This window comes from Herbiconiux sp., assembly GCF_023264895.1.
In the GTDB taxonomy this organism is placed as follows: Bacteria; Actinomycetota; Actinomycetes; order Actinomycetales; family Microbacteriaceae; genus Herbiconiux.
Genome location: NZ_JAHFUY010000032.1, coordinates 1 through 43,701, shown reverse-complemented (window position 1 = coordinate 43,701; position 43,701 = coordinate 1). Strand labels below are relative to the sequence as shown.

Here is a 43,701-nt window from a genome sequence, read left to right as displayed (position 1 = left end):
CAGGATGAGGGAGAGATCGTCGAGCGTTTGCGTCACAGAGAGAGCCTAAGCCTTGGATTCGGGAAGAGACGAGGGTTCGCCGGAACCCGCAGCATCTGCGGGCGCCGCCGCGGGGAACCCGGCGGCGTGCCGGGTGGCGAGGGCGTCGACGGCCTCGTCGAGGCGGGGGTCGTCGCCGCGGGCGAGCCCCGCGTACTCGACGTGCAGGGTGCCGTCGGCCCGTTCGGCCGCCTTCACCCACACCCGTCGCCGCGGGATGAACAGCGACGTCAGCAGCCCGGCCGTGACCAGGATGGCGAACAGCAGCACCCAGCCTTGGGTCGCGTCATGGTTGACGTCGAACGACGCGAAGCGCTTCACATCGTCGAGGCTCACGGTGCCGAGACCGTTCGGCAGCTCGGCCTCCTGACCGGGCACGAGCTCGATCGAGTCGACACCGGTCGATCCGCCCGTGAGCTGGTTCATGCTGTCGGTGTCGAGCGAGTAGACGGATGCCGGCACGCCGCCGTCGAGACCGAGGTCGCCGTCGTAGACGTTGAGGGTGAGCACCGGGTACTCCAGCGACGGGAACGAAGAGAAGTAGGCGCCCGTGGCTGACTCCGCCTGCGTGGGGTAGAAGAAGCCGATGAGGCCCACCTGCTCGGCGAGGCCATCCGGGATCTTCACGACACCGAGTGAGGTGAGGTTCGAGTCCTGCGGCAGGAACGGCACCGAGTCGGTGAAGACGACCTCGCCCTCCGTGTCGCGCACCGTGATGGTGGGCGCGTAGCCGTTGCCGAGGAGGAACACGTCGGTGCCGCCGATCTTGAGCGGCTCATTGACCTTGATGGCCGCGTCGGACTCCTGGCCGCCCTCGCTCGTCGTGACCGAGGCGGTGTAGTCCAGCGGCTGGCCGAAGGCGTTGTTCGGCTGGGTCTCGTAGGTGGCCTCGAACTCGTCGAGGGTGATGGAGTAGGGCGCGAGCTGGCTGTCGTTGAAGAACCGGCCCGGGTTGAACGAGTCGTAGGCGAGCAGCGTGTTCACGAAGGTCTGGCCCTCCACCACCACGCGCTGGCCGGTGTAGCCGAACCCTCCGCCGATGCCCACCGCGAGCAGGACCCCGACGAGCGCCGAGTGGAAGACGAGGTTGCCGGTCTCACGCAGGTAGCCGCGCTCGGCCGACACCGAGACGACCTCCTGCCCGGTGCGCTTGTCGACGTTCGTGAACACGACCGTGCGGTAGCGCTGCCGCTTGAGCAGGGCGCGCGCGGACTCGATGACCGAGGCGGCCGAGCGATCCGGAGCGCCCTCGAGCTCGCGCGTGGTGAAGCCCGCGAGCCGCGACAGCCGCGCCGGGGTGCGCGGCGGCTTCGCGCGCAGGGCCTCGAAGTGGTGCTTCGTGCGCGGGATGACGCAGCCGATGAGCGAGACGAACAGCAGCAGGTAGATCGACGAGAACCAGACCGAGGTGTAGACGTCGAAGGCCTGCACCGAGTCGAGCACGGGCGCGAGGTCGGGGTTGTCGACGAAGTACTGCGTGACGCCGTTGGGGTCGGCCGCACGCTGCGGCACGAGGGATCCGGGCACGGCGGCGAGGGCGAGCAGCAGCAGGAGGAACAGCGCGGTGCGCATGCTCGTGAGCTGCCGCCAGAACCAGCGCAGCCAGCCGACCGGGCCCAGCCGGGGCTGGGTGATCTCGGTGGAGTCGTAGTGATCAGACGGGCGTGACATAGCCGGTGATCACCGCCTGCAGCTCGTAGACCCAGATCGTCCAGAGGCCCGAGACCATCAGGATGCCGATGAGCACGAGCAGGGCGCCGCCGATGATGTTGATGGTGCGGATGTGGCGCTTGAGGAACGCGACCGAACCCGCCACCCACTCGAACCCGAGGGCCACGAGCAGGAAGGGCACGCCGAGGCCGATGCAGTAGAAGAGGCCGAGCAGCACGCCGCTCCACGCGGAGCCGCTCGTGAGGCTGAGCGCCTGGATGGCGCTGAGGGTCGGGCCGATGCACGGGGTCCAGCCGAGACCGAAGACGATGCCGAGCACCGGGGCGCCGATGAGCCCGGTGGCCGGTCGCCAATTCGGCTTGAAGGTGCGCTGAAGGAAGCTGAACTGCCCGATGAACACGAGGCCGAGCACGATCACCACGGCGCCCATGATGCGCGTGATGGTGTCCTGCCACTGGATCAGCCAGAAGCCGAGGGCCCCGAAGACGGCGGAGTAGGCCAGGAAGATGAGCGAGAAGCCGAGGATGAACAGGGCGATGCCGAGCAGCATGCGGCGGCGCCCGGCTCGGCGTGCGGCCTTCTCGTCGCCACCGGACGCGGTGCCCGCGGCCCTCCCCGCCTCGGAGATGCCCCCGATGTAGCCGAGGTAGCCCGGCACGAGCGGCAGCACGCACGGGGAGGCGAACGAGACGAGGCCTGCGAGGAGGGCGACCGGGATGGCGAGCAGCAGCTGACCGCTCAGCACGATCTCGGCGAAGGGGTTGTCCACGTCAGCCGGCCTCGGATGCCTCGGGCTCGGCGGTCGCGCCGGCTCCGGAGGCGCCTGGCAGGTTCGACTTCACGAGCGTCTCGAGGATCGACGCCTCCGTGACGCGCCCGAGGATGCGTGCGGCGACCCGCCCCTCGGTGTCGACCACGAGGGTGGTGGGCACGGCGTTGGCCGCGATCCTGCCGGAGAACGCGAGCTGCAGCGCTCCGTCGGTGTCGACGACGGAGGGGTAGGTCACACCGAAGGTCTTCGCGAACGACTGGGCGGTCGACGCCTGGTCGCGCACGTTCACGCCGAGGAAGGAGGCTCCCTGGCCGGTGTACTCGGTGTTGAGCTCTTCGAGCAGGGGCGCCTCGGCGCGGCAGGGGGCGCAGCCGGCGTACCAGAAGTTGACCACGAGCACCTCGCCCGCGTAGTCGGCGGAGGAGATCGTCTCGCCGTTCTCGTCGACGCCCTCGAACTCGATCGGCTCGCCGCGGTCGGCCTCGGCGATCTCGGTCACGGCGCCGTCACCCGCGATGTAGCCCTTGTTGGTGCCCTCGCGGTACTGCTCGGCGAGCGGGTCATTCGAGCAGCCGGTCAGCACGAGGGCCGCGGCGGCGAGCGCGGCCACAGCAGCGAATCGCAGTCTCATACGGCTCCCACGTCGACGGCGGCAGCGGCGAGGGGGGCGCCCGGATCGGAGTACCCCACCTCCACGAAGCGGCCGTCGCGGCGCTCGAACGTCGTGATGCTGGAGAGTGCGCAGCGGCGCTTCCGCGGATCGTGCGGCAGTCGCTCGCCCACGATCGCGCGGTGCGCCATCCAGATCGGGAGCTGGTGGCTGACCATGACGACGTCTCCGTCGCCCGCCTTCTCGGCGGTGTCGAACGCGTCGTCCATGGCCGCGAGCATGCGACCGGAGATGCTGCGGAAGGCCTCGCCCCAGGCCGGCCGCCACGGGTTGTAGAGGTGTCGCCACATCCGCGGGTCCCTGAGCGCTCCGCCCTTGCCCTTCATGCGCCGGCCCTCGAACGCGTTCGTGGGCTCGATGATGCGCTCCTCGATGCGCGGCGGCAACCCGAAGGCGGCCACGATGGGCTCGCCCGATTCGCGGGCGCGCTGCAGAGGAGAGGTGTAGATCGCGCTCACCGGGCGAGCGCGCAGGGACAGGTCGTTCGCGGCGGCCGCCGCCATCCGCTTGCCGAGGTCGGAGAGCCCGAAGTTCGGCAGTCGCCCGTAGAGCACTTCGTCGGGGTTGAAGACTTCACCGTGACGGACGAGATGGAGTTGGGCGGCGGGCACGGCATCCAGTCTACGATCGCGGTCGCCGTGTATCCGCCGAGAACCGGATCGTGTAGCTCAGCTACACCAGAGCTGTAGAACTATGAGATTGTGCTGAACAGTTGTAGCGACTGGAATAGAGAGGAAGAAAGGCACCGACCATGACCATCATCACCCTCTCCGCTTTCGCTCTCGTCTCCGTCGCCGGCATCGCCGCGACCGTCCGCGCCATCGGGATCGACGGCTACCGCCGCATCCCCACGCGTCGCGCCTGAGCCCCCCCTCGCGAGGCGTCCCCCGGCCCGGCCTGGTGCGCGGGCCCGGTGCGCACCTGGCCCGCCCGGTAGACTCCTCTACCGTGACCGAACCGACTCGCACCCTCGTCAAGAACCTCTCCGCCCTCGAAGCCGGCCCCGTGGTCGTCTCGGGCTGGGTGGACACCGTTCGCGACCAGAAGAAGGTGCAGTTCGTCGTGCTGCGCGACGAGTCGGGGGCCGTGCAGCTCGTGAACCCGCGCACCGACGAGACCGAGGCGATCTCCGAGACCATCTCCGGCCTCGCCCAGGGCTCCTTCATCACCGTGACCGGTGAGCTCAAGCACGACGAGCGCGTGAAGCTCGGCGGCATCGAGGTCAAGCTCACCTCGCTCGAGGTCGTGGCCGCCGCCATCCCCGAGACACCCATCGCACCCGACTCGGGCGTCGACAAGCGCATGGACTGGCGCTTCCTCGACCTCCGCCGCCCCGAGCAGAACCTCGTCTTCCGGGTGCAGACCACCCTCGAGCACGCCTGGCGCACCTACTGGGTCGAGCACGACTTCATCGAGATCCACACCCCCAAGCTCATGGCGTCGGCGAGCGAGTCGCGCGCCGAACTGTTCGAGGTCGACTACTTCGAGGGCAAGGCCTACCTCGCCCAGAGCCCGCAGTTCTTCAAGCAGATGGCGCAGCCGGCCGGCTTCGGCAAGGTCTTCGAGGTCGGGCCCGCGTTCCGCGCCGACCCCTCCTTCACCTCGCGGCACGCGACCGAGTTCACGAGCGTCGACGCCGAGATCTCCTGGATCGACTCGCACGAAGACGTCATGCAGCTGCACGAGGAGCTCATGGTCGCGGGGCTCCGCGCCGTCAAGGAGAAGCACGGCGACGAGATCAAGGCGCTCTTCGACGTCGACATCGAGGTGCCCTCCCAGCCGTTCCCGCGCATCCCGCTCGCCGAGGCGAAGCGGATCGTGGCTGAGAACGGCTACGTCGTGCCGCGCGAGGACGCCGACATGGACCCGGAGGGCGAGCGCCGCATCGCGGCCTACGTCAAGGAGACCTACGGGCACGACTTCGTGTTCCTCACCGACTACGACTCGAGCATCCGGCCGTTCTACCACATGCGCCACGAGGGCGACGGGTCGCTCACCAACAGCTACGACCTCATCTACAACGGCGTCGAGATCTCGACGGGAGCCCAGCGCGAGCACCGCGTGGAGGTTCTCGTGGAGCAGGCGAAGGAGAAGGGGCTCGACCCCGAGGAGCTCGAGTTCTACCTCGACTTCTTCCGCTACGGCGTGCCGCCGCACGGCGGGTTCGGCATGGGGCTCTCGCGCGTGCTGATGCTCATGCTGCACCAGACGAACCTGCGCGAGGTCGTCTACCTGTTCCGCGGGCCGACGCGCCTGACGCCCTAGCCGAGTTTCGGTAGAAATGACGAGGACCGATGCCGTATAGGGCGTTGGTCCTCGTCATTTCTACTGTTACTCGGTCATCGGCCTCAGATCTCGATGTCGACGGAGGCCCGATCCGCCACGAGCGCGGCCACGACGGGCGCGGCGGCCACGTGCGTCGGATGCGCCTGGTACGCATCGAGATCGGCGAGCGTCTCGTAGTCGGCCACGAGCACGACGTCCCAGTTCTTCTCGAAGTACGCCATGTTCGCGCCGACGTTGAGTTCCTTCACCGACGGCACGGTCTCGCGGAGCGCCGACAGCACCCGCACGATCTCGGCGGCATCGGCCTCCTTCTGGGCGGGATCGGTGGCGCGGAGCTTCCAGGCGACGACGTGGCGGATCATGGGGCGGCCTCCAGCAGGGCGGTTCGGAGACGGGCCGGCTCGACCCGCCAGATGGTGTGCACACGGCCGCCGATCGTCACGACCGGGATCTCCTCGGCGAACTCATGGAGGAGCGCCGGATCGTCGAGGATCGACAGCTCGGTCATCGAGACGTCGACCTCCCCGTCGAGCGACGCGATCACCGAGCGCACGACCTCGCGGGCGTCGTCGCAGAGGTGGCAGCCGGGCTTGCCGATGAGGGCGAGGTCGACGGCGGGCACGGTTTCAGCCTACCGAGCGCCGACGAGCGTTCGGCCTCAGAGGGTGAAGTCGGGCTTCACCGTCCACGCCGTGGCCTCCTCGAGCCGCGCGAGCAGGGCGAGCGCGCTCATGGCGGCGTGCTCGAAGCCGAGCCTCGAGTAGACGTCGAGCGCGAGCGGCGGCGGCTCACCGAACTTCGGGATCTCGATCTCGACCCGGGCGCCGCTCTCGAGCTCGATGAACGGATGCACGGTGCCGGCTCCCGACACCGGCCGGTCGACGGCGAGCGCCACGATCGCGAGCGCGTCGAGCTTCGTCACCGCATCGCGGACGACCAGGGTGGCGCAGAACTCGGGGTCAGCCATAGAAGGATCGTGCGCCGGGAAAGCAAAAAGCGCCAGGCCGAAACCTGACGCTCTGCTCGCGTAGCGCGCGAGACGTGAGTCTGGCGCTACTTCTTGTTGCGACGCTGGTGGCGAGTCTTGCGAAGCAGCTTGCGGTGCTTCTTCTTCGCCATGCGCTTGCGACGCTTCTTGATTACAGAACCCACACAAACCTCACACGTATCAGGGAAGACCGCGCAGAACCGGCGGTCAGAGGCTGAAGAGCCTCGGAGAAGTGTAGCAGGAAGCGCTACGCCGAATCGGCGATGTGGTTCTTGACCGCCGACGCCACGGCCGATTCGGGCACGCGGAAGGAGCGGCCGAAGCGGATGGCGGGAAGCTCGCCGGCGTGCACGAGACGGTAGACCGTCATCTTCGAGACGCGCATCATGTCGGCGACCTCGGCGACGGTCAGGAAGCGCACGTCGTCCAGGTCTTCTGCCATGGCGAAACTATAGAGCCCCGGCACCCTCACGGGCAACAGGAGTCACACAGGTCACACAAATGAATCGCACACGCACGACGGCGGGTGGGCGGCGAATCAGCGGCGGAGCTTCGACACCAGATCGTCGGCGACGCTCTTCACGGCGTGCGAGGTGGCGGCCGCCCGACGGCCGACGTTCTGGCCGAACGACGCCGCGGCCGACTTGACCGCATCCGAGGCGTTCTCCCACAGCTCGTCCTCCTCCGCTGTGTCGAAGTCGGCGGAGAGGAAGGGGATCAGCCAGTCCTCCACGTCCTCCAGCGGTGAGACGTCGATCTTGTAGAAGCGGTGCTGGCCCTCTTCGCGCACGGCGACGAGTCCGGTGTCGCGCAGCACCTTGAGGTGCTTCGAGACGGTCGGCTGGCTCAGCTCGAGCTGGGCCACGAGCTCGGAGACGCTGTACTCGCCGTCTCCCGCTCCGGAGGCGCTCACCTGGTCGGTGGCGACGTAGCGTTCGAGCAGCAGCGACAGGAGCTGGCGCCGCGTGGGGTCGGCGATCACGGAGAAGATGTCGGCCATTCCCCAAGGCTAGTGGGGTGGCTCCCGATCCGCGCCACCGCGAGTAGCATTGCACCGTTCACCGAGGGGCGGCCGACATCCGGCGCCGATGCCCGGCCGAAGCGAGGAACTGGGATGAGCATCCGCAGCAGCGTGGCGAGCCGCAACCCGTTCAATCGCAGCCGCACCTGGGCCGGCCGTGTGCGCCAGGGCATGCGCGAGTTCTCGGAGAAGTCGCCGTCGCGGTTCGCGATCCTCATCTTCGCGAGCCTCATCCTCATCTTCACGGTGCTGTTCTCGCTGCCCATCTCGGCCGCCTCGGGCAAGGTCACGGGCCTCGCCGACGCCCTCTTCACCGCGGTCTCGGTCATCTGCGTCACGGGGCTCGCCACGGTCGACATGGCCACTCACTGGTCGGTGTTCGGGCACGTGGTCATCTACATCGGCGTGCAGATCGGGGCGCTCGGCGTGCTCACGCTCGCGAGCATCCTGGGGCTCGTCATCTCGCGCCGGCTCGGCCTCCGCGCACGGCTCATCGCGGCGAGCGACACGAACCCGCTCCGGATGCATCATGGCCCGGTCGCCGAGGGACAGGCCGTTCGCCTCGGCGAGATCGGCTCCCTGCTCGCCACGGTGGCCATCAGCGCCCTCGTGATCGAGCTCGTGATCGCGGCGCTCCTGCTCCCCCGCATGCTCATCGACGGCATCCCGGTGGGCGAGGCCATCTGGCACAGCCTCTACTACTCGGCGATGGCGTTCACGAACACCGGGTTCGCGCCCAACGCCGAGGGGCTCACGCCGTTCGCCAACGACTACTTCTTCCTCACCATCCTCATGGTGGGCGTCTTCCTCGGCGCCATCGGCTTCCCCGTCATCTACGCGCTCGCCCGCACCCTCGGCGCCTGGCGGAAGCGCAAGAAGGGGCACGGTCCGGATCTGCGCGTGCGCTGGTCGGTGCACGTCAAGCTCACGCTCGTCACGAGCGCGCTCCTGATCGTGGCGGGTGCCGTGCTCTACATCGTGCTCGAGTTCGACAACCCCAAGACCTTCGGCACCCTCAACGCGGGCGACACCGTGTTCCAGAGCTTCTTCCTGTCGGTGATGACGCGATCGGGCGGCTTCTCGACCATCAACATCCCCGACCTCAACGGCTCGAGCCTGCTCGTGACCGACATGCTCATGTTCATCGGCGGCGGCTCCGCCTCGACGGCAGGCGGCATCAAGGTCACGACCCTGGCCGTGCTCTTCCTTGCCGCGTTCGCCGAGGCGCGCGGTGTGCAGGACATGGAGTCGTTCGGCCGCCGGATCCCCGGCGACGTCCTGCGCCTCGGTGTCTCGGTCGTGCTGTGGGGGGCGACGACCGTGGCTGTGTCCTCCATCCTCATCCTGCAGATCTCGAAGGCGCCCCTCGACTTCGTGCTCTTCGACGTCATCTCGGCCTTCGCGACCTCGGGACTCACGACGGGTCTCACCGCCTCGCTCCCCGACGCCGGGGTCTACATCATGGCGGCCACCATGTTCATGGGCCGCGTTGGTACTGTGACACTTGCCGCAGCCCTGGCCGCCAGCCAGCGACAGCAGCTCTACAAACGCCCGGAAGAGAGGCCCATCGTTGGTTGACCGCATCAAGCACGACGCCCCCGTGCTCGTCATCGGCCTCGGCCGGTTCGGGGCCGCGACGGCGGGCGAGCTCGACCGCCTGGGTCGCGAGGTGCTCGCCATCGACGAAGACGAGCGGCTCGTGCAGAAGTGGTCCGAGCGCGTGACGCACACGGTGCAGGCGGATGCGAAGAACGTCGAGGCCCTGCGCCAGATCGGCGCCGCCGACTTCCAGGTGGCGGTCGTGGCCGTCGGCTCCTCGATCGAGGCCTCGGTGCTCATCACCGCCAACCTCGTCGACCTCCGCATCCCGCAGATCTGGGCGAAGGCGATCTCGCGCTCGCACGGCAAGATCCTCGAGCGCATCGGCGCGAACCACGTCATCTACCCCGAGGCCGAGGCCGGCGAGCGCGTGGCGCACCTCGTCTCGGGCCGCATGCTCGACTTCATCGAGTTCGACGACGACTTCGCGCTCGTGAAGATGTACCCGCCGAAGCCCATCCGCGGGCTCAACCTCACCGAGTCGGGGGTGCGGTCGAAGTACCACGTGACCGTGGTGGGCGTGAAGAGCCCGGGCAAGCCATTCACGTACGCCACGGAGTCGACCGTCGTGTCGAACCACGACCTCATCATCGTCTCGGGCAAGAGCTCGGACATCGAGGTGTTCGCGGCGCTCGGGAACTGAGTTGGTGCCGCGCCGCCGCTGCTGCGGCGCGGGCGGCATGCGGTGCCGGTCGGCGGGAGTGTGTCAGCCGGCGGCGAGCTCGCGGGCCCGGGCGAGGGCGGCGTCGGTGGCGCGGGCGAAGAGGCGCGAGAGGTCCGCCTCCTGGAGCACCGCCAGAGCGCGCTCGGTGGTGCCCTTGGGGCTCGTGACCTGGATGCGGAGGTCGGTGGGCGTCTCGCCGCTCTGCACGAGGAGCTCGGCGGCCCCCGCGAAGGTGCCGTTGACGAGCTCGGCGGCCTGCTCGGGCGTGAACCCCTTCTGCACAGCCGCCTCCGTCAGAACCTCTATCAACAGATACACGTAGGCGGGGCCCGAACCGGAGATGGTGCTGAGAGCATCGAGCTGTGATTCCGGCACCTCCACCACAGTCCCCACCGTCTCGAAGAGCGAGCGCACCAGGGCGAGTTCCTCCGCGCTCGAGCGCGTCCCCGCCGAGAGCCCGGTCACGGCCTTGCCCACGACGGCCGGCGTGTTCGGCATCGAGCGGATGACGGAGACCGAGGCGGGCAGGTGCTTCTCGAACGTGCTCACCGTCACCCCGGCCGCCACGCTCACCACGATCGCGCCGTCGTCGAGGGCATCGGCGATCTCGTCGAGGAGGTCGGGCACCATGGCGGGCTTGACCGCCACGAGCACGATCGCCGCACCCGAGACGGCCTTGCGGTTGGCCTCGGGATCGTCGTCGGTCGCGAAGGCGGTCACCCCGGCCGTGCCGTCGAAGTCGGCGGCCTTGGCGGCCGAGCGGTTGGTCACGCGGAGGCCGCCCTGCACCTCCACGCCCGGAGCGAGCAGACCGCTCAGGATGGCGCGGCCCATCGACCCGGCACCGAGGAGCGCAATCGAGGGGAGCGCTGTCGAGGGCAGCGCTGTCGAGGGCAGCACTGTCGAGGGCACGTGGTCGGACTCGTCGGTTGATGCGGCGGGGCTCATGCCCCCATCCTAGAATTGGCCGATCATCCGGCGACGAGGAAGAGGATTTCGTGAGCGCATCAGGTGGCACCAGGGCGATCATCGCGGCACTGCTGGCCAACATCGGCATCGCCCTCGCCAAGTTCGTCGCGTTCCTCATCTCGGGCTCGTCGTCGATACTCGCCGAGAGCGTGCACTCGCTGGCCGACTCCGGCAACCAGCTGCTGCTCCTCCTGGGCGGTCGCAAGGCGAAGAAGAAGGCCGACAAGGAGCACCCGTTCGGCTACGGCCGGGAGCGCTACGTCTACGCCTTCGTGGTGTCGATCATCCTGTTCTCGGTCGGTGGCGTGTTCTCCATCTACGAGGGCATCGAGAAGATCGAGAATCCGCACCCCATCGAGGCGCCGTGGATCCCGATCGGCGTGCTCCTGGTCGCGATGGTGCTCGAGGGGCTGTCGCTGCGCACAGGTGTGAAGGAGTCGAACCACCACCGCGGCAAGCAGACCTGGGTGCAGTTCGTGCGCCGGGCCAAGGCCCCAGAGCTGCCCGTGGTGCTGCTGGAGGACACGGCGGCGCTGTGCGGCCTCGCGTTCGCCCTCGTGGGTGTGAGCCTCTCGGTGCTCACGGGCGACGGGCTGTGGGACGGCATCGGCACGCTCTTCATCGGGGCGCTGCTCGTGGCGGTCGCGATCATCCTCGGCATCGAGACCAAGAGCCTGCTCGTGGGCGAGGGCGCGAGCGATGCGGATGCGGCGGCGATCGAAGCGGCCATCGCCGGCACACCGAAGGTCGATCGCGTCATCCACATGAAGACCCTCTACCTGGGGCCCGACGAGCTGATGGTCGGAGCGAAGATCGCACTCGCGCCCGAGTCGGAGCTGCGCGACGTGGCGGAGACGATCAACGAGGTCGAGCGTCGCATCCGGTCTGCTGTGCCGGTGGCGCGGGTGATCTACCTCGAGCCCGACGTGTTCGTGGAGCCGCTCGAGGTCGAGGCCAACACCTCCGCGATCATCATCAAGAGCGCGGATTGAGCGTCGAGGCGAGCGCGCCGCCGCCCCGCCGCGCCGCGGTCGTCCGGCACGCCGAGGTGGTCGGGCTCGGCAACTTCGGCCCCGTGCTCGAGGCCCGCGGCCACGAGATCGAGGTCGTCGACGTGCTCGTGGGCCACTCGGCCGCCGAGGTCGGTGCGGCGCTCGAGCGCGTCGCCGATGCCGACGTGCTCCTCGTGCTCGGGTCGACGGCGGGCGTGTACGAGGCGGATCGGCACCCGTTCATCGCGCCCGAGATCGCGTTCGTGCGCTCGCGGCTCGAGGCCCGACGGCCGATCCTCGGGGTGTGCTTCGGTGCGCAGGTGATCGCTGCGGCGCTCGGTGAGGAGGTGCGGCGGGGGCCCTTACCTGAGGTCGGCTACCGCGCCGTCGAGCCCACCGTGGCCGGGCGGTCGTCGCCCGTGCGGCACGTGACCGGCACCCCGATGGCCCAGTGGCACGGCGACACCTTCGACCTTCCGGCTGCGACCACCCTGCTCGCGTCGTCCGAAGCGTACGAGAACCAGGCCTTCGGGATCGGCGAGTGGCTGCTGGCGGTGCAGTTCCATCCCGAGCTCACGGATGCGATGCACGAGGAGTGGCTGGTCTCCGACGCCGCCTACCTCCGGCGGCACGGGATCGACGCCGACCTCCTGCGGGCGGAACGTGCTCGGCACGGGGCCGCGCAGCAGGTTGCGTCGGCGCGCCTGCTCGGCGAGTACCTCGACGGACTCGAGCGGGGCGACGGGCTCGAGGGACTCGACGGACTCGACGGATTCGGCGGCGTCGCTCGCCCGTAGGGCTCGATCGCGGCGGACGGGTCGGCATCCGCGGGCTGGCTGATGAGTTTCGACGCATCTGCGTGAGACCGACCGCGTATACGGCGTCGGTCTCGCGAATTCGCGTACTTACCGGCCCCCGAGGGCTGGCTTCGGGGCTCTTCCGGGCTCGCGGAAGAAGCGAGTCAGGAGCTCACCGCACTCGTCGGCGTCGAGGCCCGCCACCACCTCCACACGGTGCTGCAGGCGGCGGTCGCGCAGGAGGTCGTGCACGGAGCCCGCGGCCCCCGCCTTCTCGTCCCAGGCGCCGAAGACCACGCGCGGGATGCGGGCGGCGAGGATCGCACCGGCGCACATGACGCAGGGCTCCAGGGTCACCACGAGGGTCGCGCCCGGCAGCTGCCAGTCGCCCATCGCGGCAGCGGCCTCGCGCAGGGCGACGACCTCGGCGTGCGCGGTCGGGTCGCGGTGCAGCTCGCGCTCGTTGCGTCCGCGGCCGATGACGTTCCCGTCACGATCGAGCACGACCGCGCCGACGGGCACGTCGCCGGTCTGGAGCGCAGAACGGGCCTCCGCCAGCGCGAGAGCCATCCATTCGCCGAGCACGGCATCCGAGGGGAGCGGCGGCACTGCTGCGGGGGCCGGAACCTCTGCCACAAGGCCTCCCTCCGCCGTCCAGTAGATTGAGCCTATGCGAGTACACGTTGCCGATCACCCGCTCATCACGCACAAGCTCACCGTGCTGCGCGACAAGACGACCCCGTCGCCCACCTTCCGCGCTCTGGCCGAAGAGCTCGTGACCCTCCTGGCCTACGAGGCCACGCGCAACGTGACCGTCGTGCCCGTCACGGTCAACACCCCCGTGTCGGAGGCGCAGGGCGTCGCGATCGCCGAGCCGCGGCCGCTCGTGGTGCCGATCCTCCGCGCGGGGCTCGGCATGCTCGAGGGCATGGTGAAGCTCGTGCCGAGCGCCGAGGTCGGCTTCCTCGGCATGGTACGCAACGAGGAGACCCTCGAGCCCACCACCTACGCCGAGCGCCTTCCCGACGACCTCTCCGACCGCCAGTGCTTCGTGCTCGACCCCATGCTCGCCACCGGCGGCTCGCTCTCCGCGGCGATCGAGTTCCTCTTCAAGCGCGGCGCCCAGGATGTCACCGCCATCTGCCTGCTCGGAGCCCCCGAAGGCGTCGCCGCCCTCGAGAAGGCCACCGAGGGCCGGGACGTCACCCTCGTCCTGGGCGCCCTCGACGAGAAGCTCAACGAAAAGGGCTACATAGTCCCAGGCCTGGGCGACGCCGGAGACAGGCTCTACGGCACGGTCTAGCGCCTCCCGAACATCCCACCCTGTCGCGACTCCCGAACATCCCACCAAGCCGCGGGCCGTACCCGACGACCCAAGGTGAGGGCGCGGCCGCGAAGCGACCGCACCCGAACATGTAGCCCGCGCCGCAGAGGCGGCGGCGCGGTTCAAACCTACTCAGCCCGCTTCCGGCGCAGCAGGTCGACGAGACCGATCGCGAGCGCCACGAGGATGAGGCCGAGGGTCACGAAGAAGGCGTTGCGGAAGCCGTCGTGGTAGACCTCGACGTTGTCGGGGTTGCCGGGGCCCTCGCTGTAGAGGGTGGCGAAGAAGATCGACGAGGCCGCCGCCACTCCCACCGCCGTGCCGACGCGCTGCCCCACCTGCGCCATCGAGCCCGCCACACCGCCCTCGGTCACCGGGATCTCGGCGAGCGTGAGGGTCTGGTTGGGTGAGATGACGAATCCGCCTCCCGCCCCGGCCACCGCCATCGCCGCCGCCATGAACCAGATCGAGTACTCGGCGGGCGGCAGCACGGCCCCGAGCAGCACGAGCACGAACCCGACGAACGCCACCACGAGGCCCACCACCACGAGCGAGCGCCCGTACTTCGAGACCAGCCGCCCGCCGATCAGCGCCGTGACGGCCGAGGTGAGGGCGAACGGGATGCTCACCATGCCCGCGAACACCGGCGCGTAGCCGAGGCCCTCCTGCAGGAACAGCGTCGTGAGCAGGAAGACCGCCGGGATCGCGGCGAAGTAGGCCGTGGCCAGCAGCAGCCCGTTGCGGTACGAGCCGAGCGAGAACAGCGCGAAGTGGATGGCGGGCGACTTGCCCGCGGCCTCGTAGCGCCGCTCCCAGGTGATGAAGAGCACGACCGCGACCGCGCATCCGAGAAGCGACAGCCACCGCCACGGACTGTCGTCCGGCCCGCCCGTGGTGAGCACGAACGGGAGCATGAACGCGAACACCGCGATGCCGAGCAGCACGATGCCGATGAGGTCGAGGTTGCGCGCGCCCGGCTGGTGCGGCTGCGCTTTCGGCAGGAGCCAGGCGGCCAGGGCGAGGGCGATCACGCCGAGGGGCACGTTCATCCAGAACAGCAGCCGCCAGCCGTCGGTGGGCCCACCGACCGCGATCAGGAGGCCGCCGAGGGTGGGCCCGAACGCGGTCGAGATGCCGATCACGGCGCCGAAGAGCCCGAACGCGCGGCCTCTTTCCTCACCCTGGAACAGCTGCTGCACGAGCCCCAGCACCTGCGGCATCTGCACGCCGGCGGCGACACCCTGCAGGATGCGCGCGATGAGCAGGGTCTCGATGTCGGGGGCGATGGCGCAGAAGGCGCTCGCGAGGGTGAACCCGCTCAACCCGATGATGAACATGACCTTGCGGGAGTAGAGGTCACCGAGCCGCCCGGCCGGCACGAGCGCGAGACCGAAGGCGAGCGCGTAGCCGGCGACGATCACCTGCAGGGCGGTGGAGTCGGCACCGAGCGACTTCTCGATCGAGGGCAGTCCCACGTTGACCTTCGACAGATCGAGGATCGTGAGAGCGGCCACGGCCACGCACACCCCGAAGGCCTGCCAGCGTGCACGGGACGAGATCGACGGAACCGCGGGAGTGCTCATACGGCACAACCTATACCTGTGCTAACTATCCCGGATGCGCCGGAAGGGTTGACATTGCGCGCTCTGTTCGGGTTAGCTTCTAGGCATGACTGACAACGTGCACGCCCTGACCTCCTTTGAGGCCCTCGGGGATGCCGGCATGATGATGGCCGGCAGCGTCGTCATGTGTTGTCGAATGTGTCGCTGACGAGAATCTCGCCCGCGCCGACCCCTCAGCCCTGACCGGGCTCAGCGAGAGTCGCGCTCTCGGCCCCTGTTCTCGGGGCCGCTTCCGATCCGCATCCGGATCACGAGTACTGACACATCTTCCGGCCCGCATCTCCGGGCCGCTGCCTGAAGGACAACTCCCATGTCGATCGCCCACCTCGCTCCCCGCCCCACCGCTCTCTCCACCGCGGACGCCGCCGCCTCCTCCGCCTCTGTCGCCGCTGTCGCGTCCGGCGCCCCGTCCGCACCCGCTCGCATCCGCGCCGTGCCCGAAGGAACCGAAGCCCGCGGCTTCGTGCTCTACGTCGGCATCGACGAAGACAAGGCCGCCGCCGACGGCACCGACCTCGGCCGCATCGTCGAGGCGCTGAAGGCACTCGCCGCCGAGATCGCCCCCTCCTCGGAGACCTACGCCGCCGTGGCGCTCGCCCCGCGCGGTGCCGGTGGCCGCGACGTCGACGTGGTGCGCCTCGCGTTGCAGGATCCGGCCGCTCTCGCCAAGCAGCGGCAGGCGCCGGACGAGCAGGACCGCGCCCGCGACGGCGTCGTCGTCGACCTCTCGCGGAAGCGCGTTCTGCTCGACAACAACCCCGCGAACCTCACCTACAAGGAGTTCGAGCTGCTGCAGTACCTCGTGCTCCGCGAGGGCCGCACCATCGAGCGCGCCGAGCTCATCACCTCGCTCTGGAGCGCGGGTGACGACGAGGTGCCCAACGAGCGCACCATCGACGTGCACGTGCGGCGCCTGCGCTCGAAGCTCGGCGACTACGAGGACATCGTGCGCACCGTGCGCGGCGTCGGCTACCGCTTCGACCGCCACGCCGACGTCTCGGTGCGGCACACGTCGACCCCCTCCCCCGACCTCTTCTGAGCGGCGTTCTGGGCCCCTGGGCACCCCCCGAACGGGGCGCACAGCCGATTCCCAGGAAAATAACGTTTTGGTAACTAGCGCTCCGTTACCAGACCGTTATATATTCGAAGAGCGGAAGTTGTTTGCTGTGGCAGCTCCCGCGGAATGTGATTGCAGGACACTCTTGGTGCAAGGGAGAGGGCCCGTCGTTAGCCTCTACGACGGGCCCTCAATCATTTAACGGACGTCCCGGAGACACCGCCCCCGCCCGGCCGATACAGTCGCCGCATGACCTCCGAGACCCTCTTCCTGGGAACCGTCCTCACCGTCGACGACGCCCGCCCCCGCGCCAAGGCCCTCCTCGTGCGCGACGGCACGATCGCCGCCGTGGGATCCGAGGCCGAGGTGCGCGCCGCCGTCACCGCAGGCGACCAGCTCGAGACCGTCCTCCTCGGCGAGCGCGCCCTCCTGCCCGGCTTCGTCGAGGCGCACGGGCACCCGAGCGACACCGCCGTGGTGCTCAGCCACTTCATGATCGACATCCGCCCCGTGACGCTGCCGACGGCCGACGGGGTGCGCGCGGCGATCCGCGACGGCGTCACCGCGCATCCGGAGGGCGTCGTGTTCAACGGCTGGGACGGCCTCCTGCAGACGGGCCTCACCGATCCCACCCTCGCCGAGCTCGACGACTGGGGGCGAGGCGCACCGCTCGTCATCCTGCACAACTCGGGCCACGTCGTCTACTTCAACTCCGCGGCCGCGGCGCGCTCCGGCGTCACGCGCGACTCCCCCGACCCCGTGGGATCGCACTGGGACAAGGATGCAGCGGGCGAGCTCACGGGCAAGGGCTTCGAGGTGGGCACCGTATTCGCGCTGCTCAGCCCGGTGCTCGGCGAGGCGGCCCACGAGCTGCCGGCACTCCTCGCGCAGTACCTCGGCTCGCTGAACGCCGTGGGCATCACGACGGTGAGCGACATGAGCTGGGACCACGCCAAGCAGCCCGCTCTCGACGCGACCCGCGCCGCCGCCGGACTCACGGCGCGACTGCGCCTCTACGAGATGTCGGCGCCAGGAGCCCACGCCTCCGTGCCCGTGGCCAACGGCGACGCCCTCGTGCGGCAGACCGGGGTGAAGACGTGGGCCGACGGATCGCCGTGGGTCGGCAACATCCTCATCTCGTTCCCCTACCTCGACACCGAAGGGACCCGCTCGATCGGGGTCGAGCCCGGATCGCACGGCTCGGCCAACTACACCCGGGCGCAGCTCGACGAGGTGGTCGAGCAGTACTTCCCCGAGGGCTGGCAGCTCGCCTGCCACGTGCACGGCGACCTCGCCATCGACCGCGTGCTCGACACATGGGAGGCGATGCTCGAGCGGCATCCGCGGAGCGACCACCGGCTGCGGATGGAGCACGTGGGCGCCATGACGCCCACCCAGTTCGCGCGCGCGGCCGAGCTCGGGGCCACCGTCAGCCTGCTCATCGACCACGTGTACTACTGGGGCGACGTGCTCGTCGACGAGCTGTTCGGCGCCGAGCACGGCGGGCCCTGGGCGAACGCGCGGGCCGCGCTGGACTCGGGGCTCGAGATCTCGCTGCACAACGACGGCACCGTGACCCCCGCCGAGCCGCTCCGCAACATGGCGGTGGCGATGACCCGCACCACGCGCGGCGGCCGGCGCCTGCCCGGAGCCGACGGCGTGAGCTTCGACGAGGCGCTGCGGGCGCAGACGCTCGGAGCCGCCTGGCAGCTGTTCAGCGAGCACGAGGTGGGCAGCCTCGAGGTGGGCAAGCTCGCCGACCTCGTGGTGCTCTCGGCCGACCCCTCCGCCGTGAGCGTCGAGGAGCTGCCGCAGCTCACGGTCGAGCAGACCTGGCTCGGGGGCGTGCGGGTGCACTAGCTGCCCGCGTGCACTCGCTGCGCCGGCGCATCCGCTGGGCCGTGCCAGAATGTAGGCCACCCCTTTGCACCGAGTGTCAGGAGCTGCGATGTCGCCGGAGATCTCGCCCGTGGCCGCCTGGGAGTCGCTGTTCCGCGCCCAGGTCACCGTCATGCGGCAGCTGGCCGCCGAGTTCCCCACCGACATCGTGTCGCTCAACGAGTACGACGTGATGTTCAACCTGTTCATCCAGCCGGACAAGGTGCTGCGCATCCGGGACCTCGGCGAGAAGGTGCTGCTCACGCAGCCCTCGATCAGCCGACTGGTCGACCGGCTGGCGGCCCGCGGCATCCTGGAGAAGTGCGGCGACCCGTCGGACGGGCGCGGCACGCTCGTGGCCCTCACCGAGCACGGGGTGAGCGTGTATCGGAAGGCGGCGGTGCTGCATGCCGAGTCGATCACGGCGCACATGTCGGGGCACCTCACGCCCGACGAGCTCGAGCAGCTCGCGCTGCTCTGCGACAAGCTGCGCACGGGGGTCGCGGGACAGTAAGGGGTGGGCGGCCGCGACTTGGGGCACGCGTGTGTCCGGCCCCAGGTGAGCGAGCGGATGCGCCGGGCCGGGTCGCCGGGTCGTGATCGGGCGGGATCGGCGGCGGGCGGGTTGACTGGGGGCATGAGCTCCTCCCCCACCACGATCGTCTGGCTGCGCGATGACCTGCGGGTGCGCGACAACCCCGCGCTGCACGAGGCCGTGCGGCGGGGCGACCCGATCGTGGTGCTGTACGTGCTCGACGACGAGAGCCCCGGCATCCGGCCCCTCGGGGCTGCCTCGCGGTGGTGGCTGCACCACAGCCTCGAGGCGCTCGCCGCCGAGCTCGACGAGGTGGGCCTTGCTCTCACCCTGCGGCGCGGGCCGGCCGAAGCCGTCGTGCACGGTCTCGTGACGGACGCGGGCGCGACCGCCGTGCTCTGGAACCGGCGCTACGGCGAGGCCGAGCGCACCGTGGACACCGCGCTGAAGAGCTCGCTGCGGGAGGCGGGACTCGAGGTCGAGAGCTTCCAGGGGTCGCTGCTGGCGGAGCCGTGGACCGTGATGACGGGGCAGGGCGGGTGGTACAAGGTGTTCACGCCGTTCTACCGCGCGGTGCTCGCGAAGCCGGCGCCGCGCGCACCGCTTCCCGCCCCGACGGCGGAGGACGGACTGCAGAGCCCGCGGGTCGACTCGGACGAGCTCGGCTCGTGGGGGCTGCTGCCGACGGCGCCCGACTGGGCCGGGGGGCTCCGCGAGCGGTGGCGTCCGGGGTCGGTGGGGGCGCACGAGCGGTTGAGTGCGTTCCTCCGCTCGGGGATCGACGACTACCCCGACGAGCAGGACCTCCCGGCCGAGGACGGCACCTCCGGGCTCTCGCCGCACCTGCGGTTCTGCGAGATCAGTCCGTTCGAGCTGTGGCAGGCGGTCGACCGGCACCGGGCCAGGCGCGGGACTGGGTCGGGGGCGGCGGCCGGGTCGTCGGCGTTCCTGCGGCAGCTCGTCTGGCGGGAGTTCGCCTACCACCTGCTGTTCCACCTGCCCTCCATCACGACCGAGAACATGCGGCCGGAGTTCGACCGGTTCCCGTGGCAGTCGCTGCCCGACGATGAGCTCGAGCGCTGGAAGAAGGGGCGCACCGGCATCCCGCTCGTCGACGCCGGCATGCGGGAGCTGTGGCAGACGGGGGTGATGCACAACCGGGTGCGGATGGTGACGGCGTCGTTCCTGGTGAAGAACCTGCGGGTCGACTGGCGGGTCGGTGAGGCGTGGTTCTGGGACACGCTTGTCGATGCCGATCCGGCGTCGAACGCGCTGAACTGGCAGTGGGTGGCGGGGTCGGGGCCGGATGCGGCGCCGTACTTCCGGGTGTTCAACCCCGAGCTGCAGGCGTCGAAGTTCGATGCGGCCGGGCAGTACGTGGCGCGCTACGTGCCCGAGGTCGGAACGGAGGCGTATCCGGCGCCGATGGTCGACCTGAAGTCCTCGCGGGCGGCGGCGCTCGCCGCGTACGCGACGATCCGGTAGGGGGCCGCGGGCGCCTCGACCCCGCGGCGAGCTCCCCGCGCCTCGCTCCCCGCCCCCGCCCCGCTTCGCCCACTTGACACAAGATGTGCCAAGTCGAGCTCTTTGGGCGCACCTTCTGTCAAGTCGGCGAGCCGGGTGGGTGTCGAGCGGTACGGCCGCTCCTCCACTTGACACAAGATGTGCCAAGTCGACCGATTTGAGCGCATCTACTGTCAAGTCGGTGAGCCGCGTGGGCGGCGGGCGGCACGGCCCCTCCCCCACTTGACACAAGATGTGCCAAGTCAAGCGTTTTGAGCGCATCTACTGTCAAGTGGGGGGCGATGGGTGGAGGCGTGCGGGTGGGATGGCGGGCATGACCGCACGGCAGGCACGTCCGCGGTGGCCCGCCGCTCGGTGGTCAGCCGCCGCCGCGCAGGTCGACCGCGCGGGGGCTGCGTCGCAGGCGTCCCGACGCGCAGGATGACGACCCCGCGCAAGACGGACCCGCGCGGGGCCGCCCCACCCGCTCAGTACCCGGCGAACTGGTCCGTGCGGATGCGGCGGGCGCCCGCCTTGCGGAGCTCCGTCGACACGTGGTCGACGTAGCCGGGAGGGCCCGAGACGTAGGCGCGACGCGACTCCACGTCGCCCACCGCCGTGCGGAGCAGCTCGGCGGTCACCCGGCCCGAGCCGAGGTACTCCCAATGCTCGGGCAGCCCCTCCGGCCGCATGGGCGCCAACACGAGCACCCGGATGCCCGTGGCCGCGAGCTCCGGCAGGAACGCGAGCTCGTCGGGCCCCGACACCGAGTACACCAGCACCACGTCGGAGGGCTCCGACCCGCCATCACGGCCCAGGAGCTGCGACACGAACGGGGTCACACCGATGCCGCCCGCCGCCAGCAGCAGCGGAACCGAGGTGTCGGCCGGCAGCAGGAAGTCGCCTCCGACCCACGTTGCCCGCACCGACGCACCCCGCTCGAGCCCCACGAGCGCCGTCTTGAACGAGCTCGACGGATCCGAGAGCTTCACCCCCACACTGAGAGGGGCGGCCGACGCCGACGCACCCGACGCGATGCTGAACATCCGTCGCGTGCCCCGCGAGTCGACCTTCCGGTGCGGCAGCGCCAGCTCGAGGTACTGCCCCGGCACGAACCGCACCGGTGCCGAAGGCTCGAAGTCGAACGCCGCGCTCGTGGGGGTGAGCGCGCGCGAGCCGAGGTAGCGCATCCGCACACCCCGCCGCTGCCCGAAGGTGAACGCCACGATGTTGCCCACCACGAGAGCGATCTCGGGCGAGGAGTAGACGGGCCCGATCTGGAACGGGAACGACAGCAGCACGGCCACCACCCCCGCCACCGCGAACTGCTGCCACCGGCGCGGCGGCAGTGTGAGCGGCTCGCTCAGCATGAAGCCGGCGAGGAACACCACCGGGAACGACCCCAGCGCGAGCCAGAGCGCATCCGGAGCGGCGGTTCCGAGCAGCATCATGCGCCCCGTGATGAGCAGGGTGGCCACCACGATGAACCCGACGCCGAGCGTGAGCTTGCGCGTGCGGTAGAGCACGAGGAACGCGCCGATCGCCACGAACGGCAGCAGCAGCGGGGTCGCCACCCACCAGCCCGAAGGGTTCAGCGTGGTGACCGACATGACGACGGCGGCGGCCGCCACCGGGTTCAGCAGGTGCCGGCCCCGGATGGCGATGAGGAACTTCGACGCCGATGCCACGACCGCCGTGAGCGCGAGCAGCGCGAGGCCGCCCGGATCGGCGGTGGGGATGAAGACGAAGAAGATCAGCAGCCCGGTGATGACGGCCGACGGCAGGTGCGGCACGGTACGGAAGAGCCGGGCGAAGAGCCAGCTCGAGATCACCGTCGCGACGACGGCCACCGCGATGCTCGCCAGGAGCGCGAGCGGGCTGTAGAAGATCTGGCCCACGAGACTGCCGATGAGCGCGACCACCGCGATGGCGACGAGCGCCACCACGATGAGGTTGTACATCGTGATGCGGCCGATCAGCGTGTCGAGTCGTGCTTTCATGTGAAGAGCTCCCCTGGGAAGTCGCGCGAGATCTCCGCGCGGCCGTCGGCGTACATGCGTACATAGCTGAAGTGGAATGTCTCGGCGAGGCGGTGCGCGCCGGTGAAGAAGAGGGCGGTGGCGAGTCCGTCGGCCAGGGCGGTGGGTGCGGATCCGGTGCCGTTCGTGACGACCCAGGTCGCGATGACCTCGCGCGCCGGGCTGCCTGTGCGGCCGTCGACGATGTGGTGGAGCCCGTCGCCCCAGGCACGGCGGTTGCTCGCGGAGGCGCAAAGCGACGCGTTCTCGAGGGTCGCGACCCCGATGGCCTTCGAAGGGTCGAGCGGATGCTCCAGGCCGATCCGCACGGACGCCGGGCCCGCGTGCACCAGGTCGCCACTGGCATCCACCACGAACTCGGCGTGACCGTGCCCGCGCAGCACGCCCGCCACGAGGTCGACGAGGTAGCCCTTGCCGGCGGCGCCCACGTCGATGACCGCCGGAGCCGTGGTGATGGTGCGGCCGTGCCGGGTGACATCGGTGGCCCAGGCGGAGCGCGCGAACGAACCCGAACCCTGAGCCGGGATCGGCCCAGCATCCGACGCAGGCCGCAGCGAGTAGTCGCGGTCGTAGCCGAGCAGCTCGAGGTCGCGCCCCACGAGCGGGTCGACGGCACCGGCCGTGGCCGCTGCGAGCCGGTCGTAGAGCTCGAACAGCACGGCGGAGTCGGCCGGGAACTCGTAGCTGCCCGCGGTCTCGGCCGAGGCGATCGCCGTGACGAGCGAGTCGTCGCGGAAGCGCGAGTACACCCGGTCGAACTCCTCGATGCGCGAGAGTACAGCGGCCTTCTCAGAGGAACGCAGCGGCGCGGGGGTCTCGATCTGCCACGAGGTGCCGATCGCCTCGAACGCGAAGACGGACGCCACCGGAGCGGCCACCGCTAGGACGCTTCGCTCTTGATGGTCTCGACGGCCTCGTTGAAGCCGCCGCTGGTGAGGCTCGATCCGGCGACGCGCGACACCTCGATCTCGTCGATGCTCTGGCCCACCACGACCGCCGCGATGCCGTCGGCGAACTGGTTCTGGTAGTTGACGGAGTTGGGGTTGGTGGCCTCGGGGGTCACGGTCACGGCGGTGATGATGTCGCTCTCGAGCGTGATCGAGACGTCGACCTCCTCCTGGCCGTTGGGCGAGGTGTAGCTGCCGGTGGCCTCGTAGGTGCCGTCGGTGTAGGTGCCGGAGCCCTCCGCGGGCGCCTCCGCAGCACCGGTGGGGGCGGGGGTTCCGGAGTCGGCCGAGCTGCTCGGCGCACTCGTGGCGGCACTCGTGGGCGCGGAACCGGTGGAGGCGGTGGTGTCGGTGGCGCACCCGGCGAGGGCGACGCCGATGGACAGGCCGGTCATCGAGGCGAGGGCGATCTTCTTGTGGCGGGTGTTCATGATGCTCCCTGTCGTGCTGCGGTCGGTCGGTCGTGCGGACGGGTTCGAACGTATTGATCGAGGCTGGCAGGCCGCTCTGAGGGGTCTATGCGTGCTCTTTGACACCTCGAAGCCGCCGTCGTCCTCATCCGGGGTCAACGGAGAGGGGTGCGAAAACGTTCAGTGCCGACTCAGGGCGGGTTCGGCGCGGGCTCAGTCGCCCGACCGTCGCCGCAGCCGCAGGCGTCGCAGCGTGCTGATGGCGCGCTGCTCGGGCAGACTCCAGCCGAAGCGCACCGCGAGCAGCCGGATGACCGTGGTCACGATCACGCAGCCGACCCCGCCGAACTCGACCGTCATCCCGGCCGCCGTCGACACCGCGAGGAACACCGCCCCGGCGCCCGCCGCCACGGCGTAGAGCGAGCCGACGTGCATGACGCCGATCGGCATCCCGAGCAGCATGTCGCGCAGGATGCCTCCTCCCACGGCGGCCACCATGCCCACGAAGATCGCGGGCACCATGGGCAGCCCGAGGGCGAGGGCCTTGCTCGTGCCGATGGCGCAGAAGAGGCCGAGACTCACGGCGTCGAGGATGGTGATGGAGACGTTCAGCCGCGAGAACAGGCGCTCGAGCAGCATGCCCACGAGCGCGGCGAGCACGGCGACGGGGATGAACCAATTGTTCGACAGCGACACCGGGGTCTGGTTGAGCAGCAGGTCGCGGAGCATTCCGCCGCCGGTTCCCGCCACGAGGCCGATGACGCCGACCCCCAGCAGGTCGAGGCGGCGGTCTTTGAACTGCGCCGCGAACATGGCGCCCTGCACGCTGCCGAGGCCCGTGGCGGCGAGGTCGAGCCAGAACGGGGTGATGAACTGCTCGGCGACCATGCTCCATGAATAGCACGGCCGCGCCGGATCAGCGGAACGCGAGGATCTCCGGCCCCCAGGCCTCGCGCACGACTCCGTCGGGATCGTGCTCCACGCTGTCGTCCTTGTCGATGATGAGCGTGCTCCTGGCGTGCTCGTCGTAGGGCGGCCAGGTCGGCTCCGGAGCAGCCGTGCGCGCGAACGCGAGCCAGTGCGCCTGCATGCGCTCGCTCACCCGCAGGGCTTCGGCCCGGCCGCCGAGACGGAACACGAGATCCTTGCCCCAGGGCGCGAACGAGCCGAAGACGTAGGCGAGCTCGGCCGCGTGGGTGGCTCCGATGCCCGTGATGCGCAGGAGCGGTGTGGCGTGGTCGAAGCGGTACATCCAGGTGGGCGCGTGGCGGCTGTGCGCCTCGGCGAGCCAGATCGAGGGCATCCGGAACCCCGCGTCACGCGAGACCTCGGCGGGAGTCGACCGCCGCGGGTAGGCCGGGTAGGCGGCCGTGATGCGCTCGGCGGCGTCTTCGAACTCGGGCCGGTCGCTCGCGATCTCGAGGAACATCTGCTTCACCGCCTCGGGGGTGATCGGCAGGAGCGGCGAGCGCATGAGCTTGAAGAACGACGACTCGTCGCGGTTGGTGCCGATGATGAGCGGGATGCGTGGGGCGCGGCCCTCGCGGAACACCGTGAGCGGGTACTCCGGCAGCACGTCGTCGCCGTGCATCGGCGCGAGCGCGAGGGTTCCCGGCACCTCGCCGGAGACCTCGTGCACGAGCTCGCCCCCGGCGTCGACGAGGGCGAACGGATCGAGCTCCACCAGCCGGTGGGCGTCGGCGGGCTCGATGCCGACGATGCCGAGGAAGCGCCGGGCGACGGCGGCCGCCCGGTCGCGGCCGTAGACGCTCGTGACGGGAGCGCTCTGCGCGATGGCGCGGTGGAAGAGCCCGTCGGCGAGCGGGGACGCCATGAGCGCGATGACGCACGCACCCCCGGCGGACTCCCCGAACAGCGTGATGTTGCCGGGGTCGCCGCCGAACGCCGCGACGTTCTCCCGCACCCACTCGAGGGCGGCGATCTGGTCGCGGAGGCCGAGGTTGGAGTCGAAGGCAGCGCTCTCGCCGGCCGCTGAGGCAGACGTGGTCTCGCCGCTCTCGGCGACCGTCGTGAAGTCGACGAACCCGATGACACCGAGCCGGTAGTTGAGGCTCACCACCACGACGTCGCCCTCGGAGGCGAGGTTGCGGCCGTCGTAGAAGCGCTGGGCCGTGGAGCCCTGGAAGTAGCCGCCGCCGTGGATCCACACCATCACGGGCTTCGACCCCGGCGCCGCTCCCGCGGGTGCCCAGACGTTGACGGTGAGGCAGTCCTCCGAGACGCCGACGCCCGGCACGACCTCCATCGACTTGAGCACGCGCTGGGGCGCCATCGGCCCGAAGCGGGTGGCGGGGCGCGTGCCCTCCCAGGGCTCAGGGGGCTGCGGGCGCCGGAAACGGAGGGGGCCCACGGGGGCCGCCGCGAAGGGGATGCCCTTCCAGCTCAGCACCGTGCGGCCTGGATCGTCGTGACCCGTGGCCTCCCGGTCGCGGGGATCGCGCTTGCGCTCGCGCATTCCGCGCACGGCCCCCGCCGTGGTCTGCCGGATCAGGGACTCGGTGCCTGCTCGCGTCATGCCCGAATGCTATCGAGCGCGTCTGGACGGACGGCCAGCGTGCCGGGGGGAGCACCCCTGACGGAGCGGCCACCGCCGTCAGCCCCGCCGTCAGCGCGTCCGCGTCCGCGGCAGCACAGGCAGGTCCTTCACCGCCGGGCCCTCGATCCGCGCCCCGTCGGCCGCGAACCGGGAGGCGTGCAGCGGGCAGTCCCAGCTGCGCTCGGCGTCGTTCCACTCGAGCACACCGCCGAGATGCGGGCACACGGCCCGCACGGCGCAGGTCACGCCGTCGACCGTCGAGATCCCCACGGGCACTCCGCGGGAGGCCGCCACGACGCCCTCCCCCTCGGCCGGCCGGGGAACCGGGACCGGCCGCGTCGAGGCGCCCAGCCATCCGCGGGTCATCGAGACGCCGACGATCGCGCCGTCCTTCGCCCCGCGGCCGAGGTCGGCCGGCTTCGTGATGCGCGTGCCGAGCACCCGGTGCCAGTGCCGCCGTTCGACCCGCGGCACGCCCAGGATCTCGTCGCGGAGCCGCAGCGCCGCCGCGACGCCGTTGGTGAGGCCCCACTTGGCGTAGCCCGTGGCGAGGTAGACCCGCCCGCGTCCGCGTGGCAGGAGACCGACGAACGGGATGAGGTTGTGCGACTCGTAGTCCTGCGCAGACCAGCTGTGGGTGAGCCGGGCATCCGGGTGGATCGAGCGGGCGAACTCCGCGAGGTCGTCGAGGCGCTGCTGCTCGCTGAAGTCGCCGGGGCGGCCCACCGGATGCCCGTTGCCGCCGAGCACGAGGAGGTCGCCGGAGTCGCGCCCGATCAGGCGGGCCGGCGCGGTGCGGATCGACCGGGAACGATCCGGGTCGTCGTCGCCGATCGAGAGGAACATGCCCTCGGAGAGACCCTCGGTGCCCGCATCCGGGACCTCGAAGGAGGCGCCGTACGAGCGGAGGCCGTGCGTCTTGGAGAAGTAGAGACCGCGATCGAGGATGGGCGTGGCCGTGGCGAGCACGACCGTGCGGCCCTGCACCTCGCCGCGCGTCGTGCGCACCCGGCACGGCTCGGAGGCGGTGACCCCCACCACGCGCGTGCCGTCGTGGATGCGGCCGCCGGCCGCGACGAACGCCGCCGCGAGGGCTCCGAGCGCCTCCATGGCGTCGAACTGGGCCTGCCCCGGCAGAGCGACGCCGTAGGCGAAGGGGAACGGGACGTCGACCTCCTGGCCGCCCTCGACGATGGTGGCCGGAAGGCCCGCCTCCCGGGCGGCGCGGTGCTCGGCCTCCACGGCGGAGGCGGAGTCGCCCCCGGCCTGCTGCGCGTAGCTGTAGGCCGTGCGGCGCTCGACCTGCACGCCCGCGCGCTCACAGAACTCCAGCAGCCACTCCTGGCCGTCGCGGTTGCTGTCGACGTAGGCCTCGAGCACCCGCTTGGAGTGGTGCCGGCGGATGGTGGAGAGCCGGCTGCCCTGCAGCAGCGAGATCTTGCCGGTCGTGTTGCCCGTGGCGAGCGCCCCCACGTCCTCCGCCTCGAGCACGACGACCGAGCGCCCGGCCTCGGCGAGCATGAGCGCGGTGCTGAGGCCCGTGATGCCGGCGCCGACCACGACGTCGTCGTAGACGATCCCCGCCACGAACGGCTGGGTCGGGATCGGCTCCCGCCCGCTCCGCCACAGCGATCGGGCCCGGAAGAGGGCGGTGCCGGTGCGGTCGTCGGAGTCGGTGGTCATCTCCCCAGTGAACTCCCGCGACGCCCTGAGCGGCACGGCCGATCGGCACGGCTCGCCACGGCCCGGCGATCGTGTCTACGGTGGAACCGCACGCCACGACACCTGAGGAGACACCATGTCCGACCCCATCGACCGCGCCGACGAGGACATCCTCGACACCCCCATCCCCGAAGACCCCGAGTCGGTCGACCCCGGCGAGGCCGAGGACATCGACGACGACGCCACGGTGACCGACGAAGAGGACGTCGACCCCGTCTTCGACGACGACGTCGAGGTCCTCAACGACAACCTCGGCTACGAGGAGTAGGCGGCCGTGGAGTAGGCGGCAGAAACCCGCTCTACCCCCGCGAGGAGGCCCGTGCCCGCTGCGAGGCGCGGGCCTCTTCGGCCGCCTCCGCCTTCGCATCCGACTCGGCGAACGAGCCGGTGCGCGCCTGGCCCGCCTTCTGCAGGGTCTCGGGCAGGAACATGATGCCGATCAGCCCGATCACGCTGAGCACCACGAGGTAGCCGGCCACGAGCCACGGCGTGCCGCCGGAGATCGAGACGAGCCAGGTGGCCACGAGCGGGGCGGTGCCGCCCACGAGCGCGGCGGGGATCTCGCGGGAGATGGCGATGCCCGACCAGCGCATGTTCGTGGGGAACACCTCGGCCAGGAGTGCCGCCGAGACGCCGATGGTGGCGCCCTGGATGATCGCGAGGCCGAGCACGAGGCCGATCCCGATGAGGATGGTCGACTCGGTGAGATAGAGCATGAACATCGGGTAGGCGAAGACGATCGCGAAGATCGCGGCCCCGATGAGCACGGGCTTCCGGCCGATCCGGTCGGCGAGCCTGCCGAACAGCAGGGCGGCGGGGATGGTGAGGAGCTCGGCCACGATCAGGCCGATGAGTGCCGAGGTGGGCTCCACGGTGAGCGTGCCGGTCATGTACGAGATCGAGAACGTCTGCACCACGTAGACCCACGGCAGCGCGAAGACGAACAGCGCCATGCCGGGCAGCAGCACCCGCCAGTGGCTGCGCACGGCCTCGACGAGCGGGGCGCTCTTCACGACGCCCTCCTGCTCGGCGTGCTCGAACGCGGCCGTCTCCTTCACCCGCAGGCGGAAGTAGAGCGCGAAGGCCACGATCACGATGCTCGCGATGAAGGGCAGCCGCCAGCCCCAGGCGAGGAACACCTCGGGCGGCATGACGGCGGTGAGGATGGCGAAGGTGGCCGTGGCGAGCGCCATGCCCACGTAGACGGCGCCGCCCGGGAAGCCCGCCGTGAAGGCGCGGTTCTTGGTGCCGGCCGACTCGCTCGCCATGGTCATCGCCCCGGCGAACTCGGCGCCGGCGCCCGCGCCCTGGAAGATGCGCAGCACGATGAGGGCGATCGGAGCCCAGATGCCGATGGACTCCGTGGTCGGCAGCAGGCCGATCAGCGTCGTCGCGATGCCCATGGTGAGCAGCGTCACGAGGAGGGTCGCCTTCCGCCCCACCTTGTCGCCGAAGTGGGCGAAGATCAGGCCGCCGATCGGGCGGGCGCCGAAGCCCACGGCGAAGGTCGCGAACGCACCGAGCGTGCCGGCCACACCGCCGTCGCCGAAGAAGAGGGGCGCGAACACGAGCGCCGATGCGAGGCCGTAGAGCATGAAGTCGTACCACTCGATGACGGTGCCGACCGAGCTTCCGATGATGGCGTGACGACGCTGCTGGCGGGAGTCGAGTCCTGCCGCGTCGATGTCGTTGTGAACTGCCATGACACTCCTTCGTGCGTAGGGCCTTGGTGCGGGGGCGAGCCGTGGTGCGGGAAGCGGATGCGCGGTGGCGCGGCCCCAGACTAACCACGACGCCCGTCGGCCTCCCATGTGCCGATCGCACACCATTCGTTCGTTCCGGTGAATGATGTACCCATGAGCATCGACGCCACGACCGCCGTGACCACACTGCTGGAGGCCGCCCAGGGCGACTCCGGCCGCAGCACGGCGGAGCTCTACGACGCCCTCGCGGCCGTGGGCATCGTGGGCGACGACGGACGCCGGCTCGCCGACGCCGTGGGCCGCGCCCAGCGCGAGCACGTGCGGCTGCGGCGGCGCGAGCAGGAGCTCACGGCGCTCTTCTCGAGTGCGCGCGAGCTCGCGGAGGTGCGCGAGAGCGCCGCGCTGCTCGACCGGCTCGTGGAGCGCGCCCACGACATGATGGGCAGCGACCTCACCTACCTCTCCGAGTTCGACCCGGTGACCCGGGAGCTCAACGTGCGCACCACGACCGGATCGGTGAGCCCCGCCTTCCGCACGCTGCGGGTGCCGCCCGGGCGGGGACTCGCGAGCGTCGTGGTCGAGACGCGGGCACCGCTCACCGTGCTGCGCTACGACGAGTACCGCGAGGAGCGGCACGACCCCTCGATCGACGCCGCGGTCAACGCCGAGGGGATCGTCTCGATGCTCGGCGTGCCGATGCTCTCGGGCGACGACGTGCTCGGCGTGCTGTTCGTGGCCACCCGCGCCGAGTACAGCTTCGCGCCCGAGCAGATCGCGCTGCTCTCGGCCCTCGCCGACCACGCCTCGATCGTGCTGCAGACCGCCCGCACCCTGCGGAGCCTGCAGCGCTCGGAGGACGAGGCGAGGCGCGCCCTCGACCGGCTCACCGAGCACCTCGCCGAGCGCGACCGCTCGAACACCGTGCACCAGGAGCTCGTGCACGCGGTGCTCGCGGGCGGCGGCTTCGCCCCGCTCGCCGGCACCCTCTCGTCGGCCCTCCGCCGGGCCGTCGCGGTGATCGACGAGCACGGCGTCGTGATCGCGGCCGCGGGCGGCTTCCTCGACCGGGGCGCGCTCGAGCTCGACGCGGAGACCAGGGCGGCGGTGGAGGAGAGCCGGCACTCGGGGCACTGCGTGCTGCTCGGCGAGCAGGGCGCGGTGCGCGCGGTGTCGGCGCTCGTGGCCGGCACCCAGCGCTTCGGCGCCGTGCTGCTCGGCGACGGCGAGTTCGCGCTCGGCCCCGTCGACCGCCGCACCATCGAGCGCGCCGCCCAGGTGGGTGCACTCCTCGCCCTGCAGCAGCAGGCCGTCGCCGAGGCCGAGCACCGGGTGCAGAGCGAGCTCGTGGCCGAGCTGCTGGCGGCCGACCCGCAGCGGCGGGGCGACGTGGAGCGCCGTGCCAGGAGGCTCGGCGTGGTGGTCGACGAGCTCGACTCGCTCACCGCCTTCTCGGTGCCCGGGGAGCACCGGGCCGCCGCCTCGCGCGCCCTCGCCGGGCTCGTGGGGCCGCGCGGCCTCGTGGGCGAGTACAACGGGCTCGTGGTGGTGCTCGCCCCGGGTTCCGGATCGGTTCCTGACGGCGGGCCTCGCGACGCCGCCGGGGGCCCCGACCCCCAGCCGGCAGCCCCAGGCGCCGACGAGCTCCGGATGCGCGCCGCCGCGGCCGTCAGCGCTCCGGTTCTCGCCGTGCGGGCCCCGCGCTCTGCCGACCTCGTCTCAGCGTTCGAGGCCGCACGCCGCACCGCGCGCCTGCTCGCCGCGCTCGGGGTCGACGACCTCCTCGCCGACACCGACGACTACCTGCCCTACTCGGCCGTCCTCGACACCGACGAGCGGGCGCTCCGCTCCTTCATCGACGGCACCATCGGCGCTGTGCGGCGCTACGACGACGACCGGGGCACCGAGCTCCTCCGCACCCTCCGCGCCTTCGTGCGCTGCAACGCGAGCCCCACCCGCACGGCCCGGCACCTCACCTTCCACACCAACACGATCCTGCAGCGCCTCGACCGGCTCGACCGCGTGCTCGGCGACGACTGGCGGGGTGACGAGCGGCTCTTCCGACTCGGCATCGCCGTGCGCCTCGACGAGCTCCGTGATCAGCTCGTCGGCGCGGCACCGCCACGCTGACGGCGCATGGGTGATTCCTCCATGATCTCCCCGGATGCGTGAGCGATCGCTCCATAGGGCGCCGTGATCCCTGTCGATACCGTCGTAGGAGCGCGATGCGTGTGGCGCCGGCGCAGAGGCCGGCCCGCATCCGCTGAGGAGGATCATTGGCGATCAACAGCCGCATCCCTGGCCTGCGTGACTCGACTCCCCGCGAACGACGGGCCGTCGTGGCCTCGAACGCCGGGATCGACGAGTCCGTGCTCGAGGCGCTCGACCCGGAGAACGGGCTCGGCGTGGAGAAGGCCGACCACATGATCGAGAACGCCATCGGTGTGATCGGCATCCCCGTGGGGGTCGCCACCAACCTGCGCGTGAACGACCGCGACTACCTCGTGCCGATGGCCACCGAGGAGCCGAGCGTCGTGGCCGCGGCCTCGAACGCGGCCCGCATGGCGCGCGTGCACGGCGGTTTCCGCACCTCGACCACGGGCGACGTGATGATCGCCCAGATCCAGCTCGTCGACACCGTCGACCCCGACGGCGCCAGGCTCCGGCTGCTCGAGGCCCGGGACGAGCTGCTCGCCACGGCCGACGCCCAGGACCCGATGCTCGTGAGCCTCGGCGGCGGCGCGCGCGACCTCGAGGTGCGGCTCGTGCCCACCTCGACCGGGGTGCACGTGATCGCCCACCTCATCGTCGACGTGCGCGACGCCATGGGCGCCAACGCCGTCAACACGATGGCCGAGGCCCTCGCTCCTCGTCTCGCCGAACTCAGCGGCGGGCGGGCGCTCCTGCGCATCCTCAGCAACAAGGCCGACCGCCGCATCACCCGGGTGCGGGGCGTGTTCGACGCCGAGCTGCTCGGTGGGCCCGACGTTGTGGACGACATCGTGCGCGCGAGCGCCTTCGCCACCGCCGACCCGTATCGCGCTGCCACGCACAACAAGGGCATCATGAACGGCATCACCGCCGTGGTGCTCGCGACCGGCAACGACACGCGTGCGGTCGAGGCGGGCTGCCACTCGCACGCCGCCCGCGACGGCGGCTACACCGCGCTCTCGCGCTTCGAGAAGGACGCCGACGGCAACCTCGTGGGCACCCTCGAGGTGCCGCTCGCGGTGGGCCTCGTGGGCGGCGCCACCCGCGTGCACCCCGTGGCGCAGGCGGCGGTGACGCTGCTGGGCGTGGAGACGGCCGCCGAGCTCGCCGGCGTGATCGCCGCCGTGGGGCTCGCGCAGAACCTCGCCGCGTGCCGCGCGCTGGCCGCCGAAGGCATCCAGCGCGGCCACATGACCCTGCACGCCCGCACCATCGCGGCCTCGGCCGGGGCGACGGCCGACGAGGTGGGGGCGGTGGCCGCCCGCATCGTGAGCGAGAAGCGCATCCGGCTCGACCACGCCCAGGCCGTGCTGGCCGAGCTCCGCGCCGGCTCGCCGGTGGGCTGAGCGGATGACCCGCGACCAGGCGCTCTGGCTCCCCCGGCCCCAGCCCACGCCCCCCTCGACGCTCAGCGGCGCGCTCCCCACCGCCGTTCGGGTGTTCGAGGTCGGCCCCCGCGACGGCCTGCAGGCCGAGCCCGACATCCTCCCCGCCGCCACCAAGGTCGAGTTCTGCCGCCGGCTCCTCGCCGCCGGGGTATCGCAGCTCGAGGTCACGAGCTTCGTGCCGCCCGCCTGGATCCCGCAGCTCGCCGACGCCGAGGAGGTCGTGGCCTCCCTCGCCGCCTCGGGCGAGCTCGACGGGCGAGCCCGCACCGTGGCCCTCGTGCCCAACGTGCGGGGGCTCGACCGCGCTCTCGCGGCGGGCATCCGCTCGGTCTCGGTGGTCGTGAGCGCCACCGACAGCTTCGCCGCGGCCAACCTCAACACCACCGCCGAGGGCTCCCTCGAGCGCGCCGCCGAGGTCGCCGCCCGCGCGGCGGAGGAGGGCGTGCCCGTGCGCGGCTACCTCTCGATGTGCTTCGGCGACCCGTGGGAGGGGCCCGTCGCGCCCGAGCGCGTGGCCGAGCTCGCGGGCAGGCTGCACGCGGCCGGCTGCGAGACCGTGGCCCTCTCGGACACCATCGGCACCGGCACCCCGAACCACGTGCGCCAGATGATCGGGCTCACGAGGGCCGAGGGCGTGCCCGTGGACGCCATCGCGCTGCACCTGCACGACACCTACGGCCTCTCGCTCGCCAACGTGCTCGCGGCGCTCGAGCTCGGCGTCGCCGAGTTCGACGCGAGCACGGGCGGCCTCGGCCGCTGCCCCTACGCCCCGGGGGCCGCCGGTAACCTGGCTACCGAGGATCTGGTCTGGATGCTCCACGGCATGGGCATCGAGACGGGGCTCGACCTCGACGCCCTCGTCGCCACCTCGCAGTGGATGGCGACGCAGCTGGGCCGCCCCGTGCCCTCCCGCGTGGTGAAGGCGCAGACCGCCGTGCAGACCTCCCGCAACCCGTCGCAAGGAACAGCCGCATGACAACCCCCAGCCCCCTCACGCTCCTCCCCGGCCCCCTCTCCCCCACGCCGGGCGCCCTCAGCGGCGTGCTCGTGCTCGACCTCTCGCGCGTGCTCGCGGGCCCCTACGCGGCCACGATGCTCGCCGACCTCGGCGCGACCGTGGTGAAGATCGAGAACCCGGCCGATCCGGATGTCTCGCGCGGCTTCCCGCCCTACCTCACCTCGGGCGACGAGGAGTTCAGCGGCTACTACGCGCAGTACAACCGCGGCAAGCTGGGCCTCGCCCTCGACCTCAAGAGCGACGAGGGCAAGCAGGTGCTGCGCGACCTCGTGGCCAAGGCCGACGTGCTCGTGGAGAACTTCCGCCCCAGCACGATGGAGAAGCTCGGGCTCGGCTACGAGGTGCTGCACGCGATCAACCCGCGGCTGGTCTACACGGCCATCTCGGGCTACGGCCAGACCGGCTCGCGGAGCCGGCGACCCGCCTTCGACAACACCGCCCAGGCCGCGGGCGGCCTCTGGTCGATGAACGGCTACGCCGACCAGCCCCCGGTGCGGGTGGGCGTGACGATCGGCGACCTCTCGGCCACGCTCTTCGGCGTGATCGGCACGCTCGCCGCACTCCGCCACGCCGAGCAGACCGGCGAGGGCCAGCTCGTCGACGTGGCGCAGGTCGACAGCATCATCGCCATGACGGAGACCGCCGTCGTCGACTACACGGTCGACGGCACGGTGGCCTCGCCCTCGGGCAACGCCCACGCGTGGGTGCGGCCCTACGAGCTGTTCCCCTGCGCCGACGGCCAGGTCTTCTTCGGCGGCTACACCGACAAGCTGTGGCGCGCGTCGTGCGAGCTGTTCGGCACGCCGGAGGCCGCGACCGACCCCGAGATCGACACCATGCGCAAGCGATTCGACGAGGAGGTCTACGGGCGCCGCATCAAGCCGCTCGTGACCTCGTGGTTCGCCTCCCGCACCCGCGTCGAGCTCGAGGAGCTCGCGGGAGACCTGATCCCGCTCACGGCGGTGAAGACGATCGGCGACGTGGTCGAGGATCCGGGGACGGCCGAGCGCGAGATGGTGGTCGAGGCCGACTACGGCGACTTCGGCACGCTGCGCATGTTCGGGCAGCCGGTGAAGCTCAGCGCCACGCCCGCCGACCCCACCCGGGTGGCGAACCGCATGGGCGAGCACTCCGACATCGTGCTCGAGGGACTCGCCGACTACTCGCCGGAGAAGATCGCGGGGCTCCGCGAGCGCGGGGTGGTGTGATGGCCGCGAGCTCCGTGGTGCGCACCGAGGTGCTGGGGCTCGTGCCCGCGGCCGGGTACCGGGACACGTTCGCAGCGGCAGCGGCAGCGCCCGGACCGGGCAGTGAGCTGCCCGCCGGCTGGGAGGGCGTGTACTTCCCGTTCGCGGAGCCGTTCGACCGGCTGCGTGCCGACGGCTCGCCCGACGGCACGGCCGACGTCATCCCCGACTTCGGGCTGCCGCGGCGCATGTTCGCGGGCGAGGACACCGAGTTCGTGGCGCCGCTGCGCTTCGGCGAGGAGGTCACGCAGACCACCGTGCTCGGCGAGGTGGCCGAGAAGAACGGCCGGAGCGGCCGGCTGGTGTTCGCCGACGCGGTGCGGGAGTACCGGGTGGGCGGCGAGCTGCGCATCCGGAGCGTGTGGCACGACGTGTTCCTGGAGGCGGCACCGGCAGCGCCGGCAGCGCAGGCCCAGGCGACACAGCCGGCAGCAGAGACAGCGCAGCCGGCGCCCGTCGAGGTCGGCGCAGACTGGTGGCGGCACGAGCGCGTGCTCGACTCGCGCCACCTCTTCCGGTACTCCGCGCTCACCTTCAACACGCACCGCGTGCACTACGACCGGGCCTGGGCCCGCGAGGTGGAGGGGCTCGACGACCTGCTCGTGCACGGCCCGCTCACCCGGATGCTGCTGCTCGACGCGGCGTCGGCCGCGCATCCGGAGCGCCGCGCGACCGCGTTCGGCTTCCGCTCCAAGGCGCCGCTCTTCGTCGACCGCCCGATCACCATCACGGGCCACGATCTGCCCGACGGCAGCACGGAGGTGCTCGCGCTCGCCCCGGACGGCACGCTGGCCGCCCGGGGCGTCGTGAGCTGGTAGCCGCGCTCTAGTGCGTGGGCGATCCGCCCGTGACCGCCACGGTCTCGCCCGAGACGTAGCTCGACTCCTGCGAGGCGAGGAACACGAACGGGGGCGCGAGCTCCACCGGCTGCCCGGCGCGGCCGAGCGGCGTGTCCTCGCCGAACGACTCGATCTTCTCGTTCGGCACCGACGAGGGCTGCAGCGGCGTCCAGATCGGGCCGGGGGCCACACCGTTGACCCGGATGCCGCGCTCGGCGAGCTGCTGGGCCATCGCCCGGGTCCAGTTGGCGATGCCCGCCTTCGAGACCGCGTACTCCGCGAGCGACGGCGAGGGCACGTAGCCCTGGATGCTCGAGCAGGTCACGATCGAGGCGCCGGGCTTCAGGTGCGGCGAGGCCGCCTTGGTGAGCCAGAACAGCGGGTAGATGTTGGTCTTCAGCACCCGGTCGAGCTGCTCGGTCTCGAAGTCGTCGATGCTGTCGACCGTCGGCATGACGCCCGCGATGATGGCGAGGATGTCGATGCCGCCGAAGACCGAGACGGTCTCGGCGATCACGTGCTTGTTCTGGGCCTCGTCCTGGAGGTCGCCGGGGAGGAGCAGAGCGGTCTGCCCGGCCGCGTCGATGAGTGCGGCCACCTCCTCGGCCTGGGCCTGCTCCTCGGGGAGGTAGCTGAGCGCGACGTCGGCGCCCTCGCGGGCGTAGGCGATGGCGACGGCGCGGCCGATGCCGGAGTCGGCTCCGGTGACGAGGGCCTTGCGGCCGGCCAGGCGGCCGCTGCCGACGTAGCTCGTCTCGCCGTGGTCGGGGGCGGGCTCCATCGTGCGCACATCACCGGGCGCCTCCTGCTGCTGGGGAGGGAACGGGGGGCGGGGGTACTGCGTGGTCGGATCCTGCGGGGTGTACATGTTCGTAGCCATGCGCTCGACCGTACGACGGCGCCCGCCCGCCCGCGCGGGGCTTGCCGGGGATGCTCAGGGGGCGTAGTCAGGAGAGAGTGACCCGACCCGACATCGCGCCGTCGCGCGCGTATATTCCCCTGCGCGACTACGCCGCGATCGGCGACGGGCGCACCGTCGCCCTGATCGCCTCCGACGGCCAGGTCGACTGGATGCCCGTGCCGGCACTGCACACCCCTCCGGTGTTCGCCGGCCTGGTCGACGCGGAGGGGGGCGGCCGGATCGAGCTGCGCCCGCAGGAGGACGGCTTCGAGACCTCGCGCGAGTACGTGGCGTCGAGCAACGTGCTCCGCACGACCTTCCGCACCTCGACCGGCACGGTGACCGTGACCGACGCCCTCGTGACGGGGGTCGCCGGACGACTGCCCTGGCTCGAGCTCGCCCGCCGCATCGACGGGGTCGAGGGCGAGGTGCCGATGCGCTGGGCCGTCGTGCCCGGGAGCATCTTCGGTGACGGAACCGAGCCCGTGTCCCGCGTCGACACCGTGCACGGCCCGATCCTCCGCGCCGGCCACATCGACCTCGTGCTCGTGGGCTTCGAGCACGGCAGGCTCGATCCGCACGAGCCCTCCGACGGGTTCCCGGACGGCCCGCTGTCGTTCTTCGGGGCCTTCACGACCGCGCCCGGATCGCGCCACCTCTTCGCGCTCTGCGGCACCGACGACGAGCCCATCCACGTGCCGGATCCGTACAACGTGGACCGGGGCATCGACCGCACGGTCGCGAGCTGGGAGAGCTGGTTCGAGGAGTTCGGCTACGAGGGCCCGTGGTCCGACGCCGTGGTGCGGAGCGCGCTCGCCCTCAAGCTCCTCATCTTCAGCCCCACGGGCGCCATCGCCGCTGCCGCCACGACGGGCCTGCCGGAAAACCTGCGGGGCGGCAAGAACTACGACTACCGCTTCGCCTGGGTGCGCGACCTCGCCTACACGGTGGGCTCCCTCATCCGGTTCGGACTGCGCGAGGAGACCCACGCGGCGGTGTCGTGGGTGCTGAAGACGCTCAAGGACTTCGACGGCGACCTGCACATCTTCTTCGAGCTCGACGGCACGGTGCCCACAGGCCCGCGGAAGGGCGAGGTGCACGAGGTGCCGGCCGAGGGCTGGATGGGCATCGGCCCGGTGGTCGAGGGCAACGACGCCTCGGGCCAGCTGCAGCTCGGGGTGTTCGCCGACGTGGTGGGCATCATGCGGCGCTACGTCGAGGCCGGCAACATCCTCGACGAGCGCACGAGCGAGCTGCTCGTGGCCTTCACCGACGCCGCCTGCCGCAACTGGCAGAAGAAGGACTCCGGCATGTGGGAGCTGCCCGAGGAGCACCACTACACCTCGAGCAAGATCGGCTGCTGGCAGGCCATCACCGACGCCCTGCACCTCGCCTCGATTGGCGAGATCAAGCCCACCGACGACGACCTCGAGCACTGGCGCCGCAACCGCGCCCTGATCGAGGAGTGGCTGGCCGAGGAGGCCTGGTCACCCGAACGCGGCGCGTACACGATGCATCCGGAGACCGATGCCCTCGACGCGTCGATCCTGCTGCACGCGGCGCGCGACTTCGGGCCCCGGGACCGGCTCGAGCAGACCGTCGCGCGGATCGACGAGGAGCTCTCGGCGGGCCCCCTGCTCTACCGCTACTCCGGGGTGTCGGCGGAGGAGGGCACGTTCGTGGCCTGCGCCTTCTGGCTGGTCGAGGCCTTCGCCCGGCACGGCCGCGTCGACGAGGCACGGAGGCGGATGGACGAGCTCGTCGGGCTGGCGAACGACGTGGGCCTCTATGCCGAGATGATCTCGGCCGAGGACCACTCGTTCCTCGGGAACCTACCGCAGGGGCTCAGCCACCTGGCGCTCATCGACGCCGCGGTGGCGCTCCGCGACGTGCTCGACGGGAAGGAGCCCGAGGAGCGGTAGCCCCCGGCGGTCCACGTCCGGGCTCCTCGCCCGTCGGCAACAGCCGCTACGGCCGGGCTTCGTGCCCCGGGTCGCCCTGGGTGCGGCGCTCCTCCTTCATCTCCGCCTCGAAGATGTGCCGGCGACCGTCGGCGAGTGCCTCGCGGGCCGACTCGTCGGCGGCGCGGAAGGCGGCGTAGTAGCCCGCGTCGTACTCCTCCACGATCTGGAAGGTCCAGCGCCCCTCGAGCACGTTGCGGCCCACGAGCGTGCGGTCGATCTGGTCGGCGAGCGCACCGTGGCCGGCAGCGCGGAGCCCCTCGACCGCCTCGCCGAGCGCGAGGTCGGCCGTGCCGGTGAGCCGGTGGAAGCCGTAGAGCATCCCGCGGGCCTGCTCCACCACCTCGAGCGCCTCGGAGAGCTTGCCGAGGGCGGCGACGGTCTCGTCGCTCACCCCCGGTGGGCGACGCCCGCGGGGCTCGACCACGGGCGATCCGGATGCGATGGGGGACGCGGATGCAGGGCTGTCTCGGTCGTCGATCGGTTCATCGGTCATACGATCGAGCCTGCTCCTGATCGACGTCGTCCGGCACCCCCTTGCCGTCTTCCTCGCCCTCCTCCGTGTGCTGCGTGGCGTTCGCGGCGCGGATGGCGGCGCGGCCCGACGGCAGCAGGATGGCCACCACCATCACGAGCACCGTCGCGACCCCGCCGATGATGAGCAGCAGCTGCACGCTGATGACGTCGGCCAGGGGCCCGAACACCGTCATGCCGATGGGGGTCGCGAGCGCCATCACGATGCCGACGTAGCTGAAGACACGACCGTGCTTGTCCGGATCGACGGTCTCCTGCACCAGGGTCATGAACGGCGCCGAGAACAGCGGCACGCCGAGGCCGAACACGAACATGAAGGCGTAGAACACCCACAGGTTCGGGCTGAGGCCGAGCCCCACGTTCGCCACCGCGAAGCCGAAGGTGGAGCCGATGATGAGGCCGATCCGGCTGCGCTTGGCCAGCACGGTCGACACGAGCACGCCGCCGAGCAGCATGCCGACGCTGAAGGCGACCTCGAGGACCGTGACCATCCAGACCTCGCTGCCGAACGTCCGCGCCACCATGAGTGGGGTGATGAACGAGGGAGCCACGGTGAGCAGGAAGATGATGGCGAAGACGACGAGCAGCCAGCGCACGATCCGGTGCGTCCAGATGTAGCGCATGCCCTCCACGAGGTCTTCGCGGTAGCTCGAGGTCTTCTCGGCGATCGTGGCGAGGGTGGGCACCGCCACGAAGGCGAGGAAGACGATGCCGATGACCGCCGTGACGACGTCGATGAAGAACACGGGCACGATGCCGAAGAGCCCGAACACGGCGCCGGCGGCCGCGGGCGCGAGCAGCGCCATGGCGGACTGGATGGTCTGGAACAGCCCGTTGACCCGCATGAGCTGCTCCTCGGGCACGATCTGCGGGATCATCGCCTGCACCGCCGGCGTCTGCACCCCTGCCCCGATGGAGCGGGCCGCGACGGCGAGCAGGATGATCCACAGATCGGTCACTCCGTTGAGCATGAGGAGGGCGAGCACGAGCGTGACGGCGGCGATGGTGCCGTCGGCCAGCATGACGAGCACCCGCCGGTTCATGCGGTCGGCGAGCACGCCGCCGAAGATCGACACGACCCCCTGCGGCAGGAACGCCGCGAGGGCGTAGAGCGCGATGGCGAGGCCCGATCTGGTCTCGAAGGTGACGTACCACATGACCGCGTACTGCACGATCATGGAGCCGAACAGCGAGATGGTCTGCCCACTGAGGAACAGCGCCACGTTGCGCTTCCAGTGCTCCTGGACGGTCTGGTCTGCGGTCATGTGAACAGCGTACACATGACCCCCGACACCGGTCGAGAGGGATTCAGGCGGGCAGGTGCACGACTCTCGACCGCGCACGCACCGACGGCAGTCGGCGACCGTGCAGGAGGAGCTCGGCCACCGCCATGGCGCGGCGCTTCAGCCCCCACAGACTCACCCGCACGAGCGACTCCCGCACGATCGGTCCGCTCATCTTGGAGACGCCCGCCGTGCGCTCCACGAAGGTGATCGGCACCTCCGTGACCCGCAGCTCGGCCTGCAGCGCCCGCCAGACGAGGTCGAGCTGGAAGCAGTAGCCCTGCGACTGCACGCCCGTCAGGCCGATGCGGTCGAGCGCGGTGGTGCGGTAGGCGCGGTAGCCGCCCGTGGCATCCTTCACCGCGATGCCCAGGGCGAGCCGCGCATAGAGGTTGCCGCCGCGACTCAGCAGCTCACGCCGCTTCGGCCAGTTGCGCACCTCGCCGCCCGGCACCCAGCGGGAGCCGAGAACGACGTCACTGCCGTCCAGCACACCGAGCATGCCCGGAAGAGCCTCGGGCTGGTGCGACCCGTCGGCGTCCATCTCGACGATGACGTCGTACCCGTGCTCGCGCGCCCAGGCGAAGCCCGCGAGATAGGCCACCCCGAGCCCTTCCTTGCCCGCTCGATGCATCACGTGCACCTCCGGGTGCTCGCCGGCCAGACGGTCGGCGATGTCGCCGGTGCCGTCGGGCGAGGAGTCGTCGACCACGAGGAGGTCGGCGACTCCCGTGGCGAGCACACGGCGGGCGATGGGTTCGAGGTTGTCCTTCTCGTTGTAGGTCGGCATGACGACCAGCGTTGAGACCATGGCGGCACCTTTCGTCGAGGTGATCGGAGGGATGGAACGGATGGCTGGAGCGGATGGCTGGAGCGAATCAGCCGATCTTGGTGGCGAAGAGCACCACGTTGTCGGTGTAGTGGCCGGTGGAGTCGTCGAACGCGCCACCGCACGTCACGAGTCGCAACTGCGAATCGGGAGTGGGGCCGTAGACCTGCTCCGTAGGGAAGTCGTTCTTGGGGACCTGCAGCCGCCCGTCGACCGCGAAGGTCACGCTCGAGCCGTCGGAGAGGTCGACGATCACCTCCGCACCCTCGGGCAGTCCGGCGAGGTCGTAGAACACGGCGGGTCCCACGGCGGAGTCGACATGGCCCGCGATGACCGCCGGGCCCGTCTGGCCGGGCACGACGCCGTCGCGATACCAGCCTGCGCTCGCGAAGTCGACGGGCGGCTGGATCCAGCCGGTGCTGTCGCGGGAGAGCGACTCGAGGCCGGACTCGACCCCGATCGAGGGGACGCGCACCCGCACGGGCAGCGCGTCGGAGACGGCTGCGGAGGACGAGCTGAGATCAGGATCCTGCATGCGCCCCGCCGCGGCCGCTGAGGCATCCGGAGCGGTGCTCGCGTCGCCTGCTGCAGAGCCCGCTCTGGCGTCCTCACCACCGAGAGGCGCGCAGCCGCCGAGGCTGTCGCTCGTGAGCAGCTGCGCGGTGAGCGCCGACCACGCGGCTCCGTAGTAGGTGCCGGTCTCGAGGTCGAGGCGGTCGGCCGTCTCGAGGTCCCCGTAGGCCCTGCCCACCTCGCCGCTCGCGGCGTACGACGCCGCACGAGCCGCGTAGCCGAGCGGATGCTCGTCGCGGGTCACCGCGGTGCCGCCGAGATCGAGCTGGGCGGCCACCCGGGGCTCGCGATCGAGGGCCGGCAGCAGCTGAGCGGCGAGCGCCGTGTCGTCGGGATCACACGACTCCGCATAGCGGATGGGGAGGCGGGCCGCGTCGTAGCCGTACTCCACCCCGCCGGTGGTCGATGCGGCATCCACGGTGGCGGCGGCGCTCGGGCCGGCCAGGGCATCGACCGTGCCGTCGGCGTGCACCTGGCTCCAGTTGGAGGGGAGCTCGCTCTTCGCGAGCACCGCAGTGGTGGCGGCACGCGAGCCCTCGGCGAGCTCCGCCCAGCGGGGGTCGCCCGAGCTCCGGCCGAGGATGTCGAAGGCGACCGGCGAGGCGTAGGAGGAGTTGTAGGCGTACGGCTCCGTCTCGGCGGCCCAGAGACCGGGGAGGAGGAGCCGGCCGAGGGCCGTCTCGACGGTGAGCTCGTCGAGGATCACGGCGCCGAGCTCGTCGCCCTGCTCGGTGAGCTCCGGGCGGTCGAAGCGCTCGCCCGCCACCACGAGCGCACGGGCGGCGTCGAGATCGGCGTCGGAGGCGGGCTCGTCGTCGACGATCGCGCCGTCGGCCCACTGCCAGGCGAGGAGGCCGTCGGGGCGCACGAGCTCATCCTGGGTCCACTGCCAGATGGCGTCGAAGCGCTCTTCGTCGCCTACGGCTGCGGCCAGCAGCAGGCCGTAGGCCTGGCCTTCGCTGACGGTGTCGTCGCCCTGGTCGCGGCGCACCACGCGGCCGTCGTCGTCGACCCACTCGGCGAGGAAGGCCTCGGAGAGCTCGTCTGCGCTGCGATTGGCGCCGCCGGGCCCCGAGGTGGCAGCCGTGTCGTCGCCCGCGCCGCCACCCCGTGCGCCGGCCGAGCAGCCGGCCACGAGCGCCGCCACGGCTCCCA

Annotated in this window: 42 protein-coding genes; 17 read left to right on the top strand and 25 right to left on the bottom strand. The window is 71.0% G+C overall.

From position 1 onward, the window contains the following. Window positions 1–45: 45 nt before the first annotated feature. Genes Q0D57_RS07480 through Q0D57_RS07465 form a run of 4 tightly spaced genes read right to left on the bottom strand, consistent with a single transcriptional unit; the run spans window position 46 to window position 3,763 of the window. Window positions 46–1,710 (bottom strand): cytochrome c biogenesis protein ResB, encoded by a 1,665-nt coding sequence (locus Q0D57_RS07480; protein ID WP_291040597.1) that lies wholly within the window; start codon window positions 1,708–1,710, stop codon window positions 46–48. Next, on the bottom strand, window positions 1,694–2,479 hold the full coding sequence (locus Q0D57_RS07475; RefSeq protein WP_291040593.1) for a cytochrome c biogenesis protein CcdA: 786 nt from the start codon (window positions 2,477–2,479) through the stop codon (window positions 1,694–1,696). Before Q0D57_RS07475 ends, Q0D57_RS07480 begins: the two co-directional genes overlap by 17 nt. Window position 2,480: 1 nt before the next feature. After that, a complete protein-coding gene (locus Q0D57_RS07470) occupies window positions 2,481–3,113 on the bottom strand; it encodes a TlpA disulfide reductase family protein (RefSeq protein WP_291040587.1) in 633 nt (210 codons plus the stop codon). After that, a complete protein-coding gene (locus Q0D57_RS07465) occupies window positions 3,110–3,763 on the bottom strand; it encodes a histidine phosphatase family protein (RefSeq protein ID WP_291040584.1) in 654 nt (217 codons plus the stop codon). Before Q0D57_RS07465 ends, Q0D57_RS07470 begins: the two co-directional genes overlap by 4 nt. A gap of 337 nt (window positions 3,764–4,100) precedes the next feature. Here Q0D57_RS07465 and aspS point away from each other — a divergent pair, with 337 nt between their 5' ends. Then, window positions 4,101–5,417: an aspartate--tRNA(Asn) ligase gene (gene aspS / locus Q0D57_RS07460; protein ID WP_291040581.1), complete on the top strand. Its 1,317-nt coding sequence runs from the start codon at window positions 4,101–4,103 to the stop codon at window positions 5,415–5,417. 83 nt (window positions 5,418–5,500) lie between these two features. On the opposite strand, the gene Q0D57_RS07455 is transcribed toward aspS, so the two are convergent. The 6 genes from Q0D57_RS07455 to Q0D57_RS07430 form a co-directional block, all read right to left on the bottom strand. Then, window positions 5,501–5,800, bottom strand: a complete 300-nt coding sequence (locus Q0D57_RS07455) for a Dabb family protein (protein ID WP_291040577.1) — start codon at window positions 5,798–5,800, stop codon at window positions 5,501–5,503. Continuing rightward, entirely contained in the window at window positions 5,797–6,060 is a 264-nt protein-coding gene (locus tag Q0D57_RS07450; RefSeq protein WP_291040565.1) for a glutaredoxin family protein, read from the bottom strand. The genes Q0D57_RS07455 and Q0D57_RS07450 overlap by 4 nt, the downstream gene beginning before the upstream one ends. 36 nt (window positions 6,061–6,096) lie before the next feature. Beyond that, the gene (locus tag Q0D57_RS07445; RefSeq protein ID WP_291040562.1) at window positions 6,097–6,405 is read right to left on the bottom strand and encodes a hypothetical protein; all 309 of its coding nucleotides are present in this window, start codon (window positions 6,403–6,405) and stop codon (window positions 6,097–6,099) included. 86 nt (window positions 6,406–6,491) lie between these two features. Further along, window positions 6,492–6,590 (bottom strand): AURKAIP1/COX24 domain-containing protein, encoded by a 99-nt coding sequence (locus Q0D57_RS07440; protein ID WP_003792170.1) that lies wholly within the window; start codon window positions 6,588–6,590, stop codon window positions 6,492–6,494. Between the two features lie 83 nt (window positions 6,591–6,673). Then, on the bottom strand, window positions 6,674–6,868 hold the full coding sequence (locus Q0D57_RS07435; protein WP_259530019.1) for a helix-turn-helix domain-containing protein: 195 nt from the start codon (window positions 6,866–6,868) through the stop codon (window positions 6,674–6,676). Window positions 6,869–6,964: 96 nt separating this feature from the next. Then, window positions 6,965–7,426 carry a metalloregulator ArsR/SmtB family transcription factor gene (locus Q0D57_RS07430; protein WP_291040559.1) on the bottom strand — a complete coding sequence of 154 codons (462 nt, stop codon included), beginning with the start codon at window positions 7,424–7,426 and terminating at the stop codon, window positions 6,965–6,967. Window positions 7,427–7,618: 192 nt separating this feature from the next. Between Q0D57_RS07430 and Q0D57_RS07425 the strand changes: the two genes are divergently transcribed. After that, window positions 7,619–9,025, top strand: coding sequence for a potassium transporter TrkG (locus tag Q0D57_RS07425; RefSeq protein ID WP_291040618.1), 1,407 nt, complete (start codon window positions 7,619–7,621; stop codon window positions 9,023–9,025). Then, the gene (locus tag Q0D57_RS07420) at window positions 9,018–9,689 is read left to right on the top strand and encodes a TrkA family potassium uptake protein (RefSeq protein ID WP_259530017.1); all 672 of its coding nucleotides are present in this window, start codon (window positions 9,018–9,020) and stop codon (window positions 9,687–9,689) included. Before Q0D57_RS07425 ends, Q0D57_RS07420 begins: the two co-directional genes overlap by 8 nt. A 63-nt stretch (window positions 9,690–9,752) precedes the next feature. On the opposite strand, the gene proC is transcribed toward Q0D57_RS07420, so the two are convergent. Further along, window positions 9,753–10,658 carry a pyrroline-5-carboxylate reductase gene (gene proC / locus Q0D57_RS07415; RefSeq protein WP_291040552.1) on the bottom strand — a complete coding sequence of 302 codons (906 nt, stop codon included), beginning with the start codon at window positions 10,656–10,658 and terminating at the stop codon, window positions 9,753–9,755. 50 nt (window positions 10,659–10,708) lie between these two features. On the opposite strand from proC, the gene Q0D57_RS07410 reads away from it, so the two are divergent. Beyond that, window positions 10,709–11,671 (top strand): cation diffusion facilitator family transporter, encoded by a 963-nt coding sequence (locus Q0D57_RS07410; protein ID WP_291040549.1) that lies wholly within the window; start codon window positions 10,709–10,711, stop codon window positions 11,669–11,671. Then, a complete protein-coding gene (locus Q0D57_RS07405; RefSeq protein WP_291040544.1) occupies window positions 11,668–12,468 on the top strand; it encodes a gamma-glutamyl-gamma-aminobutyrate hydrolase family protein in 801 nt (266 codons plus the stop codon). The genes Q0D57_RS07410 and Q0D57_RS07405 overlap by 4 nt, the downstream gene beginning before the upstream one ends. Window positions 12,469–12,576: 108 nt before the next feature. Here Q0D57_RS07405 and tadA read toward each other — a convergent pair whose 3' ends face one another. Further along, window positions 12,577–13,038: a tRNA adenosine(34) deaminase TadA gene (gene tadA / locus Q0D57_RS07400; protein WP_291040615.1), complete on the bottom strand. Its 462-nt coding sequence runs from the start codon at window positions 13,036–13,038 to the stop codon at window positions 12,577–12,579. A 100-nt stretch (window positions 13,039–13,138) separates the two neighbouring features. On the opposite strand from tadA, the gene upp reads away from it, so the two are divergent. After that, entirely contained in the window at window positions 13,139–13,771 is a 633-nt protein-coding gene (upp, locus tag Q0D57_RS07395) for a uracil phosphoribosyltransferase (protein ID WP_259530011.1), read from the top strand. Between the two features lie 149 nt (window positions 13,772–13,920). On the opposite strand, the gene Q0D57_RS07390 is transcribed toward upp, so the two are convergent. Then, on the bottom strand, window positions 13,921–15,375 hold the full coding sequence (locus Q0D57_RS07390; protein WP_291040539.1) for an MFS transporter: 1,455 nt from the start codon (window positions 15,373–15,375) through the stop codon (window positions 13,921–13,923). A 349-nt stretch (window positions 15,376–15,724) separates the two neighbouring features. Between Q0D57_RS07390 and Q0D57_RS07385 the strand changes: the two genes are divergently transcribed. The 4 genes from Q0D57_RS07385 (at window position 15,725) to Q0D57_RS07370 (ending at window position 20,369) form a co-directional block, all read left to right on the top strand. Next, window positions 15,725–16,453, top strand: a complete 729-nt coding sequence (locus Q0D57_RS07385; RefSeq protein ID WP_291040536.1) for a winged helix-turn-helix domain-containing protein — start codon at window positions 15,725–15,727, stop codon at window positions 16,451–16,453. 267 nt (window positions 16,454–16,720) lie between these two features. Continuing rightward, the gene (locus tag Q0D57_RS07380; RefSeq protein WP_291040531.1) at window positions 16,721–18,331 is read left to right on the top strand and encodes an amidohydrolase; all 1,611 of its coding nucleotides are present in this window, start codon (window positions 16,721–16,723) and stop codon (window positions 18,329–18,331) included. 88 nt (window positions 18,332–18,419) lie between these two features. Beyond that, window positions 18,420–18,863: a MarR family winged helix-turn-helix transcriptional regulator gene (locus tag Q0D57_RS07375; RefSeq protein WP_291040527.1), complete on the top strand. Its 444-nt coding sequence runs from the start codon at window positions 18,420–18,422 to the stop codon at window positions 18,861–18,863. Between the two features lie 123 nt (window positions 18,864–18,986). Beyond that, the gene (locus tag Q0D57_RS07370; protein WP_291040521.1) at window positions 18,987–20,369 is read left to right on the top strand and encodes a deoxyribodipyrimidine photo-lyase; all 1,383 of its coding nucleotides are present in this window, start codon (window positions 18,987–18,989) and stop codon (window positions 20,367–20,369) included. 506 nt (window positions 20,370–20,875) lie between these two features. Here the strand turns inward: Q0D57_RS07370 and Q0D57_RS07365 are convergent. From Q0D57_RS07365 to Q0D57_RS07340, 6 genes are all read right to left on the bottom strand, one after another. Then, window positions 20,876–22,387, bottom strand: a complete 1,512-nt coding sequence (locus tag Q0D57_RS07365; protein WP_291040518.1) for an oxidoreductase — start codon at window positions 22,385–22,387, stop codon at window positions 20,876–20,878. Next, window positions 22,384–23,304 (bottom strand): FAD:protein FMN transferase, encoded by a 921-nt coding sequence (locus Q0D57_RS07360; protein ID WP_291040514.1) that lies wholly within the window; start codon window positions 23,302–23,304, stop codon window positions 22,384–22,386. The genes Q0D57_RS07365 and Q0D57_RS07360 overlap by 4 nt, the downstream gene beginning before the upstream one ends. Window positions 23,305–23,306: 2 nt before the next feature. Continuing rightward, window positions 23,307–23,804, bottom strand: a complete 498-nt coding sequence (locus Q0D57_RS07355) for a hypothetical protein (RefSeq protein ID WP_291040510.1) — start codon at window positions 23,802–23,804, stop codon at window positions 23,307–23,309. A gap of 192 nt (window positions 23,805–23,996) precedes the next feature. Next, the gene (locus tag Q0D57_RS07350) at window positions 23,997–24,671 is read right to left on the bottom strand and encodes a TRIC cation channel family protein (protein WP_291040507.1); all 675 of its coding nucleotides are present in this window, start codon (window positions 24,669–24,671) and stop codon (window positions 23,997–23,999) included. 28 nt (window positions 24,672–24,699) lie between these two features. Continuing rightward, the gene (locus Q0D57_RS07345; protein ID WP_291040489.1) at window positions 24,700–26,319 is read right to left on the bottom strand and encodes a carboxylesterase/lipase family protein; all 1,620 of its coding nucleotides are present in this window, start codon (window positions 26,317–26,319) and stop codon (window positions 24,700–24,702) included. A 90-nt stretch (window positions 26,320–26,409) separates the two neighbouring features. Then, window positions 26,410–28,023: an FAD-dependent oxidoreductase gene (locus tag Q0D57_RS07340; RefSeq protein ID WP_291040486.1), complete on the bottom strand. Its 1,614-nt coding sequence runs from the start codon at window positions 28,021–28,023 to the stop codon at window positions 26,410–26,412. A 115-nt stretch (window positions 28,024–28,138) separates the two neighbouring features. Here Q0D57_RS07340 and Q0D57_RS07335 point away from each other — a divergent pair, with 115 nt between their 5' ends. Continuing rightward, on the top strand, window positions 28,139–28,330 hold the full coding sequence (locus Q0D57_RS07335) for a hypothetical protein (RefSeq protein WP_291040482.1): 192 nt from the start codon (window positions 28,139–28,141) through the stop codon (window positions 28,328–28,330). Between the two features lie 31 nt (window positions 28,331–28,361). Here Q0D57_RS07335 and Q0D57_RS07330 read toward each other — a convergent pair whose 3' ends face one another. Further along, complete coding sequence (locus Q0D57_RS07330; RefSeq protein ID WP_291040479.1) at window positions 28,362–29,765, bottom strand: MFS transporter; 1,404 nt, start codon at window positions 29,763–29,765, stop codon at window positions 28,362–28,364. A gap of 153 nt (window positions 29,766–29,918) precedes the next feature. On the opposite strand from Q0D57_RS07330, the gene Q0D57_RS07325 reads away from it, so the two are divergent. The 5 genes from Q0D57_RS07325 to Q0D57_RS07305 all read left to right on the top strand — a co-directional run bounded on the left by Q0D57_RS07325 (window position 29,919) and on the right by Q0D57_RS07305 (window position 36,444). Further along, window positions 29,919–31,892 carry a helix-turn-helix domain-containing protein gene (locus Q0D57_RS07325; RefSeq protein WP_291040475.1) on the top strand — a complete coding sequence of 658 codons (1,974 nt, stop codon included), beginning with the start codon at window positions 29,919–29,921 and terminating at the stop codon, window positions 31,890–31,892. Between the two features lie 146 nt (window positions 31,893–32,038). Then, a complete protein-coding gene (locus tag Q0D57_RS07320; protein ID WP_291040472.1) occupies window positions 32,039–33,319 on the top strand; it encodes a hydroxymethylglutaryl-CoA reductase, degradative in 1,281 nt (426 codons plus the stop codon). Between the two features lie 4 nt (window positions 33,320–33,323). Continuing rightward, entirely contained in the window at window positions 33,324–34,337 is a 1,014-nt protein-coding gene (locus tag Q0D57_RS07315) for a hydroxymethylglutaryl-CoA lyase (RefSeq protein WP_291040470.1), read from the top strand. Then, window positions 34,334–35,587, top strand: coding sequence for a CoA transferase (locus tag Q0D57_RS07310; RefSeq protein WP_291040467.1), 1,254 nt, complete (start codon window positions 34,334–34,336; stop codon window positions 35,585–35,587). The genes Q0D57_RS07315 and Q0D57_RS07310 overlap by 4 nt, the downstream gene beginning before the upstream one ends. Further along, on the top strand, window positions 35,587–36,444 hold the full coding sequence (locus tag Q0D57_RS07305; RefSeq protein ID WP_291040464.1) for a hypothetical protein: 858 nt from the start codon (window positions 35,587–35,589) through the stop codon (window positions 36,442–36,444). The genes Q0D57_RS07310 and Q0D57_RS07305 overlap by 1 nt, the downstream gene beginning before the upstream one ends. 7 nt (window positions 36,445–36,451) lie before the next feature. Here the strand turns inward: Q0D57_RS07305 and Q0D57_RS07300 are convergent, their stop codons facing one another. Continuing rightward, window positions 36,452–37,345: an SDR family oxidoreductase gene (locus tag Q0D57_RS07300; protein WP_291040462.1), complete on the bottom strand. Its 894-nt coding sequence runs from the start codon at window positions 37,343–37,345 to the stop codon at window positions 36,452–36,454. A 77-nt stretch (window positions 37,346–37,422) separates the two neighbouring features. Between Q0D57_RS07300 and Q0D57_RS07295 the strand changes: the two genes are divergently transcribed. Further along, window positions 37,423–39,288, top strand: coding sequence for a glycoside hydrolase family 15 protein (locus tag Q0D57_RS07295; RefSeq protein ID WP_291040460.1), 1,866 nt, complete (start codon window positions 37,423–37,425; stop codon window positions 39,286–39,288). 46 nt (window positions 39,289–39,334) lie between these two features. Here the strand turns inward: Q0D57_RS07295 and Q0D57_RS07290 are convergent, their stop codons facing one another. The 4 genes from Q0D57_RS07290 to Q0D57_RS07275 form a co-directional block, all read right to left on the bottom strand. Beyond that, window positions 39,335–39,823, bottom strand: a complete 489-nt coding sequence (locus tag Q0D57_RS07290) for a hypothetical protein (RefSeq protein ID WP_291040457.1) — start codon at window positions 39,821–39,823, stop codon at window positions 39,335–39,337. Beyond that, window positions 39,813–41,126, bottom strand: a complete 1,314-nt coding sequence (locus tag Q0D57_RS07285; RefSeq protein WP_291040453.1) for an MFS transporter — start codon at window positions 41,124–41,126, stop codon at window positions 39,813–39,815. The genes Q0D57_RS07290 and Q0D57_RS07285 overlap by 11 nt, the downstream gene beginning before the upstream one ends. 43 nt (window positions 41,127–41,169) lie before the next feature. Beyond that, on the bottom strand, window positions 41,170–41,955 hold the full coding sequence (locus tag Q0D57_RS07280) for a polyprenol monophosphomannose synthase (RefSeq protein ID WP_291040451.1): 786 nt from the start codon (window positions 41,953–41,955) through the stop codon (window positions 41,170–41,172). Window positions 41,956–42,022: 67 nt separating this feature from the next. Next, the coding region (locus Q0D57_RS07275) for a class F sortase (protein ID WP_291040449.1) at window positions 42,023–43,701 on the bottom strand (1,679 nt) is incomplete at its 5' end.

Coding starts and splice junctions, on each gene's coding strand:
- Q0D57_RS07480 (WP_291040597.1), bottom strand. CDS start 1,710: ATGTCACGCCCGTCTGATCACTACGACTCCACCGAGATCACCCAGCCC.
- Q0D57_RS07350 (WP_291040507.1), bottom strand. CDS start 24,671: ATGGTCGCCGAGCAGTTCATCACCCCGTTCTGGCTCGACCTCGCCGCC.
- Q0D57_RS07390 (WP_291040539.1), bottom strand. CDS start 15,375: ATGAGCACTCCCGCGGTTCCGTCGATCTCGTCCCGTGCACGCTGGCAG.
- Q0D57_RS07300 (WP_291040462.1), bottom strand. CDS start 37,345: ATGGCTACGAACATGTACACCCCGCAGGATCCGACCACGCAGTACCCC.
- Q0D57_RS07370 (WP_291040521.1), top strand. CDS start 18,987: ATGAGCTCCTCCCCCACCACGATCGTCTGGCTGCGCGATGACCTGCGG.
- Q0D57_RS07285 (WP_291040453.1), bottom strand. CDS start 41,126: ATGACCGCAGACCAGACCGTCCAGGAGCACTGGAAGCGCAACGTGGCG.
- Q0D57_RS07290 (WP_291040457.1), bottom strand. CDS start 39,823: ATGACCGATGAACCGATCGACGACCGAGACAGCCCTGCATCCGCGTCC.
- tadA (WP_291040615.1), bottom strand. CDS start 13,038: ATGGCTCTCGCGCTGGCGGAGGCCCGTTCTGCGCTCCAGACCGGCGAC.
- Q0D57_RS07435 (WP_259530019.1), bottom strand. CDS start 6,868: ATGGCAGAAGACCTGGACGACGTGCGCTTCCTGACCGTCGCCGAGGTC.
- proC (WP_291040552.1), bottom strand. CDS start 10,658: ATGAGCCCCGCCGCATCAACCGACGAGTCCGACCACGTGCCCTCGACA.
- Q0D57_RS07355 (WP_291040510.1), bottom strand. CDS start 23,804: ATGAACACCCGCCACAAGAAGATCGCCCTCGCCTCGATGACCGGCCTG.
- Q0D57_RS07380 (WP_291040531.1), top strand. CDS start 16,721: ATGACCTCCGAGACCCTCTTCCTGGGAACCGTCCTCACCGTCGACGAC.
- Q0D57_RS07280 (WP_291040451.1), bottom strand. CDS start 41,955: ATGGTCTCAACGCTGGTCGTCATGCCGACCTACAACGAGAAGGACAAC.
- Q0D57_RS07315 (WP_291040470.1), top strand. CDS start 33,324: ATGACCCGCGACCAGGCGCTCTGGCTCCCCCGGCCCCAGCCCACGCCC.
- Q0D57_RS07345 (WP_291040489.1), bottom strand. CDS start 26,319: ATGACGCGAGCAGGCACCGAGTCCCTGATCCGGCAGACCACGGCGGGG.
- Q0D57_RS07310 (WP_291040467.1), top strand. CDS start 34,334: ATGACAACCCCCAGCCCCCTCACGCTCCTCCCCGGCCCCCTCTCCCCC.
- Q0D57_RS07385 (WP_291040536.1), top strand. CDS start 15,725: ATGTCGATCGCCCACCTCGCTCCCCGCCCCACCGCTCTCTCCACCGCG.
- Q0D57_RS07455 (WP_291040577.1), bottom strand. CDS start 5,800: ATGATCCGCCACGTCGTCGCCTGGAAGCTCCGCGCCACCGATCCCGCC.
- Q0D57_RS07445 (WP_291040562.1), bottom strand. CDS start 6,405: ATGGCTGACCCCGAGTTCTGCGCCACCCTGGTCGTCCGCGATGCGGTG.
- Q0D57_RS07330 (WP_291040479.1), bottom strand. CDS start 29,765: ATGGCAGTTCACAACGACATCGACGCGGCAGGACTCGACTCCCGCCAG.
- Q0D57_RS07305 (WP_291040464.1), top strand. CDS start 35,587: ATGGCCGCGAGCTCCGTGGTGCGCACCGAGGTGCTGGGGCTCGTGCCC.
- Q0D57_RS07335 (WP_291040482.1), top strand. CDS start 28,139: ATGTCCGACCCCATCGACCGCGCCGACGAGGACATCCTCGACACCCCC.
- Q0D57_RS07425 (WP_291040618.1), top strand. CDS start 7,619: ATGCGCGAGTTCTCGGAGAAGTCGCCGTCGCGGTTCGCGATCCTCATC.
- Q0D57_RS07375 (WP_291040527.1), top strand. CDS start 18,420: ATGTCGCCGGAGATCTCGCCCGTGGCCGCCTGGGAGTCGCTGTTCCGC.
- Q0D57_RS07340 (WP_291040486.1), bottom strand. CDS start 28,023: ATGACCACCGACTCCGACGACCGCACCGGCACCGCCCTCTTCCGGGCC.
- Q0D57_RS07470 (WP_291040587.1), bottom strand. CDS start 3,113: ATGAGACTGCGATTCGCTGCTGTGGCCGCGCTCGCCGCCGCGGCCCTC.
- Q0D57_RS07365 (WP_291040518.1), bottom strand. CDS start 22,387: ATGAAAGCACGACTCGACACGCTGATCGGCCGCATCACGATGTACAAC.
- Q0D57_RS07430 (WP_291040559.1), bottom strand. CDS start 7,426: ATGGCCGACATCTTCTCCGTGATCGCCGACCCCACGCGGCGCCAGCTC.
- upp (WP_259530011.1), top strand. CDS start 13,139: ATGCGAGTACACGTTGCCGATCACCCGCTCATCACGCACAAGCTCACC.
- Q0D57_RS07325 (WP_291040475.1), top strand. CDS start 29,919: ATGAGCATCGACGCCACGACCGCCGTGACCACACTGCTGGAGGCCGCC.